Origin of the sequence: Rahnella sp. NRRL B-41462, from assembly GCF_003263525.1 — a bacterium.
Classification (GTDB): domain Bacteria; phylum Pseudomonadota; class Gammaproteobacteria; order Enterobacterales; family Enterobacteriaceae; genus Rahnella; species Rahnella aceris.
Window position 1 is genome coordinate 1 of record NZ_JYDF01000075.1, and the last position, 51030, is coordinate 51030.

At 50.3% G+C, this 51030-nt stretch carries 44 protein-coding genes, 1 other RNA gene and 1 pseudogene; 23 read left to right on the forward strand and 23 right to left on the reverse strand.

The window, feature by feature from the left end:
* Nucleotides 1–22: 22 nt before the first annotated feature.
* The 9 genes from UC14_RS17650 to UC14_RS17690 all read right to left on the reverse strand — a co-directional run bounded on the left by UC14_RS17650 (nucleotide 23) and on the right by UC14_RS17690 (nucleotide 10460).
* Complete coding sequence (locus UC14_RS17650; protein ID WP_112198134.1) at nucleotides 23–1321, reverse strand: Gfo/Idh/MocA family protein; 1299 nt, start codon at nucleotides 1319–1321, stop codon at nucleotides 23–25.
* A gap of 169 nt (nucleotides 1322–1490) precedes the next feature.
* Entirely contained in the window at nucleotides 1491–2855 is a 1365-nt protein-coding gene (locus UC14_RS17655) for an MFS transporter (protein WP_013576650.1), read from the reverse strand.
* 172 nt (nucleotides 2856–3027) lie between these two features.
* Nucleotides 3028–3912 carry a heme o synthase gene (cyoE, locus tag UC14_RS17660; RefSeq protein ID WP_013576649.1) on the reverse strand — a complete coding sequence of 295 codons (885 nt, stop codon included), beginning with the start codon at nucleotides 3910–3912 and terminating at the stop codon, nucleotides 3028–3030.
* A gap of 18 nt (nucleotides 3913–3930) precedes the next feature.
* Nucleotides 3931–4263, reverse strand: a complete 333-nt coding sequence (locus UC14_RS17665) for a cytochrome o ubiquinol oxidase subunit IV (RefSeq protein ID WP_013576648.1) — start codon at nucleotides 4261–4263, stop codon at nucleotides 3931–3933.
* The gene (locus tag UC14_RS17670) at nucleotides 4263–4877 is read right to left on the reverse strand and encodes a cytochrome o ubiquinol oxidase subunit III (RefSeq protein ID WP_013576647.1); all 615 of its coding nucleotides are present in this window, start codon (nucleotides 4875–4877) and stop codon (nucleotides 4263–4265) included. The genes UC14_RS17665 and UC14_RS17670 overlap by 1 nt, the downstream gene beginning before the upstream one ends.
* Nucleotides 4867–6858, reverse strand: a complete 1992-nt coding sequence (gene cyoB, locus UC14_RS17675) for a cytochrome o ubiquinol oxidase subunit I (protein ID WP_013576646.1) — start codon at nucleotides 6856–6858, stop codon at nucleotides 4867–4869. The genes UC14_RS17670 and cyoB overlap by 11 nt, the downstream gene beginning before the upstream one ends.
* 3 nt (nucleotides 6859–6861) lie before the next feature.
* Nucleotides 6862–7821, reverse strand: a complete 960-nt coding sequence (gene cyoA, locus UC14_RS17680; RefSeq protein WP_013576645.1) for a cytochrome o ubiquinol oxidase subunit II — start codon at nucleotides 7819–7821, stop codon at nucleotides 6862–6864.
* 433 nt (nucleotides 7822–8254) lie between these two features.
* The gene (gene ampG / locus UC14_RS17685) at nucleotides 8255–9733 is read right to left on the reverse strand and encodes a muropeptide MFS transporter AmpG (RefSeq protein ID WP_013576644.1); all 1479 of its coding nucleotides are present in this window, start codon (nucleotides 9731–9733) and stop codon (nucleotides 8255–8257) included.
* A 148-nt stretch (nucleotides 9734–9881) separates the two neighbouring features.
* Nucleotides 9882–10460, reverse strand: coding sequence for a lipoprotein (locus UC14_RS17690; protein WP_013576643.1), 579 nt, complete (start codon nucleotides 10458–10460; stop codon nucleotides 9882–9884).
* Between the two features lie 329 nt (nucleotides 10461–10789).
* Here UC14_RS17690 and bolA point away from each other — a divergent pair, with 329 nt between their 5' ends.
* The 9 genes from bolA (at nucleotide 10790) to UC14_RS17740 (ending at nucleotide 21484) form a co-directional block, all read left to right on the forward strand.
* Nucleotides 10790–11104 carry a transcriptional regulator BolA gene (bolA, locus tag UC14_RS17695; protein ID WP_013576642.1) on the forward strand — a complete coding sequence of 105 codons (315 nt, stop codon included), beginning with the start codon at nucleotides 10790–10792 and terminating at the stop codon, nucleotides 11102–11104.
* A 432-nt stretch (nucleotides 11105–11536) separates the two neighbouring features.
* Nucleotides 11537–12841 (forward strand): trigger factor, encoded by a 1305-nt coding sequence (tig, locus tag UC14_RS17705; protein WP_013576641.1) that lies wholly within the window; start codon nucleotides 11537–11539, stop codon nucleotides 12839–12841.
* Nucleotides 12842–13254: 413 nt separating this feature from the next.
* Nucleotides 13255–13878 carry an ATP-dependent Clp endopeptidase proteolytic subunit ClpP gene (gene clpP, locus UC14_RS17710; protein ID WP_013576640.1) on the forward strand — a complete coding sequence of 208 codons (624 nt, stop codon included), beginning with the start codon at nucleotides 13255–13257 and terminating at the stop codon, nucleotides 13876–13878.
* Nucleotides 13879–14083: 205 nt separating this feature from the next.
* Nucleotides 14084–15358: an ATP-dependent protease ATP-binding subunit ClpX gene (gene clpX / locus UC14_RS17715; RefSeq protein WP_013576639.1), complete on the forward strand. Its 1275-nt coding sequence runs from the start codon at nucleotides 14084–14086 to the stop codon at nucleotides 15356–15358.
* A gap of 191 nt (nucleotides 15359–15549) precedes the next feature.
* Entirely contained in the window at nucleotides 15550–17904 is a 2355-nt protein-coding gene (gene lon / locus UC14_RS17720) for an endopeptidase La (protein ID WP_013576638.1), read from the forward strand.
* A gap of 216 nt (nucleotides 17905–18120) precedes the next feature.
* Entirely contained in the window at nucleotides 18121–18396 is a 276-nt protein-coding gene (gene hupB / locus UC14_RS17725) for a nucleoid-associated protein HU-beta (RefSeq protein WP_013576637.1), read from the forward strand.
* 164 nt (nucleotides 18397–18560) lie between these two features.
* The gene (gene ppiD, locus UC14_RS17730) at nucleotides 18561–20441 is read left to right on the forward strand and encodes a peptidylprolyl isomerase (RefSeq protein ID WP_112198124.1); all 1881 of its coding nucleotides are present in this window, start codon (nucleotides 18561–18563) and stop codon (nucleotides 20439–20441) included.
* Nucleotides 20442–20580: 139 nt separating this feature from the next.
* On the forward strand, nucleotides 20581–20964 hold the full coding sequence (locus UC14_RS17735) for a helix-hairpin-helix domain-containing protein (RefSeq protein WP_112198125.1): 384 nt from the start codon (nucleotides 20581–20583) through the stop codon (nucleotides 20962–20964).
* A 118-nt stretch (nucleotides 20965–21082) separates the two neighbouring features.
* Nucleotides 21083–21484, forward strand: coding sequence for a YbgC/FadM family acyl-CoA thioesterase (locus UC14_RS17740; RefSeq protein WP_112198126.1), 402 nt, complete (start codon nucleotides 21083–21085; stop codon nucleotides 21482–21484).
* Between the two features lie 97 nt (nucleotides 21485–21581).
* On the opposite strand, the gene queC is transcribed toward UC14_RS17740, so the two are convergent.
* Together queC and UC14_RS17750 are read right to left on the reverse strand one after the other, a co-directional pair.
* Nucleotides 21582–22280: a 7-cyano-7-deazaguanine synthase QueC gene (queC, locus tag UC14_RS17745; RefSeq protein WP_015690307.1), complete on the reverse strand. Its 699-nt coding sequence runs from the start codon at nucleotides 22278–22280 to the stop codon at nucleotides 21582–21584.
* 110 nt (nucleotides 22281–22390) lie between these two features.
* The gene (locus tag UC14_RS17750; protein WP_112198127.1) at nucleotides 22391–24103 is read right to left on the reverse strand and encodes an SgrR family transcriptional regulator; all 1713 of its coding nucleotides are present in this window, start codon (nucleotides 24101–24103) and stop codon (nucleotides 22391–22393) included.
* Nucleotides 24104–24295: 192 nt separating this feature from the next.
* On the opposite strand from UC14_RS17750, the gene cof reads away from it, so the two are divergent.
* Nucleotides 24296–25117 carry an HMP-PP phosphatase gene (gene cof / locus UC14_RS17755; protein ID WP_013576631.1) on the forward strand — a complete coding sequence of 274 codons (822 nt, stop codon included), beginning with the start codon at nucleotides 24296–24298 and terminating at the stop codon, nucleotides 25115–25117.
* Nucleotides 25118–25288: 171 nt separating this feature from the next.
* Here cof and UC14_RS17760 read toward each other — a convergent pair whose 3' ends face one another.
* Complete coding sequence (locus UC14_RS17760) at nucleotides 25289–26332, reverse strand: PLP-dependent cysteine synthase family protein (protein WP_112198128.1); 1044 nt, start codon at nucleotides 26330–26332, stop codon at nucleotides 25289–25291.
* A gap of 120 nt (nucleotides 26333–26452) precedes the next feature.
* Between UC14_RS17760 and UC14_RS17765 the strand changes: the two genes are divergently transcribed.
* The 5 genes from UC14_RS17765 (at nucleotide 26453) to amtB (ending at nucleotide 32664) form a co-directional block, all read left to right on the forward strand.
* Nucleotides 26453–26908 carry an Lrp/AsnC family transcriptional regulator gene (locus UC14_RS17765; RefSeq protein ID WP_013576629.1) on the forward strand — a complete coding sequence of 152 codons (456 nt, stop codon included), beginning with the start codon at nucleotides 26453–26455 and terminating at the stop codon, nucleotides 26906–26908.
* A gap of 136 nt (nucleotides 26909–27044) precedes the next feature.
* Entirely contained in the window at nucleotides 27045–28817 is a 1773-nt protein-coding gene (locus tag UC14_RS17770; RefSeq protein ID WP_112151712.1) for a SmdA family multidrug ABC transporter permease/ATP-binding protein, read from the forward strand.
* Nucleotides 28777–30609 carry a SmdB family multidrug efflux ABC transporter permease/ATP-binding protein gene (locus UC14_RS17775; protein WP_370447488.1) on the forward strand — a complete coding sequence of 611 codons (1833 nt, stop codon included), beginning with the start codon at nucleotides 28777–28779 and terminating at the stop codon, nucleotides 30607–30609. The genes UC14_RS17770 and UC14_RS17775 overlap by 41 nt, the downstream gene beginning before the upstream one ends.
* A 341-nt stretch (nucleotides 30610–30950) precedes the next feature.
* Nucleotides 30951–31289 (forward strand): P-II family nitrogen regulator, encoded by a 339-nt coding sequence (gene glnK / locus UC14_RS17780; RefSeq protein ID WP_009639071.1) that lies wholly within the window; start codon nucleotides 30951–30953, stop codon nucleotides 31287–31289.
* An 85-nt stretch (nucleotides 31290–31374) separates the two neighbouring features.
* Nucleotides 31375–32664 carry an ammonium transporter AmtB gene (gene amtB, locus UC14_RS17785; protein ID WP_013576624.1) on the forward strand — a complete coding sequence of 430 codons (1290 nt, stop codon included), beginning with the start codon at nucleotides 31375–31377 and terminating at the stop codon, nucleotides 32662–32664.
* Between the two features lie 140 nt (nucleotides 32665–32804).
* Here amtB and tesB read toward each other — a convergent pair whose 3' ends face one another.
* Entirely contained in the window at nucleotides 32805–33671 is an 867-nt protein-coding gene (tesB, locus tag UC14_RS17790) for an acyl-CoA thioesterase II (protein WP_112198129.1), read from the reverse strand.
* Nucleotides 33672–33942: 271 nt separating this feature from the next.
* Between tesB and UC14_RS17795 the strand changes: the two genes are divergently transcribed.
* Nucleotides 33943–34524: a YbaY family lipoprotein gene (locus UC14_RS17795; RefSeq protein ID WP_037036825.1), complete on the forward strand. Its 582-nt coding sequence runs from the start codon at nucleotides 33943–33945 to the stop codon at nucleotides 34522–34524.
* 68 nt (nucleotides 34525–34592) lie between these two features.
* On the opposite strand, the gene UC14_RS17800 is transcribed toward UC14_RS17795, so the two are convergent.
* Nucleotides 34593–34901: an MGMT family protein gene (locus tag UC14_RS17800; RefSeq protein ID WP_037036827.1), complete on the reverse strand. Its 309-nt coding sequence runs from the start codon at nucleotides 34899–34901 to the stop codon at nucleotides 34593–34595.
* A gap of 192 nt (nucleotides 34902–35093) precedes the next feature.
* Here UC14_RS17800 and ffs point away from each other — a divergent pair.
* An RNA gene (gene ffs / locus UC14_RS17805) (signal recognition particle sRNA small type) lies at nucleotides 35094–35190 on the forward strand.
* 126 nt (nucleotides 35191–35316) lie between these two features.
* Here the strand turns inward: ffs and UC14_RS17810 are convergent.
* Together UC14_RS17810 and UC14_RS17815 are read right to left on the reverse strand one after the other, a co-directional pair.
* Nucleotides 35317–36666 carry an NCS2 family permease gene (locus tag UC14_RS17810; RefSeq protein WP_112198130.1) on the reverse strand — a complete coding sequence of 450 codons (1350 nt, stop codon included), beginning with the start codon at nucleotides 36664–36666 and terminating at the stop codon, nucleotides 35317–35319.
* Nucleotides 36667–36742: 76 nt separating this feature from the next.
* Nucleotides 36743–38530: an adenine deaminase gene (locus tag UC14_RS17815; RefSeq protein ID WP_112198131.1), complete on the reverse strand. Its 1788-nt coding sequence runs from the start codon at nucleotides 38528–38530 to the stop codon at nucleotides 36743–36745.
* Nucleotides 38531–38669: 139 nt separating this feature from the next.
* On the opposite strand from UC14_RS17815, the gene UC14_RS17820 reads away from it, so the two are divergent.
* The gene (locus UC14_RS17820) at nucleotides 38670–39626 is read left to right on the forward strand and encodes a LysR family transcriptional regulator (protein ID WP_013576618.1); all 957 of its coding nucleotides are present in this window, start codon (nucleotides 38670–38672) and stop codon (nucleotides 39624–39626) included.
* 75 nt (nucleotides 39627–39701) lie between these two features.
* On the opposite strand, the gene UC14_RS17825 is transcribed toward UC14_RS17820, so the two are convergent.
* From UC14_RS17825 to UC14_RS17835, 3 genes are all read right to left on the reverse strand, one after another.
* Entirely contained in the window at nucleotides 39702–39905 is a 204-nt protein-coding gene (locus UC14_RS17825) for an HHA domain-containing protein (protein WP_013576617.1), read from the reverse strand.
* A 45-nt stretch (nucleotides 39906–39950) separates the two neighbouring features.
* Complete coding sequence (gene tomB / locus UC14_RS17830) at nucleotides 39951–40319, reverse strand: Hha toxicity modulator TomB (RefSeq protein WP_013576616.1); 369 nt, start codon at nucleotides 40317–40319, stop codon at nucleotides 39951–39953.
* A gap of 229 nt (nucleotides 40320–40548) precedes the next feature.
* On the reverse strand, nucleotides 40549–40908 hold the full coding sequence (locus UC14_RS17835) for a hypothetical protein (protein ID WP_015690306.1): 360 nt from the start codon (nucleotides 40906–40908) through the stop codon (nucleotides 40549–40551).
* A gap of 343 nt (nucleotides 40909–41251) precedes the next feature.
* Here UC14_RS17835 and UC14_RS17840 point away from each other — a divergent pair, with 343 nt between their 5' ends.
* From UC14_RS17840 to UC14_RS17850, 3 genes are read left to right on the forward strand one after another with little or no spacing between them, the layout of a single operon-like run.
* Nucleotides 41252–42013: a metal ABC transporter ATP-binding protein gene (locus UC14_RS17840; protein WP_112198132.1), complete on the forward strand. Its 762-nt coding sequence runs from the start codon at nucleotides 41252–41254 to the stop codon at nucleotides 42011–42013.
* Complete coding sequence (locus tag UC14_RS17845; protein ID WP_013576613.1) at nucleotides 42010–42867, forward strand: metal ABC transporter permease; 858 nt, start codon at nucleotides 42010–42012, stop codon at nucleotides 42865–42867. The genes UC14_RS17840 and UC14_RS17845 overlap by 4 nt, the downstream gene beginning before the upstream one ends.
* Before the next feature lie 43 nt (nucleotides 42868–42910).
* Nucleotides 42911–43789: a metal ABC transporter substrate-binding protein gene (locus UC14_RS17850; protein WP_013576612.1), complete on the forward strand. Its 879-nt coding sequence runs from the start codon at nucleotides 42911–42913 to the stop codon at nucleotides 43787–43789.
* Between the two features lie 124 nt (nucleotides 43790–43913).
* Here the strand turns inward: UC14_RS17850 and ykgO are convergent, their stop codons facing one another.
* From ykgO to UC14_RS17870, 4 genes are all read right to left on the reverse strand, one after another.
* Nucleotides 43914–44054, reverse strand: coding sequence for a type B 50S ribosomal protein L36 (gene ykgO / locus UC14_RS17855; protein WP_013576611.1), 141 nt, complete (start codon nucleotides 44052–44054; stop codon nucleotides 43914–43916).
* Nucleotides 44055–44074: 20 nt separating this feature from the next.
* Complete coding sequence (locus tag UC14_RS17860) at nucleotides 44075–44329, reverse strand: type B 50S ribosomal protein L31 (RefSeq protein ID WP_112198133.1); 255 nt, start codon at nucleotides 44327–44329, stop codon at nucleotides 44075–44077.
* Nucleotides 44330–44450: 121 nt separating this feature from the next.
* On the reverse strand, nucleotides 44451–47603 hold the full coding sequence (gene acrB / locus UC14_RS17865; protein WP_013576609.1) for a multidrug efflux RND transporter permease subunit AcrB: 3153 nt from the start codon (nucleotides 47601–47603) through the stop codon (nucleotides 44451–44453).
* Between the two features lie 16 nt (nucleotides 47604–47619).
* Nucleotides 47620–48795, reverse strand: a complete 1176-nt coding sequence (locus UC14_RS17870; RefSeq protein ID WP_013576608.1) for an efflux RND transporter periplasmic adaptor subunit — start codon at nucleotides 48793–48795, stop codon at nucleotides 47620–47622.
* Nucleotides 48796–48936: 141 nt separating this feature from the next.
* Between UC14_RS17870 and acrR the strand changes: the two genes are divergently transcribed.
* Nucleotides 48937–49575 carry a multidrug efflux transporter transcriptional repressor AcrR gene (acrR, locus tag UC14_RS17875; RefSeq protein WP_013576607.1) on the forward strand — a complete coding sequence of 213 codons (639 nt, stop codon included), beginning with the start codon at nucleotides 48937–48939 and terminating at the stop codon, nucleotides 49573–49575.
* A gap of 229 nt (nucleotides 49576–49804) precedes the next feature.
* Nucleotides 49805–51030 (forward strand): annotated as a pseudogene (locus UC14_RS17880) (mechanosensitive channel MscK); the annotation flags it as partial.

Consider the following 51030-nt stretch of genomic DNA (forward strand, 5'->3'; position numbering starts at 1 on the left):
TGACCATAGATTTTTATGGCGATTACTTCCGCTGGCGCAGCCTTTTCACCAGTTCGAAGTCTTTAAAGTAAATCGGTTTGTCGTACTGCATCGAGAGATTTCCGGCAATTCCTGTCAGGATCGACATCGCGCCGGCGCGGTGATCGGCGGCGCGTTTTAACGGGTCGTCTTTGCGCTCGCCGAACAGGTCTTCCAGCATGGCATTATCACCGCCGCCATGACCGCCTTCTCCCATCTGGAACTCCGCCTTCCAGGGTTCGGCAAATAACGGATAAACAGTAATTTCTGCTTTCTCAATGCTGCCTTCGTTCTCGCGTTTTCCGCCTGCGTTGACGTACGACATCTCGACGATTTTCATTTCAATGCGGCCTTTGGTGCCGTTGAACACCACGTTCAAACCCTCCCACGGCAGATACGCATTGAGCGAATAGGTTAGCTGTACTTTGTTTTGATATTTCACCAGCACCGACAACGTATCTTCAATGCTGATGCCGTCACTGAAGACACTCTGGTCACGGAAATAGTTATCTTCATGTTCCGCATCCAGATACAGCGCTTTGAGCTGGGCGCTATCGCCCATATGCAGTGCAAACGGATCATTCTGTGCCTGCGGATAGCCATGTGTACGCGGATAAAACTCTGTCACGCCACGCTTTTCTGCATTCTCTTTACCGTAAAAACGCAGGTCGCCCTGCGCATAAACTTTCTCCGGCGTGCTGTTGAGCCAGAAGTTCATCAGGTCAAAATGGTGGGTCGATTTATGCACCAGCAGGCCGCCGGAATTGCGTTTTTCACGGTGCCAGCGACGAAAATAATCAGCCCCGTGTTCGGTATTCAGCAGCCATTCAAAGTGCACCGAAAGCACTTCACCGATGGCTTCCTGCATCAGCAGTTCACGCATTTTGCTGTGATGTGGCGCGTAGCGGTAATTGAACGCCACACGCACCTGGTAGCCAGTTGCATCGACGGCATCCAGAATACGCAGCGCGCGTTGTTCATCAATGGTCATCGGCTTTTCAGTAATGACGTCACAACCGGCATGCAGGGCGCGGACGATATAATCGTCATGTGTGCGATCCATGCTGGTGACAATCACGATATCCGGTTTGGTTTCGTCGAGCATCGTATTGAAATCAGCAGATTTCCAGGTAGATACCCGTGCGATGCCGCTCTGCTCAAGCTGGCGGTTCGCATAATCCATTCGCGTCTGATTTGTATCACAGAAGGCCACAAATTTTGCGTTGTGGCGGTATTTACCGGTGATCGCTTCAATGTATAAACCTGAGCGTCCGCCGGTGCCAACGAGAGCATATGTTTTCATGAGATCCCCAAAAGGCCCGAGAGCCGTCATCACTGACAAAATTTTGTTAAGGAATTCTTGAGGATAACGATTGAGGGAATTTTTTAAGTGAAGGGTGTCACGCAGTGGGGATAAAAATGAAACGCTGTGCCAGTTTCCAGACACAGCTGATTACTTATGTCAGAAGGCGTCAGGCAGCGCTGACCAGTTGTTCGAGCGCTTTACGGTTGGTCTGTTTGGTGTCGACTTTTACGTAGGCGCTGAATTCTTCCGGAACGACAACGGCTTCGGCCACGCCCGGTTGTGCGAGGATCCGTGCCTGCAGGGCGGAATCTTTCACCGCCAGTTCAGACAGCGTAATACGCAGGCTGCTGACATACGGGGGTTCGGTCATGGTAGAACTGACCAGCAACCAGACGACGGCAATGGCCGCACAAACCAGGAATACGGCACCGGCCCCGACGTGTCCGTAAACATAACCGCCTAAGCTGCCGCCAATCGCCACGCCGATGAACTGGCTGGTGGAATAAAGCCCCATCGCCGTGCCTTTGTAGCCCGCGGGTGATTCTTTACTGATAAGCGAAGGCAGAATCGCTTCCATCACGTTGAAGGCCAGGAAGAACAGTTGGATACCGGCGATGACCGCCCATAAATGTAGCCCCGCTGCCCATAGTACGATTTCAGCCAGCAGCAACACAACCACGCAACCCATGAACACCTGTTTCATGTGGCGCTTTTTCTCAGCGTAGACAATCACCGGAATGACAGCGACGAAAGACGTCAGCATGGTGATCAGATACACCCGCCAGTGTTCACTCGGCGGGAAGCCCGCATGTTCCATCACTTGCGGCAACACCACGAAGCTCGACATCAGTAACACGTGAAGACACAGAATGCCGAAGTTCAGTTTCAGCAGTTTGGCGTTGCCCATCACTTTGCCGAAGCTGCCTTTTACCATGCTCGATTCGCGATTAAGAATGTGCGTAGCAGGGGAGGGCACCACGGCCACGGTAATGATGATGCCGAGAACGGTCAGTACTGCGATCGCCCAGAACAGGGCGTGTAAACCCCAGGCGTGGGTGATGATCGGGCCGAGCACCATCGCAATCGCAAAGGTAATACCAAAACTGATGCCGATAAACGCCATCGCTTTGGTGCGGTTTTGCTCACGGGTCAGGTCAGACAGCAGGGCCATCACGGCGGCAGCAATCGCGCCAGAGCCTTGCAGGGCACGACCAATGATCACGCCCCAGATAGATTCGGTGGAAGCAGCCACAATGCTGCCGATGCAGAAGATGACCAGACCAAAGACGATCAGTGGCTTGCGGCCAACGCGGTCAGAAAGCAGTCCGAATGGGATCTGGAAAACAGCCTGTGCCAGGCCGTAAATGCCGATGGCGATGCCGATCAGTGTTTCGCTGGCGCCGGATAATTTCATGCCGTAGGTGGTCAGCACCGGCAGAACCATGAACATGCCGAGCATGCGCAAAGAAAATACTGTCCCTAGTCCCCATGTAGCCCGACTTTCCTGCGGGGTCATCTGGTTATCGTTCACATTACTACCTCAAAATAACAATCCGACATTTTAATGATTAAGCCGGCCTGGGTAAAACGATGGATCTTTAGCAGATATTACGATGTTTGCCTGTCAGACTGAGAAAAAGAAAAGGCCAGTATTGCTACTGGCCTTTAGCTGTGATTTCAGCGGGTTACACTGAAGGTGCGTGTTACCAAACGTAGGTCAGCAAGGATGTCGGTGCAGAATTAAAATCCACGGACATCATGAAGCTCAGCGACATGATGGTGATGATGGAGAAACCAAACAGTTTTCTCGCCCACACCACGTCATTTTCCGTTTTATACCCCTTCAGTGCCATGCCCAGCCACCAGATACTGACAGCGGCGGCGACAATCAGGTATTTATAACCTGCATAACCGCTCAGGGTCAGCATCAGCGTCGCAATCATAAACGCCAGAATGTAGACGATAATATGATGCTTGGCGACGGAGATGCCTTTCACTACTGGCAGAACCGGGATACCTGCTGCCTGATAATCTTTGAAGCGGAAGATGGCAATCGCGTACGAATGCGGCATCTGCCACAGGCTGAAAATCAGAAGCAGGATCAGGGCACCGGTATCAAACTGGCCAGAAACAGCACAGTAACCGATAACCGGTGGCGCTGCGCCAGACAAGCTGCCGATCAACGTGCCGTATACCGAGTTGCGTTTCATGTACAGGCTGTAAACGCCGACATAAACCACAAAGCCCATCACTGCCAGCCACATGGCCAGCGGATTTGCTCCGATATACAACAACGCAAAGCCCGCAATACCCAGAATGGTCGCGTAAACCAGGCTTGTTTTCGGCGGAATAAGCCCTTTCACCAGGACCCGGTTCTTCGTTCTTTCCATGATCCGGTCGATGTCGCGGTCGATAAAGTTGTTAAAGACACAACCCGATGCGACAACCAGCGAAACACCCACCAGTGTGGCGAGAAAGAGTGGGAAGTCGATGCTGCCTTTGGCAGCAAGGAGAAATCCCCCGATGACAGAAATTAAGTTGCCGAAAATAATTCCTGGTTTCGTTACTTGCAGGTATTGCTTAATCATCACGTGCAGCTCGGCTCTTTAACTGACCATCATATTGAGGTTGAGGTTATACATAATCCACAATGAGCCCACAACGACGATAAAGATAATCACAGCGGTGAACAGAAGTGCCACCAGGTTCCAGCGCTCTTCCGACGACGTATTCATGTGCAGGAAGAACACCAGATGGACAACGATCTGGATGATCGCGGAAGCAACCACAGTACCCAGAATCAGTGAATGTGACGCCGTGTCGGTCATGACCATGGCAAACGGGATCACCGTCAGGATAACCGACAAGATGAAGCCAATAGCGTATGACTTCAGGCTGCCGTGGCTTGCGCCACCATGGGAAGTAGCAGAATGACTCATTACATTGCTCCCATCAGATAAACAACGGTAAACACGCAGATCCACACCACGTCCAGGAAGTGCCAGAACAGGCTCAGACACATCAGACGGGTTTTGTTGACTTCAGTCAGACCGCGACGTGAAACCTGAACCATCATGGTCAGGATCCAAATCAGACCACAGGTCACGTGCAGACCGTGGGTGGCGACCAGCGCAAAGAAGCCAGACAGGAAACCACTGCGCTGCGGACCATAGCCTTCAGCAATCAGGTGATGGAATTCATAGAGTTCCATCCCGATGAAGCCTAAACCGAACAGGAAAGTCAGGAACAACCAGCCGTTAACCGCTGCTTTGTTACCTTTGTTCATGCCCAGCATCGCAAAGCCGTAAGTGATACTACTGAACAACAGGCAGAAGGTTTCTACCAGTACGAACGGCAGTTCAAAAATGTCTTTACCAGAGGGACCGCCAGCGGTCCCGTTTACCAGTACTGCATAAGTTGCGAACAGGCTCGCAAACAATATGCAGTCACTCATCAGGTAGATCCAGAAGCCGAAGACTTTGGTTGCACCTGCATCGTGGTGCCCATGCTCAGCATGGGCCTCATCGTGGTGAGTCAGAGTATCAGTTGCCATGTTTCACACCTGCTTTACGGATTTGTTCATAATGTTGGTTTTCAATACGTTCCACTTCTTCAACTGGCACGTAGTAATCAACATCTTCGTCGAAGCTTTTCGCAATCCAGGTCGCAGCCAGTGCAATGAAGCTCACCGCGGCCAGCCACCAGATATCCCAGATTAACGCGAAACCACAAACCAGACTCAGCATAGCGATGATGAAACCGGCGCCGCTGTTACGTGGCATATGAATCGGTTCATATTTAGCAGGCTGCTTGTAAGCGGTGCCTTTCTCTTTCATGTCCCAGAACTCATCACGGTCGTGAATTTGCGGCACGATAGCGAAGTTGTAGAACGGAGGAGGAGAAGAGGTTGACCACTCCAGAGTACGTGCGCCCCATGGGTCACCGGTCAGATCACGGTTCTGGTCGCGGTCGCGAACGGAAACGAAGATCATGATCAGCTGGCAGAGGATACCGCAGGCAATCAGTGCAGCACCGCACGCTGCAACAACCAGCAGCGGGTGGAACTCAGGATCGATGTTCTGGCTGACACGACGGGTCATGCCCATGAAGCCCAGGACGTACAGTGGCATGAACGCAACGAAGAAGCCGATGATCCAGAACCAGAATGAACGCACACCCCATTTTTCGTTCAGCGTGAAGCCGAAGGATTTAGGGAACCAGTAAGTCAGACCTGCGAAGCAACCGAAGACCACACCACCGATAATAACGTTATGGAAGTGGGCAATCAGGAACAGGCTGTTGTGCAGCACGAAGTCAGCACCCGGAACCGCCAGCAGAACACCGGTCATACCACCCACAGAGAAGGTGATGATGAAGCCAACAGTCCACAGCATCGCTGCGTTGAGCGTGATACGGCCCTGATACATGGTGAACAGCCAGTTGAAGATTTTTACCCCGGTCGGGATAGAAATGATCATCGTCATGATGCCGAAGAAGGCATTGACGTTGGCGCCAGAACCCATGGTGAAGAAGTGGTGCAACCAAACGATGAACGACAGCACCGTGATGGCGATGGTTGCCCATACCAGCGAGGTGTAACCGAACAGACGTTTTTTGGAGAAGGTTGCGGTAACTTCTGAGAACACACCGAATACTGGCAGAACCAAAATGTACACTTCCGGATGGCCCCAGGCCCAAATCAGGTTGATGTACATCATCATGTTGCCGCCCATATCATTCGTGAAGAAATGGGTGCCCAGATAACGGTCTAAAGTCAGCAGTGCAACAGTCACGGTCAGAATCGGGAAGGACACGATAATCAACACGTTGGTGCACAGTGCGGCCCAGGTAAATACCGGCATTTTCATCAGCGGCATACCGGGTGCGCGCATCTTCAGGATGGTCGCAAAGAAGTTAACACCGGTCAGCAAGGTCCCGACCCCGGATATCTGGAGACTCCAGATCCAGTAATCTACCCCGACCCCCGGACTGTATTCCTTACCTGACAGTGGCGGATAAGCTAACCAGCCGGTCTGTGCGAACTCACCCACACCCAAAGAGATGTTGATCAGCACAACAGCCGCGGCGGTAAACCAGAAGCTCACGTTGTTCAGGAACGGGAACGCAACGTCGCGCGCACCGATTTGCAAAGGAACAACCACGTTCATCAGACCGATTACGAAAGGCATCGCCATGAAGAAGATCATGATCACGCCGTGCGCGGTAAAGATTTGGTCGTAGTGATGAGGAGGAAGGAAGCCCGGCTCGCCCGCAGAGGCAAGCACCTGCTGGCTACGCATCATGATGGCATCGGCAAAGCCACGCAGAAGCATGACGAAGGCCAGAATGATATACATGATACCTAATTTTTTGTGGTCGACGGAGGTCAGCCACTCGGTCCACAGATATTTCCACTTACCGAAATAGGTGATGCCGGCAACTACTGCCAGGCCACCGATAATAATCGCGGCAACTGTGACCATGATAATCGGTTCATGATACGGAACCGAATCAAGCGTTAATTTTCCGAACATCGTTTATTCCTCGGCTCCGGCTGCGTGAGACTGTCCACCCATATCCATGCCTTTCATGTCAGCGCCTGCCGGCATTGGCATGGTGTGACCTTCTGGCGCTGCCTTCATGTCATGCATGGAGTATTTGCCAATGATTTCTTTAAACAAACCAGGTTTTGCAACAGAGAAGTATTCGACCGGGTTGTCGATGCTCTGTGCAGCCAGTTTGTTGAAGTCATCAGTGGTAGCCAGCTGGTTCGGTGCACTTTTCACTTTTGCTACCCAGGTGTCGAAATCGGCACGGGTTGGAGTCGCAATTGTGTTGAACTTCATACCTGAGAAGCCGCGGCCGCTGAAGCTTGCTGAAATGCCTTTATACGTACCCGCTTCATTTGCAATCAAATGCAGCTGAGTTTGCATACCGGCCATCGCATAAATCTGCCCGCCTAACTGAGGGATGAAGAACGAGTTCATGACAGAGTCTGAAGTGACTTTGAACTGAACAGGCACATCTTTAGGAATAACCAGTTCGTTAACGGTCGCGATGCCTTGTTCTGGATAAATGAACAACCATTTCCAGTCCAGAGAAACGACTTCAACCGTCATCGGTTTTTGGTCAGTCACGATTGGCTTGAACGGATCAAGCGAGTGGGTGGTTTTCCAGGTAATCGTTGCCAGGATGGCAATGATAATAATTGGAACTGTCCAGACGACGGCTTCAATTTTGTTGGAGTGGGACCAATCAGGACTGTATTTTGCTTTTGTATTGGAAGCGCGATACTTCCAGGCAAAGGCAAACGCCATGATAATAACTGGTATAACAACGATCAGCATTAAACCGATAGCGGTTAAAATCAGCGTTCTCTGCTCAAGTCCAATTGCTCCCTTGGGATCCATCAATGCCGTATTGCAACCGCTCAACATTACCGCGGAGGCAAATAAGGACAACATCCCAATACTTTTATTGTATTTCTTAAGTCTCATCTAACGACCTCAATAACTAGGGCTCTATTGTCGCTTCAGGTGTGCGGGCATTTTACGGGAAGGTTGCAGGACTGTAAACACGCTTAAACAAGTGTCAAAGCGCTGTTGACACTTTATGTTAACGCAGTCACACATGTCACGGATCGTGACAATTTACAGTGGGCAACAATATGTTGCGTATGGATTTTTTTCTATAGTGATGAAAAACAAGGGGTGACAGATTTTGACATTATAATTGTCGTGCGATATCTCATCGATACGTTTAATTAATGTTAAATTAATGTATAAAGCAGGTGAAATAAAATGCATGAAAAGCCCGAAAGAAAAACTATCCCGGAAAATATTATTTTTTCTGAATTTAATTTATTGCGTCCTATTTATAGATCATTTGTTAAATGAAACGCGCCATTCATTTCGAATGAATGGCGGTAAATCAGGAACGTGCAGTACGGCGCAGAGATAAAAAATCGAGCAGACTGCCTAAAATAACGCCAGTCAGGCAAATAACTGCTCCCGTTTCTAACAAGGTTGTCGCCAGCCTTTGCCAGGATGCCCAGCCCATACTGTCGACAATCAGCGTGATCAGCCAGAGTATCAATAACAAGCTTCCCGTCAGCATGCAACGTAATGCCCAGCGATACGGGGCGGCAAAGTGAATGCGCGGCAGGAAACTGTCTGTATTTTGGGTGTATTCGAGGGTCTGCCGGCAAACTGCCAGCAGCAGTAAACCGGGCAGCGCTGCTACAATCGAGAAAAGATAAAACCACGGCCAGCCATAAGCTTCAACGAACCATCCGGCAATCGGCCCGACATACACGCGGCCCACGGCAGACAATGCTGAAAGCAGCGCAAACTGGGTGGCAGAGAATGAGCGATTACACAGCGTCATCAGGAGTGCCACGAACGCTGCCGTCCCCATACCGCCACACAGGTTTTCAAAGAAAATCGCCGCGCCCATAGTGGTTAAATCTTTATCGGTGATGGCGAGGATCCAGTAACCGGCATTAGAAACAGCCTGCAAAATCCCGAATAACATCAGGGCGCGGAACAAGCTCAGACGCTGCATTAACATTCCGCCAAACAATGCACCGATGATGGTTGCCATCAGCCCGAGCGTTTTATTTACCAGCCCGACCTCCCCCGCATCAAAACCGACGCCACGGATCAAAAATGTTGTACTCAGGCTTCCTGCAAACGCATCGCCCATCTTGTACATCACGATGAGCAGCAAAATCAGCCAGGCATTGTTGCGGCCAAAAAAGTCTTTCAGCGGTGCGACGACGGCCATCTCCATGGTACGCGGAGCTGGTTGGGTGTTTTCAGGCTCCGGCGACAACAGGGTGGCGAGAACGCCGATGAGCATCATACCTGCCATCAGCCAGTACATATGCTGCCAGCCGAGATACCGATCAGCCAGCCATAATGCCAGCCCGCCGGAGACCAGCATTGCCAGGCGGTAACCCAGAACTGACACGGCGGCACCATTTCCGCGTTCTTCCGGTGGCAGTAAATCGGTTTTATACGCGTCAAAAACGATGTCCTGCGACGCCGAGGCGAATGCAATCAGTACGGCCAGCGCGGCGAGCCAGAATAAATCTTTTGAAGGGTCCATAAAACCCATCGCGAAAATCGCCACGACCAGCAACAACTGCGTCAGGATCAGCCATCCGCGTCTGCGCCCGAGAAAAGAAGGCGTGTAACGGTCCATCATCGGTGACCATAAGAACTTGAACACGTAGGCCTGACCTACCAGCGAAAAAATACCGATGGTTTTCAGGTCAACATTTTCGACCGTCATCCACGCCTGCAACGTGCCGGACGTCAGCGCCAGGGGTAAACCGGAAGCGAAGCCCAGAAGCAGTAAAATGACCGTATTGCGTTGCGTGAAAATTTTAAAGTACTGACTGATCATGAAAATTGTGTTCCTGCGAACCGTTGAGAGAGTGGCGCATACGCATAATAAAGGAAGGGATGCATTTCAGGAAAGATAATCACTGGCCTTAAAAAGCATTCTGCCCGGACGAGCCGGGCAGAATTCATCACGCAAACTTCAGCTGAACTTAACGGGCATTCGCTTTGATGAAGTCACTGATGCTGGTGTCTGACGCCATGTCACTGATGACATCGCCCAGTGTGGTGTTAACTGCGTTGGTAATTTTTGCGTTAGTCGCAGACAGTGCGCCCTGAACGTTATATGTCGAGCGGTAGTTTTTCACCTGCTTGCTGCCGTTCTTCGCCGTCGCGATGATGGAGATGTCGGCTTTAGTGGTGATGTTATAACGCAGGTTACCTTCCTGAACATCTGCATACAGGTTGTTCACTACAATTTGCAAATCAACCGCGCCGTCAGCCCCGACCATGTAACCTCTGGCGGTCATTTGTTTCTCCAGTGATTCCTGCAACAGGAAACGCAGATCGCGTGACGGTGTCAGGGAAATCAACTGCCCATCGCGGTTCACTTTTGCCAGTGCCTGATCCTGACGCTGGTCAGCACCGTTGATGCTGATAGTGATGCCCTGAAGCGTTGGATCTTGTGAAGGCAGAACAATTTTCGGTGAAACGTCCAGGGTGTTAGTGCTGGTGGCGCAACCGGCCAGCATGAACAGTGCCAGAACAGGGAAAATAATTTTCTTTAGCATGTGTATTTTCTCAATATTAATAAGGGAATAGTGCTCAAAAATTTGCCGACATCATAACATTGCCATTTGCCGGGGGAAGTCCCAACAATCCGGAAAAGCGTGTTTTTCGCGTTTTTTTTTCAGCAAAGTCGCAGTAAAGCTGCGGGCTGCTGACGCCATCCGTAGCGAAGCGGCAGTTTCTTTGACAGACTGAGCGCCATTTTTATCAATCTGCAGCAGAAATTTATTGTTCTGGCGTGCGTAGAATCTGGAAAGCCGCCTATCATTATAAAGAGATAGGTGTACCAGACAGGCGCAGTTCTCTGCTGATGCGGTGTAAGGAGATTGCTATGATTCGTGAGCAAATAGAAGCAAAATTAGTTGAAGCATTTGAACCTGCGTTTCTGGAAGTGACTGACGAAAGCTATCGTCATAATGTCCCGGCAGGCTCCGAGAGCCATTTTAAAGTGGTCATGGTGTCGGATAAGTTTATCGGGGAGCGTTTCCTGGCGCGTCATCGTGCCATCTATGGGAGATTAACGGAGGAGCTGGCAGGCAGCGTGCATGCGCTGGCTTTGCACACGTATACCCTGAAAGAATGGGAAGGCTTACAGGATACGGTGCCAGCTTCACCGCCGTGTCGCGGCGCGGGCACCATGGCCTGACAGTCGCGATCTGATTCACAAAAGGCATAAATATCGGCATTTGACGCGGTAACACTGGAACTTTCCTTGCCAGATGCGGTATTAGTAGATGCGAATTTCAAGAAACGGCCTGCGGGCCGTTTTTGTTTTTCTTCTGACGGACTGACGGCACGAGGTTTATGCCTCTGAATGACCGCATTTTTCGAAGGATCGAGTCCCGTGTGAGTTTCCCTCCCGCGCAACAGAGACCGTCCTCGACTCAATGCGTATGCGCCGCTATAATGTCGCGTCTAATTTTTCCGGAATGGTTTCGGACGCTCTCGAATACAGGGCTACGTTCTGATACAGAACTGTCCCGGTTCTTAGAAGTCGTTTTCAAGGTAAGTTTGCGCTCATCTTGAGAACGACTTCTGGAGTTGACCGAGCACTGTGATTTTTTTTTGAGGTAACAAGATGCAAGTTTCTGTTGAAACCACTCAAGGCCTTGGGCGCCGCGTAACGATTACTGTTCCTGCTGAAAGCATTGAAAAAGCAGTGAGCAGTGAACTGATCAACGTCTCTAAAAAAGTACGTATTGACGGCTTCCGTAAAGGCAAAGTACCAAGCCACATCATTGAACAGCGTTACGGCGCGTCAGTACGTCAGGACGTACTGGGTGATCTGATGCAACGCAATTTCGTTGATGCGATCATCAAAGAAAAAATCAATCCAGCTGGCGCACCTAACTACATCCCGGGTGAGTACAAGCAGGGTGAAGACTTTAACTTCTCCGTAGAATTTGAAGTGTACCCGGAAGTTGAGCTGAAAGATCTGGAAAACATCGAGGTTGAAAAACCGGTTGTTGAAGTTAACGACGCTGATGTTGATACCATGCTGGAAACTCTGCGTAAGCAACAAGCGGACTGGAAAGAAACTGATGCTGCGGCCACTGCTGAAGACCGCGTGACTGTAGATTTCTCCGGTTCCATCGACGGTGAAGAATTCGAAGGCGGCAAAGCTTCTGATTTCGTACTGGCTATGGGCCAGGGCCGCATGATCCCAGGCTTCGAAGACGGTCTGGTGGGTCACAAAGCCGGTGAAGAATTCACCATCGACGTGAACTTCCCGGAAGATTACCATGCTGAAAACCTGAAAGGTAAAGCGGCTAAGTTCGCGATTACTTTGAAGAAAGTAGAAGAGCGTGAGTTGCCAGAACTGACCCCTGAATTCATCAAACGTTTCGGCGTGGCTGATGGTTCTGTTGAAGGTCTGCGTGCTGAAGTGCGTAAAAACATGGAACGCGAGCTGAAAGGTGCTGTTCGTAACCGCATCAAAACTCAGGCAATCGACGGTCTGGTCAGCGCTAACGAAATCGACGTGCCATCTGCACTGATCGACGGCGAAGTGGATGTTCTGCGTCGTCAGGCTGCACAACGTTTTGGCGGCAACGAAAAACAAGCGCTGGAACTGCCACGCGAATTGTTTGAAGAGCAAGCTAAACGTCGCGTCGTTGTTGGTTTGTTGCTGGGCGAGGTCATCAGCCAGCACGAACTGAAAGCTGATGAAGATCGCGTTAAAGCACTGATCGAAGAAATGGCTTCTGCGTACGAAGATCCACAGGAAGTTGTTGAGTTCTACAGCAAAAACAAAGAGCTGATGAACAACATGCGTAACGTCGCACTGGAAGAACAAGCGGTCGAAACTCTGTTGTCTAAAGCGAAAGTGACTGAAAAAGCCACTACCTTTACTGAACTGATGAACCAGACTCAACCTGCATAATTGTAATGCACGTTGCTGAACCTGTTTACAGGTTTGCTTCCAAAGCCCGCGGTTTTTACTGCGGGCTTTTTATTTCCTGAAAATCAGGTATTTTTGTTTTGGCTGTTGTTTTTGCACTATATTTATCAATATAAAGCACAGCCCACGTAGAAACTGTTGACTGACACCCTCAGGATGGCTTTTTACTGGCTCAGGGGGCACGCCAAAAAAGAAATATCACTGCAGGCTTGAAAAAGGGGGCAATTCCCCCAATTGATAAGAGCTAACCCAGGTAAATTTGTAGTTAAAATCTGACTGATAAACACCGTCAGGCGTGTAAATGGCGACTTGGCCGCTTGAGCATAGTCATGTGTGCCTATCTCAAGTAGAATCGATTTTAAATAGCGCCAAACAGAATCTATTAGGAGACGGTTATGTCATACAGTGGTGAAAGAGAGCAATTTGCACCAAACATGGCGTTGGTACCCATGGTGGTTGAGCAAACTTCACGGGGCGAGCGTTCATACGATATTTTCTCCCGTCTGCTTAAGGAACGTATCATCTTCCTGACCGGTCAGGTTGAAGACCATATGGCTAACCTGATTGTTGCCCAGATGCTGTTCCTGGAAGCAGAAAGTCCGGAAAAAGACATTTATTTGTATATCAACTCACCGGGCGGCGTGATCACTGCCGGTATGTCGATTTATGACACCATGCAGTTCATCAAACCGGATGTCAGCACGATTTGTATGGGACAAGCCTGTTCAATGGGCGCATTCCTGTTAACAGCCGGTGCCGAAGGCAAACGCTTCTGCCTGCCAAATTCCCGTGTGATGATCCACCAGCCACTGGGCGGTTTCCAGGGCCAGGCGACGGATATTGAGATCCACGCTAAAGAAATTCTGAAAGTGAAATCTCGTATGAATGAGCTGATGGCGAAACATACGGGCAAATCTCTTGAAGAAATAGAGCGTGACACTGAGCGTGACCGTTTCCTGTCCGCTGATGAGGCTGTACAGTACGGGTTAGTAGACTCCGTATTTACCCATCGCGCCTGACGGCTTATTTCTGCCGGGCTGATGGTCTATAGTTATACTCATACGGACGTCTCAAAGGCAGGACTTGAGTTACTGAAGTCCTGCAAGCAATGAGTCATAACAGGAATGAACAGACATCAGCCAATCATGCGGCTGTTGTGTAATATAGTCGTGTCGTGGTGTTATTGTTACGCTGCGGGACTGATACCAGAGAAGAGGTTTACTGATGACAGATAAGCGCAAAGACGGTTCAGGAAAGCTGCTGTACTGCTCTTTTTGCGGCAAAAGCCAGCATGAAGTTCGTAAGCTGATTGCCGGGCCGTCAGTGTATATCTGCGATGAATGTGTCGATTTATGTAATGACATTATTCGCGAAGAGATCAAAGAAGTCGCGCCACACCGTGAACGCAGTGCATTACCGACGCCGCATGAAATCCGTCAGCACCTTGACGATTATGTTATCGGCCAGGAACCTGCAAAAAAAGTGCTGGCAGTGGCGGTCTACAACCACTATAAGCGCCTGCGTAATGGCGATACCAGCAACGGTATAGAATTAGGCAAGAGTAACATCCTGCTGATCGGGCCGACCGGTAGCGGCAAAACGCTGCTGGCTGAAACCCTGGCGCGTTTCCTGGATGTGCCATTTACCATGGCCGATGCCACCACGCTGACCGAGGCCGGTTATGTGGGTGAGGACGTCGAAAATATCATTCAGAAACTGCTGCAGAAATGTGACTACGACGTACAGAAAGCGCAACGTGGCATTGTTTACATTGATGAAATTGACAAGATTTCCCGCAAGTCTGACAACCCATCGATCACGCGTGATGTGTCCGGTGAAGGTGTACAGCAGGCACTGCTGAAACTTATTGAAGGCACCGTGGCTGCTGTTCCACCGCAAGGCGGACGTAAGCATCCGCAGCAGGAATTCTTGCAGGTTGATACTTCGAAAATCCTGTTTATCTGTGGCGGTGCTTTTGCCGGCCTGGATAAAGTGATTGGACAGCGTATCAATACGAATACCGGTATCGGTTTCGGCGCTGAAGTGAAAGGCAAAGAGCAGAAAGCGACTGAAGGTCAGTTACTGGCTCAGGCTGAACCCGAAGATTTGATTAAATTTGGTCTGATCCCTGAGTTCATAGGTCGTCTGCCAGTGGTGGCGACTCTGAGTGAGCTCAATGAAGAAGCCCTGATTCAAATCCTGAAAGAGCCGAAAAATGCCCTGACTAAGCAATATCAGGCATTGTTTAATCTCGAAGGCGTTGAACTGGAATTCCGGGATGAAGCGCTGACGGCCATTGCCAAAAAAGCCATGATCCGTAAAACCGGTGCGCGTGGCCTGCGTTCCATTGTGGAAGCGGCATTGCTGGATACCATGTATGATCTGCCGTCTCTCGAAGATGTCGAGAAAGTGGTTATTGATGAATCCGTGATTGCGGGTCAGTCAGAGCCTCTGATGATTTATGGCAAGCCGGAAGCACAACAAGCATCTGGCGAATAATTAGCCAATCTATCCAGAGAGTTAGCCACGAAATGGGGGATTTTGTCCCCCATTTTTTTTTCGCACATTCTTATCGTTGAATGTCGGACATTCATCCCCATATACTCAGTTAACGACTTGCTGAAACCCGTCTGACTCGTGTTTCACGAGATTTCCTTAACCTGGCGGAAGCTAAACTAAGAGAGAGCTCTATGAACCCTGAGCGTTCTGAACGCATAGAAATCCCCGTATTGCCTCTGCGCGATGTGGTGGTTTATCCGCACATGGTGATCCCGTTGTTTGTTGGCAGGGAAAAATCGATTCGATGCCTCGAAGCTGCGATGGATCACGACAAAAAAATCATGCTGGTGGCGCAGAAAGAAGCCTCAACAGATGAGCCGGGCGTTAATGATCTCTTCTCCGTGGGTACGGTTGCCTCAATATTACAAATGCTGAAGCTCCCGGATGGCACGGTAAAAGTGCTGGTGGAAGGGTTACAACGCGCGCGTATTACGACACTTTCTGACAGTGGCGAGCATTTTGCTGCCCAGGCGGAGTACCTGGAATCTCCGGCCGTGGATGAACGCGAGCAGGAAGTTCTGGTGCGTACTGCAATTAATCAGTTTGAAGGCTACATCAAGCTGAACAAAAAGATCCCGCCGGAAGTGCTGACTTCGCTGAACAGCATTGAAGATGCTGCACGTCTGGCTGACACCATCGCGGCACATATGCCACTGAAACTCGCTGACAAACAATCTGTACTGGAAATGTTTGATATCACCGAGCGTCTGGAATATTTGATGGCGATGATGGAATCGGAAATTGACCTGTTGCAGGTTGAGAAACGCATTCGCAATCGTGTCAAAAAACAGATGGAGAAAAGCCAGCGCGAGTACTATCTGAATGAGCAAATGAAAGCGATTCAGAAAGAACTGGGCGAAATGGATGACACGCCTGACGAACACGAGGCGCTGAAACGCAAAATCGAAGCGGCCAAAATGCCGAAAGATGCGCGTGAGAAAACCGAAGCTGAGCTGCAAAAACTGAAAATGATGTCGCCGATGTCCGCCGAAGCTACGGTTGTCCGTGGATATATCGACTGGATGCTTCAGGTGCCATGGAATGCCCGCAGCAAAGTGAAAAAGGACCTGATCAAAGCACAGGAAGTTCTGGATACTGACCATTATGGTCTGGAGCGTGTCAAAGACCGCATTCTGGAATACCTCGCCGTGCAGAGTCGCGTCAGCAAAATCAAAGGCCCAATCCTGTGTCTGGTCGGGCCTCCGGGTGTGGGTAAAACCTCACTGGGTCAGTCAATCGCACGCGCGACTGGCCGTCAGTATGTTCGTATGGCGCTGGGTGGCGTACGTGATGAAGCGGAAATCCGTGGTCACCGTCGTACCTATATCGGTTCCATGCCGGGCAAACTGATCCAGAAAATGGCGAAAGTGGGGGTTAAAAACCCGCTGTTCCTGCTTGATGAAATCGACAAGATGTCATCGGATATGCGTGGCGATCCGGCTTCTGCCTTGCTGGAAGTATTGGATCCGGAACAGAACGTGGCGTTCAACGATCACTATCTGGAAGTCGATTACGACCTGTCAGATGTGATGTTTGTGGCGACCTCGAACTCGATGAACATCCCGGCTCCGCTGCTGGACCGTATGGAAGTGATCCGTCTTTCCGGTTATACCGAAGACGAAAAACTGAACATCGCCAAACAGCACCTGTTGCCGAAACAGCTTGAACGTAATGCGCTTAAGAAGAACGAACTGACTGTGGATGACAGCGCAATAACTGGCATCATCCGTTTCTATACCCGTGAAGCGGGTGTACGTAGTCTGGAACGTGAGTTGTCGAAACTGTGCCGTAAAGCGGTTAAGCAATTGCTGATGGATAAAGACATCAAGCACATTGAAATTAACGGCGACAACCTGAAAGATTTCCTCGGTGTACAGAAGGTCGATTATGGCCGTGCTGATACCGAAAACCGGGTAGGCCAGGTTACTGGTCTGGCGTGGACCGAAGTGGGCGGTGAATTGCTGACCATCGAAACGGCCTGCGTACCGGGCAAAGGTAAGCTGACTTACACCGGTTCTCTCGGGGAAGTCATGCAGGAATCCATTCAGGCTGCACTGACGGTTGTCCGTTCACGCGCAGACAAACTGGGTATCAACCCTGACTTCTACGAAAAACGTGATATTCACGTTCACGTACCCGAAGGGGCAACGCCGAAAGATGGTCCGAGTGCCGGTATTGCCATGTGTACCGCGCTGGTGTCTTGTCTGACGGGTAATCCGGTTCGTGCGGATGTTGCGATGACCGGTGAGATCACACTGCGTGGTCTGGTTCTGCCAATCGGTGGTCTGAAAGAAAAGCTGCTGGCGGCCCATCGTGGTGGCATCAAAGTGGTTCTGATCCCGGACGACAACAAACGTGATCTGGAAGAAATTCCGGCGAACGTGCTGGCAGATCTTGAGATCCATCCGGTAAAACGCATTGATGATGTTCTCAACATCGCACTGCAAAATCCGGCTTACGGTGCATTGCCGGTGGCAGCAAAATAGTGACCTCAGCTTACACAGTTGAATAAAACTCAGGCTGGCAGGTGAAATCTCACTTGCCAGCTTTTTTTTGTGCCGTTAACTTAGTGAACGGTCAAAGGGTTTCAGGCTGCTTTCAGTCGCTTGCATCACTCTGACAAGATTGATATAACAGCAGCGCGGTCACGTCTGCAGGGAAAATGCGCCGTGATGAACGAATTTTAAGAGGGGATGATAAGAGTGAATAAGTCACAATTGATCGACAAAATTGCTGCCGGTGCTGATATTTCTAAAGCCGCAGCGGGACGTGTTTTAGATGCTGTTCTTGCATCTGTCACTGACACCCTGAAAGCTGGGGATGAAGTAGCTCTGGTTGGTTTTGGTACTTTCTCCGTTCGCGAGCGTTCAGCACGTACTGGTCGTAACCCACAGACCGGTAAAGAAATCAGCATTGCAGCCGCTAAAGTGCCGGGCTTCCGTGCAGGTAAAGCGCTGAAAGATGCCGTTAACGGTTAATTACCCGCAGACTGACGTTGAAACTGTGTGAGGCGCATCACTGATGCTTTTCATTCAGGTCTGGTTGTTAAACAATAACCTGACGTCATCGGGCTGGTAAGGTAAGATACAAGGCGCATCGAAAACGGTGCGCTTTTTTTATTACAGCGGAGTGTTGCCACACTATGATGGACAATTTACGCGCGGCCGCCAATCACGTCGTGCTCAAAATCATTCTGGCCCTGATTATTCTGTCCTTTATTTTGACAGGGGTAGGCAACTACCTGATCGGCGGTTCAGGCGACTATGCAGCGAAAGTGAATGGTCAGGAAATAGGACGTGCTCAGCTGGAACAGGCAGTTCAAAACCAGCGTAGCCGCTTGCAACAGCAGCTTGGAGATCAATTCTCTGCGCTTGCGGGCAGCGACGGTTATATGCAGCAATTACGCCAGGAATCCCTGAGCAACCTGATTGACGTCACGTTGCTGGATCAGTATTCCAAAAAATTAGGCATTACCGTCAGCGATCAGCAGATCAAAGATGCGATTTTTGCGACCCCGCAATTCCAGACTGATGGCCGTTTCGACAATGCTAAATATCTGCAAAGCATCCAGGGTATGGGATACACCGCGGATAACTTTGCGCAGTTGATGAAACAACAGTTAATCAGTCAGCAACTTGAGCAAGCCTACGGTCAGTCCGATTTCGTTTTGCCAGTGGAAAGTAAATCTCTAGGTGGGTTGATTCTGCAAAGTCGTGATGTGCAGACTGCCACATTGGATACCGATGCGCTGGCAGCTAAACAGCAGGTCACTGACGCTGAATTGCAGGCATTCTACGACCAGAATAAAAACAGTTTCCTCTCGCCTGAACAGGTGAAAGTCAGCTACATCGAAATGGATGCAGCGGCCATGCAGGGGAAAACTAACGTGACGGATGCGGATATCAGCGCCTATTACGACCAGCATAAAAGCGAATTTGGTCAGCCTGAACGCCGTCGCTACAGTGTCATTGTTCTGAAATCTCAGGCCGATGCTGACGCAGTGGCTGCCGAGCTGAAAAAAGGCACCGATTTCGCGGAACTGGCTAAGACCAAATCGACCGATGCGCTGAGTGCCAGACAAGGTGGTGACCTCGGCTGGATGGAGCCTGAAACGACGTTACCAGAATTTAAAAATGCCAATCTGACCACCAAAGGTCAGGTGTCTGGTGTGATTAAATCGGACAGCGGTTTCTTCATTTTGCGCCTTGATGACGTGACGCCTGAGCAGGTCAAACCGTTAGCTGACGTTCGCAACACGATTGCCGACAAGCTTAAACAAGAGAAATCATTGGATGCCTACTACGCGCTGCAACAGAAAGTCAGCGAAGCGGCAACCAATGACAACGAATCTCTGGCTTCTGCTGAAGATGTTGCCGGTACGAAAGCGGTTCACACAGATTGGTTCACTCAGAATCAAATCCCGGCAGGTATCAATTTCAAACCTGTCGTACAGGCGATTTTCGACGGCGGCCTGATTGGTCAGGACGGTTCTCCGGGCAGTAACTCAGACATTATTACCGTTGATGGTGACCGCGCCTTTGTAGTTCGCGTGGATGCACACAAAGCTGAAGGGGTTAAACCTTTCGCTGACGTGAAAGATCAGGTGACGACGCTGGTGAAACGGCAGAAAGCACAGGATCAGGCGCGTATGGAAGGTGAGAAACTGCTGACCGCGTTGAAAGAAGGCAAAGGCGATGACGCCATGAAAGCTGCCGGCCTGACATTTGGTCCAGTCCAGAAAGTACAGCGCAGCCAGCAGCCTTCTGCATTCGAAGAGAACGTTTACGCACTGCCTCATCCTCAGAAAGACCAACCGGTTTATGGGCTGACTCAGGACGATAAAGGCAACAGTGTACTGGTCAAACTGAATGCGGTGACGCCGGGTGCCATTCCTGCCGCTGATACAGCACGTTTCAATCAGGAAATGCAACAGACGTCCTCGAATGTGGCCTTTGATTCGCTGCTGACCAACCTGCGTCAGGAAGCGAAAATCAAATACGGTTCTGCTGCACAAAACCAGTAAACGCCGCAAAGTTTTGCAACGCGTTGCAACAAACAAAAGGCCGCTTCCGCGGCCTTTTCCACATTTGAATGTTGCCCATTGTCCGCTTTCTCTGCCTGATGCATTCTCTCCGTGCTGTCAAACACATGGAGGATACAGCATGAAAAAATTAGGCATCAACTCACTTTCGTTAGCTCTCGCTCTGGGACTTTCCACACTACCGGTCATGTTGCAGGCCGCTCCCAATGCGGCCAGCAGCGTGGCGACCACGACGGCGGCGCCAGCGACGGCAGCCAGCAAAGTCACTGGCCCGCAAGTGAAAAAGGAACAAGTGGCAGTGACCGATGAAAGTACCGTAAGCATCAACACGGCGACTGCGGAAGAATTTGCCAATGTGATGAACGGAGTAGGGATGAAAAAAGCGCAAGCCATCGTCAGTTACCGCGAAGATCTTGGGCAATTTACGGATATCGAACAATTGCGTGAAGTTCCGGGAATTGGTGCTGCATTGTTTGAACGTAACAAGGACCGTCTGAAATTGTGACGGATGTCGCGGCGGTGATCCCTTAACGGTTGCCGCCGTTTTCTTCTGCTAATCTCTAGAGACATCTGACCAGTTTGGTTGTAAGCCTCAGACGACTATCAGGAGTTTCTTAACGATTATGCATACGTTCATTAAAGTTTGCGGTTTCCACATTGACGTTTATCAGCACGTAAACAACGCGCGTTATCTGGAATTTCTTGAAACAGCGCGCTGGGAATGGCTCGACAATCAGTCAGGTTTCCAGTGGATGAGCCAGAACAAGATTGCCTTCATCGTGGTGAATATCAACATCAATTACCGCAAGCCTGCGGTATTGGGGGATGTCTTGCGCATTGACAGCAGTTTGCAACAACTGAACGGGCGCAGTGGTGTTCTCGAGCAGGTTGTCACATGTGAAGGTGATGTGGTTGCGGATGCGACGCTGACGTTCGTGTGTATCGATTTGCGTACGCAAAAAGCGCTGCCGCTGGAAGGGGAATTGCTCGAGCGGTTACGTGAACTGGAACTGGAAAACGATTAATCGTTTCCCCTTACGCAAGATCACTTTCCCGTCAAAAGAATACGCCAACGGGCGGTTGAAAGCCGCCCGTTACCGGCAAAACATTAAAACTGAAAAATTAACGCAGTCCGGTTTTCTTCTTCAGGCTGGTCATCACGCCCGTTTTATCCTGCTGGTATTGCTGCAAACCATTAGCGCGTAAATGACAGGCTGCACATTCACCACAACCATCACCAGCAATGCCGTTGTAGCAGGTCAGCGTTTTATGGCGAACCAGATCCAACTGCTGGTAATAATCGGCCAGCGCCCAGGTTTCGGCTTTATTGAGCCACATCAGCGGTGTTTCGAAACGCACATCGCGCGCCAGACCCAGCGACACAGCCGTGTTCAGCGCCTTGACGAATTCATCTCGGCAATCCGGATAACCGGAGAAGTCAGTTTCACACACGCCGGTGATGACGGCTTCTGCCTGGATCTGATAGGCATAAATGGCCGCCAGCGTCAGGAACAGAATATTACGACCGGGAACGAACGTACTCGGCAAGCCCCCGTTGTTTTCATCACCAAAATTAGGCACCGGAATGTTATCGCGGGTCAGGCTGCTGACAGCCAGTTCGTTTAACAACCCGACATCCAGCACTTTATGGGCACGTGCGCCCAGTTCCACAGACAGTTTTTGTGCAATCTCGATTTCTGCACGATGACGCTGACCATAATCGAAAGTAACGCAGTGGACTTCGTCATATTGCTTCAGAGCCTGAATCAGACAGGTTGTTGAATCTTGTCCGCCGCTAAAAACTACCACTGCTCTTTTCATTCTGATTACCTGTTGTTTGAAACCATTATCTGAAATTTACTGCGCATCGGGCAGTAAAAGTGCCCTAATGTTACTTTCCTTTACCCCCGGAGTGTAGTGAAACAGCTCCTTCAGGCACTTTCCGTTGGCAGCGGCGGCGGAACCCATGCCTGACAGAAATCGAACCAGCCCCATGCGGTGAGTTGCACACCGCTGATGCGCGGTGGTGCGCTGACCTGATACTGATAGTTAAACAACGGTGTGACGATGGCCGACTGCATCCACTGAAATAAATGATCGCGCAGTTCGTCCGAGCGATGGTTCTCCAGCGGGATTTGCTGAATAGCGGCCAGGCGCTGTTGCTGGCAAACATAATCTTTTTCGCGCAGGATCCCCGGCCAGAGCGGATCTTGCTGTAACCAGTTCTCCAGGGAGGCATCGGGAGATTCGCCAATCAAACGATCACCGAGAAGCAGATCGGCCCAGCCTAGCATCGCATCATCTTCCCAAAGTCGCCCGGCATGATATTTAACCTCCAGTGCACAATCTTCTTCCGCCAGCTTTTCCTTTAGTGCCTGCGCCACCAGCTCAAATTCAACCGGCGGGTGAAACAGCAATGTCAGCTTTTCAGGCAATGGAACATCAGCATCGTCATGCAAAGGTATTGGCCAGCCAGGCAGCATTTCTTTGCTGGCTTTCACCAGATCATGATCGATAGGCAAATTATCCAGCATGCCGCTGCGCTGGATCAGACGGACGATTTTACGCGCCTGAGCCTCATTCAATACGCCACGTTTCAGATTGGCGGCGATGTAGCAAAATCCCAGGCTGGTGCTGCGTCTGACCGGTTTCACGCGCGATAATTCATCCTGTTCACCCAAAATGATCCTGACCGGATGCTGGCAACTGACATTGCTTTTTTGTGCAAAGAGTTGCGGTGTGATCCAAAATTCAATAGCCGCCAGATAAGGATGCTGTAAGGCGTACAAGGTATGTTGTTCAAGCCTGATCAGTTCAGGTGAAAAGGTAGTCAGGCGAAAAGGACCCGCGCCGATATGTGGATTATCGGGATGGGATAACAGGCAGTTAAGGTCGGCAAACCGGTGCGCCAGCCAGTAATCGGGTTTATCGAGATCAAACTGCAGACAAAGTGCGTGCGGCTGAGACAATCTGCTCACGCAAGCCAGATTATGTTTACTGCGCGGTGAGTTTTGCAGTTGTTCAAAGCGCGCCATTAATTGCGCGGTCTTCAGTGGTTCTCCGTTATGCCAGAACAACTGACTACGCAGGAAAAATTGCCAGGTTTTGCCGTTATTACTGATTTGCCAGTGATGGGCCAGATCGGGCTGGGGGGCTGAATTTCCCGGAATAAAACGCGTCAGTCCCGCATGAATAGTATGTGCAAGATGTTGCTCGGCACGGCCGGTCAACGTCAGCGGATCTAAAGGCTGGAGAGGGCGATAATAGGGTATACGCAGCGTGGGCGCATCTTCCTGCCATTGCCCGCCCAAATGCGGCGCCAGCAGTGCATTGAGATGGCTCGGATCCAGCTGGCTTAGCTGCAACGCGGCCGAATGTTCGCCATTTTTCAGCAACTCCTGCAAACAGGCTCCCCGCAATTCTTCGGAGGTTTTCAGGCAGCAAAGTGACGCACGCTTCCCGCGACCTGCTTGGGATTGCCAGTCAATCCAGCCCGCATCCTGAAAGTGTTTCAGCAACGTTCGGGTATGACGTTCACTGCAACAGAAAATCTCAGCCAGTTCGGCCACGGTAAACTGAACCGGAACTTGTCCGGTCTTCAGGTATAAACGCTGAAATTGATTAAGCCGGTTTTGCAGGCGCACGGTAAATACGGAACCTTATTTTTGCTGTGAATTAACCTGTTCATCATATCGTGCGTATGGCGCGCTGGCTTGCAGCGAAGAGCCAGAGTGTGAGCTAAAACCGGAACAGTATTCACAAACTGTTCACTATTAGTTCCGCAAATCGCAGTCCATACTTTGAGGGTGAAAATCATTCCTTTTCTGAGAGAAAATATGTTCCGTTTAGCTGCATTTGATATGGATGGCACTCTGCTTTTACCCGATCACACGCTGGGCGAAAAAACACTGGCAACATTGCGTCAGCTGGCTGAAAAGCCGGTAAAACTGACGTTTGCCACCGGCCGTCATTATCTCGAAATGAAAGATATTCTGGCGAACATCGGACTGGACGGTTTTCTGATCACCGGAAACGGCACGCGAATTCATGACTTGTCCGGGCACCGGTTGCATGCCAGTGACTTGTCCGAAGATTGTGCACACGAGCTTTTGCACACGCAATGGGATACACCTGCCAGCCAGCATGTATTCCGTGATGATGGCTGGTTTACGTCTCTGGACGATCCGGATTTGCTGATCCCGCATCAGTTCAGCGGCTTCCGCTATCAGTTACAGGATCTGCGTTTATTGCCTGATTCTGGTAACAGCAAAGTGTGTTTCTGCGCACCGCATGAAACCTTGCTGGCGCTGGTACCCCAACTGGAAGCGCATTTCGGCCCGCGTCTTGACCTGTGTTTTTCAGCGGCAGATTGTCTGGATGTGCAGCCCGCAGGCAGTAATAAAGGCAGTGCTCTGGCGCTTCTCACTGCAGGTCTGGGGATCGATATGTCTGAATGCATGGCATTCGGCGATGCCATGAACGACAAGGAAATGCTGGAAAGTGTCGGGATGGGGCTGATTATGGGCAACGCTTTGCCGGTGCTGAAAGAACAGGCCTCTCATTTACAAATCATCGGACATTGCCGTAATCAGGCTGTGTCTCACTTTTTGCAACACTGGCTGCACACTCCACACCTCACCTATTCCCCCGAATATTAAGGTATTGCAGCAAGCCGGGTTCACTTTAACTGTCCCGGCTTTTTTCCCCCTTCATCCTTCGAACTGCAACTGCGTTAGCTGCATTCTTTCACCCGAATCACTTACTCTTGTAAGCTCATCGGGATTCATTCATTTGCTGCCTTGTTGTAGTTCGAATGATTTCGAGGATATTCAGTTGAGACCTTCCAGTTGTGCAGCGTAAACGGAAATATCCCCGATATTCTTCGCTACCCAGTTGTCATCAAAGTAGGTATTCAGATAACGTTCACCGCTGTCGCAAAGCAGGGTAACGATCGAGCCGGTTTCACCTTTCTCGTGCATTTGTTTTGCCAGTTGCAATGCCCCCCACATATTGGTTCCCGTCGAGCCGCCGACTTTTCTCCCCAGTACCTGTTCAAGCCAGCGAACGGTAGCAATGCTTGCAGCATCAGGTACTTGCATCATGCTGTCAATGACGTCGGGGATAAATGAGGGTTCGGCGCGCGGGCGGCCAATGCCTTCAATGCGGCTGCTGCATTGAGCGGTAACGCTGGCATCACGTTGCTGAAAGTAATCATAAAAGACAGAGTTTTCCGGATCCACCACGACCAGTTCGGTATCGTGCCCCTGATAGCGGATGTAGCGGCCTAGCGTTGCGGACGTTCCACCGGTACCCGCACTCATCACCAGATAACGCGGCACCGGATACGGTTCGCGGGACATCTGACGGAAAATGCTGTCTGCAATGTTGTTGTTTCCGCGCCAGTCGGTGGCCCGTTCTGCGTAGGTGAACTGATCCATATAATGGCCGTTCAGCTCTTTAGCGAGCTGCTCTGAGGCAGCATAAATCTGACCTGAGTTTTCGACAAAGTGGCAGCGACCACCATAAAACTCAATTTGCTGAATTTTGCGCGGGGCTGTACAGGCGGGCATTACGGCAATAAAGGGCAGGCCCAGCAGACGCGCGAAATAGGCTTCGGAGACAGCAGTACTGCCCGAAGACGCCTCAATAATCGGCGTATTTTCGCGGATCCAGCCATTGCACAGGCCATATAAAAACAATGAGCGTGCCAGACGATGTTTCAGGCTGCCGGAAGGATGCGTGCTTTCATCTTTGAGGTACAACGAAATTCCAGGAAAGTCGCTCAGCGTGAGACGAATTAAATGTGTGTCGGCTGAACGTTGATAATCGGCGTCGATTTCTTTAATGGCGTGAGTGACCCAGGAATTGCGCATGTTGCAGGCTCATTTAAGTGTTTTGATGAGATAAAGAATAACGTAATCACCAGAGAAATAAGTTACTCTTTGACCCATAGATCATCTTATTTGGAGAAATATTTTCTCCGGGAGTGCGATATGGTAGATAAAATTGACCTCAGGCTTTTATCGCTGCTACAGCGGGATTGCACCCTTTCTCTGAACGAGCTGGCTGAGGCCGTCAACCTCACCACCACCCCCTGCTGGAAAAGAATAAAGCGCCTTGAAGATGACGGGATTATTTGCGGAAAAGTGGCGTTACTTGACGCTGAGAAACTGGGACTTAGCCTGACAGCATTTGTGCTGATTAAAACCCAGCATCACAACAGCGAGTGGTATCAGCGATTTGTTCAGCAAGTCGAAGCGTTTCCAGAGGTGCTGGGTTTTTACCGGATGGCGGGCGAGTACGATTATTTGCTGCAAGTTCAGGTCTCCGATATGAAAAGCTACGATAACTTTTACAAGCGACTTGTGAATGGCATTCCGGGACTGAACGACGTGACCTCAAGTTTTGCGATGGAGCGCATAAAATCGACCACAGCATTGCCGATTTAATGCAAAAGTTGCAGTAAAAAGTTTCATCAGAAACCCCTGTTAACTCTGGTATCCTTGTCGGCCTGAAGAGAAAATTGGTCTTTCTGTCGCCGGTTTAACTCAATAAAATTATTATTATTTGTATGGAAAACACTGCGTGAGATTGTTTGCACAATTAGGCTGGTACTTCCGACGTGAATGGCGCCGGTATTTGGGTGCCGTCGCCTTACTGGTCATTATCGCCGTTCTGCAATTACTGCCGCCAAAACTGGTGGGCGTAATTATCGATGGTGTTACGTCAAAACAAATGTCTTACGGCGTGCTTTTTGCGTGGCTTGGCCTGATGCTCGGCACGGCTGTTGTGGTGTATCTGCTGCGTTATGTCTGGCGCGTGCTGCTGTTCGGTGCGTCTTATCAGCTTGCTGTTGAACTACGACAGGATTTTTTCCGTCAGCTGAGCCGTCAGCATCCCGCTTTTTATCTGCGCCATCGCACCGGTGATTTGATTGCCCGTGCGACTAATGACGTCGACCGGGTGGTGTTCGCTGCGGGAGAGGGCGTGCTGACGCTGGTCGATTCGCTGGTCATGGGGCTGGCGGTACTTATCGTTATGGCAACCCAGATCAGCTGGGAACTGACGTTATTGTCGCTGGTGCCGATGCCGGTAATGGCGATCATCATCAAGCGATATGGCGATCAACTTCATTCCCGTTTCAAAACCGCACAGGCGGCGTTTTCCTCGCTTAACGATCAGGCGCAGGAAAGCCTGACCAGTATCCGTATGATCAAAGCTTTTGGCCTGGAGAATCATCAGTCATCGCAGTTTGCTGATGTGGCTGCGGATACCGGTGCAAAAAATATGCGTGTCGCGCGTGTTGATGCCCGCTTTGATCCGACCATCTATGTCTCTATCGGCATGGCGAACCTGCTGGCCATCGGCGGCGGTAGCTGGATGGTAGTCAATGGCCACCTGACGCTGGGTGAACTCACCAGCTTTGTGATGTACCTTGGCCTGATGATCTGGCCGATGCTCGCGCTCGCCTGGATGTTTAACATTGTCGAACGTGGCAGCGCGGCTTACAGCCGTATCCGTAGCCTGTTACAGGAAGCCCCGGCTGTTGTTGATGGCACAACACCGTTACCGGCAGGCCGCGCGACGCTTGAGGCTCACATCAACGATTTCCATTATCCGGAAAATAGCCACGCTGCTTTAACGACCGTTACTTTTTCCTTGCACCCTGGGCAAATGCTGGGGTTATGCGGTCCGACAGGTTCCGGTAAAAGTACGCTGCTTTCACTCCTTCAGCGCCAGTTCGATGTCACTGACGGTGACGTGTCCTATCACGGGTTATCCCTTAAAGAAATCCAGCTTGATGACTGGCGTGCCCGGCTGGCAATTGTCAGTCAGACGCCTTTCTTGTTCTCAGACACTGTCGCGCAGAACATTGCGCTCGGAAGGCCTGATGCCACGCAGGAAGAGATTGAAGAAGCCGCGCGTCTCGCCAGCGTTCATGATGACATTCTGCGATTGCCTCAGGGATATGAAACTGAAGTCGGCGAGCGCGGCGTCATGTTATCGGGTGGTCAGAAGCAGCGTATTTCGATTGCGCGCGCATTGCTCCTCAAAGCCGAAATTCTGATCCTGGATGATGCTTTATCCGCCGTTGATGGCCGGACGGAGCACCAGATTCTGCACAATCTGCGTCAGTGGGGAAGTGACCGTACGGTGATCATCAGCGCACATCGTCTCTCTGCACTGACCGAAGCCAGTGAGATTCTGGTCTTCAGCCAGGGGAGTATTTCGCAGCGTGGCAATCATGACCAGCTTGCTGCCGAAGCCGGCTGGTACCGCGATATGTTCCGTTATCAGCAATTAGAAGCTGCGCTGGATGATGTGTCACAGGAAAAGGAGCCGGAACACCGTGGCTGAACCCAAAAAAATTAAAATTCAGAAGCTTTGGCCAACGCTAAAGCGCCTGTTGAAATACGGGAAACCTTACCGCAAGCCGTTGTCTTATGCGGTTCTAATGCTGTGGATTGCAGCGGCAGCGGAAGTGACCGGCCCTATATTAATCAGCTTCTTTATCGATCACTACGTGGCTAAAGGTGAAATGCCGTGGGGGAAAGTCAGTTTGCTCGCGCTGAGTTTTATCTTCCTGCAATTCCTGGCAGCAAGCCTGCACTATTTTCAGGCACTGTTGTTCAACCGTGCTGCGGTGGGTGTCGTCCAATGCCTGCGCACCGAAGTCATGGATGCGGCATTACGGCAACCGTTGAGCGCATTTGATACACAGCCTGTAGGTCAGCTGATTTCCCGCGTGACTAATGACACGGAAGTTATCCGTGATCTGTATGTGACCGTGGTGTCGACAGTCTTACGCAGCATCGCCCTGATTGGTGCGATGCTGGTGGCGATGTTCAGCCTCGACTGGCGACTGGCATCGGTGGCAATTTGTATCTTCCCGGCCGTATTTGTCGTGATGGGGCTGTACCAGATTTACAGTACGCCGGTGGTGCGCAAAGTACGCGCTTATCTGGCGGATATTAATGATGGCTTCAATGAAGTCATCAACGGTATGAATGTGATTCAGCAATTCCGTCAGCAGAAAAGGTTTGGCGAACGGCTTGCCCGCGCCAGCCAGTCGCACTACCTGGCCCGCATGCAAACGCTGCGACTGGAAGGATTTCTGTTGCGTCCTTTGCTCAGCTTATTCTCGTCGTTGATTTTATGCGGTCTGCTCATTCTCTTCGGATTCAGTGCCGAAGGTTCTGTGGGCGTTGGGGTTCTGTACGCCTTCATCAATTATCTCGGACGGCTCAACGAGCCTCTGATTGAACTGACCTCACAACAATCGATTATGCAGCAGGCAGTCGTTGCCGGTGAACGTATCTTTGATTTGATGGACAGGACGCAACAGCAATACGGGCCAGACGAAAAGTTGCTCACCAGCGGCGAGATTGACATCAAAGACGTCAGCTTTGCTTACCTCCCGGATAAATGGGTGCTGGAAAATATTTCCCTGCACGTGCCTTCGCGCGGTTTTGTGGCGTTGGTTGGACATACCGGCAGTGGTAAAAGTACGCTGGCAAATCTGCTGATGGGTTATTACCCGTTAAACAAAGGTGAGGTCAGGGTTGACGGACGTAACCTCGCCGACTTATCGCACACCAGCCTGCGCAAAGGTATTGCAATGGTTCAGCAGGATCCGGTGGTTCTGGCAGAATCCGTGTTCGCTAATGTCACGTTAGGCCGTGATATTGATGAAGCGCAGGTGTGGCACGCGCTGGACATTGTGCAGCTCTCACCGCTGGTACGCGAAATGCCCGAAGGTTTGAATACGCGTCTGGGAGAGCAGGGCAATAATCTTTCTGTCGGGCAGAAACAATTACTGGCGATGGCGCGCGTTTTGGTGCAGGCACCGGAAATTCTGATCCTTGACGAGGCAACGGCCAATATTGATTCCGGCACCGAGCAGGCTATTCAGCGTGCATTACGGGCTATCAGGCAGCAGACTACGCTTGTGGTTATCGCACATCGGCTTTCGACGATTGTGGATGCCGATAATATTTTGGTATTGCACCGTGGCCAGGCTGTTGAGCAGGGTAATCACTTGCAACTGCTGGCAGAAAAAGGCCGGTATTATCAGATGTATCAGTTGCAACTTGCCGGACAGCAATTGGCTTCTGCCGGACAGATTATGCCTGCAACAGAAAACGCATAATCTTTGCATCGGTGCCGTATCCCTGCGGCACCGGCTTTCTTCTTTCTCCGTTTTTCATTTCCTGTTTTTCTTTTCCCCGCACTGTATTCATGCAGGCAGAACCCTTTTTCAATTCGGGTGCACTAAAAAGCAGCGGTGAGCACTTAAATGGTGCGTGTGCTGCTGTGCTGCATATGGCATGACAACTGTGCGCCTGGTCACGATTATTCTGAAAATGCCGTATTACGCGGGAATTGCATGAATCTGCGCCCGATTTCAACTCTGGCACATCCTTTGCTTTATCCAATCCGTATCGGGCGCGAATCCTCTCGCGGCAAGCCCTTAATTCGAGGAGTGGCACAATGAAGCTGGTTACTGTGGTGATCAAACCTTTTAAGCTGGAAGACGTGCGTGAAGCGCTGTCTGCTGTTGGAATTCAGGGGCTGACCGTAACGGAAGTTAAAGGTTTTGGCCGTCAGAAAGGTCATGCCGAACTTTACCGTGGCGCGGAATACAGCGTGAACTTTCTGCCAAAAGTAAAAATCGACATTGCTATTGCAGACGATCAGCTTGATGAAGTGATCGATGTGATCAGCAAAGCGGCCTATACCGGCAAGATCGGTGATGGCAAAATTTTCGTTGCTGAATTGCAACGTGTTATCCGTATTCGTACTGGTGAAACCGACGAAGCAGCACTGTAATTTCAGGCTTTTATCTCTCATACCAATCGGTTTGAGATAAATCAGATTAGAAAAAACAGTTTTGAGAAACAGGGGTGGGTTAATAATGAAAAAACTTTTATCCATGATGGGGCTTGGTGCCGTGGCTTTGCTGCCTTCGCTTGCCATGGCAGCAGCGCCAGCAGCGGCAAACGGTGCTGATAACGCCTTTATGATGATTTGTACCGCGCTGGTATTGTTCATGACCGTACCGGGCGTGGCGTTGTTCTACGGTGGCTTACTGCGTTCTAAAAACGTTTTGTCCATGCTGACTCAGGTTATTGTCACCTTTGCTCTGGTCTGCGTGTTGTGGATCCTCTACGGCTACAGTCTGGCCTTCAGCGAAGGTAACGCGTTCTTCGGTGGTTTCAGTAACGTCATGATGAAAGGCATCGGCCTGGACTCCGTGACAGGCACCTTCTCCCAGATGATCCACGTTGCTTTCCAGTGCTCATTTGCCTGTATCACTGTGGCGCTGATCGTGGGCGGTATCGCTGAACGTGTACGTTTCTCAGCGGTTCTGATTTTCACTGTGATCTGGCTGACTTTCTCTTACATCCCGATGGCTCACATGGTGTGGGCAGGCGGTTTCCTGGCTGCTGATGGTGCGCTGGATTTTGCCGGTGGTACCGTTGTTCACATCAACGCCGCTATCGCAGGTCTGGTGGGGGCTTATCTGCTGGGTAAACGTGCCGGTTTCGGTAAAGAAGCTTTCAAACCACACAACCTGCCAATGGTCTTCACTGGTGCATCAATCCTGTATGTGGGTTGGTTCGGCTTCAACGCAGGTTCTGCAAGTGCAGCAAGCCCTGTTGCCGCGTTGGCTTTCCTGAACACGGTGATTGCAACGGCTGGTGCAATCCTGTCCTGGACACTGGTTGAATGGATGGTGCGTGGTAAACCTTCACTGCTGGGCGCAAGCTCCGGTGCTATCGCAGGTCTGGTCGCTATCACACCTGCATGTGGTACGGTCGGCGTGGGTGGTGCTCTCATCATCGGTCTCGTAGGCGGTATCACTGGCCTGTGGGGTGTGGTTACCCTGAAAAAATGGCTGCGTGTTGATGACACCTGTGACGTGTTCGGTGTTCATGGTGTGTGCGGTATCGTAGGTTGTCTGCTGACTGGCGTATTCACTTCCAGCTCACTCGGCGGCGTAGGTTATGCAGAAGGTGTGACCATGGGCCATCAGGTTTGGGTTCAGTTCTTCAGCGTGTGCGTGACATTGGTCTGGTCTGGTGTTGTTGCTTTCATCGGTTACAAAGTGGCGGACATGATCGTAGGTCTGCGTGTTCCTGAAGAACAAGAACGCGAAGGGCTGGATGTTAATAGCCACGGCGAAAACGCTTACAACCAATAATGAGATTTCAGAGAAAGTAGTGCGCTAACTCTCTCATTAATGAGTTAAAAATAATAAAATAATGATGATATGCAAAAGGGGCGATAATGATATCGCCCCTTTTTAATGCGCCATTTTTACAGGGCGCTCTTTAATGATGATTATTCAGGCTTTCGCTGACGAATAACCCCTTCCTGTACCGTGGAGGCGACCAGCACGCCATCGCGGGTATAAAACTGTCCACGCACAAAACCACGCGCACCGGATGCAGAGGTACTTTCGACGGCATACAGCAACCAGTCATCCATGCGGAACGGGCGGTGGAACCACATCGAATGGTCGATGGTCGCGACCTGCATTCCCGGTTCAAGGAAGCCAATGCCATGGGGTTGCAGCGCCGTAGGCAGGAAATTGAAGTCAGACGCATAGCCCAGTAAATACTGATGAATTCGCAAATCATCTGGCATTTCACCGTTGGCCCTGAACCACACTGCACGGTTAGGCTCTTCGACACTCCCTTTCATCGGGTTATGAAACTTCACCGGACGCATTTCAATAGGATTATGACCAATAAATTTTTCGCGGAATTTTTCCGGTATCAGATGCGCCAGATTTTTAGCAATATCTGATTCTGATACCAGTGTTTCCGGCGGCGGCACATCCGGCATGGTGTTCTGATGCTCAAAACCACTTTCCTGGCTTTGGAACGACGCCGTCATATAGAAAATCGGCTTGCCATGCTGCACCGCTTTTACGCGGCGGGCGCTGAAACTGTTGCCATCGCGCAGGATTTCCACGTCATAGATAATCGGCTTGCTGCTGTCACCCGGGCGCAAAAAGTAGCTGTGGAAAGAATGGATACCACGTTCTGCCGGGACGGTCTGTTTGGCGGCATATAATGCCTGGCCTACGACCTGACCGCCAAAGACCTGACGTAAACCCAAGTCTTCACTTTGACCACGAAACAGCCCTTCTTCAATTTTTTCCAGATCAAGCAGATCCAGCAGATTTTTTAATGCCTGACTCATAGTGGCCTCATGAAAGTTACCGGAGAAATCGACCTAAGTTGTTCGGGGTAATGCAGGCAGGAATTTTCTGAAATACGCCTTAACCGACAGGTCTAACCTGTTAATCATAGTGGATCTTACGTTTTGTCAGAAGATCTGTTTGGCCGCTGACAGGAAAACCTCAGACTTTTGTGCCATGATTAGTAGGTAAGCTGGTTAAAGTCACTAAATTCATCGTCGGCGTTTATTACAGCTTGTCGACAAGCGACTAATAAAAAAGGGAGTACGATCAATGAAACTTTGGCAGATAGTAGGTGGAACCGCGCTGTCTCTGACTCTTGCCGGGTGCGCACAGCATCATGAGGCACCAGCGCAGCAACCTCCTGTGAATACGGCGGCTAGCCCGGACACCGGACCTGCGATCACTGGCCCGAATGTATCGGGTAGCGTGTTTATCAATCAGCGTGTAGCCTTGCCACCGGATGCTGTCCTGACGGTGACATTGTCTGATGCTTCGGTGGCGGATGCGCCATCCCGCGTGATTTCGCAAAAGGTGGCGAGAACTCAGGGTAAACAGGCACCGTTTACCTTCATCCTGCCGTATAACCCGCAGGAAATTGCCCCTAACGCGCGTATTCTGCTGAGTGCGGCGGTAACCATCAATGGTCAGATGACCTTCATCACTGACTCCATTAAAGAAGTGATTAATCACGGTCAGGGTACACGTGCCGATCTGCAACTTGTCCCGGTTGTCGCCGTCCCTGTAGCGACCAAACCCAGTGCCCTGGGACCAATGACTAACCCGTCAAATCCAGGACTGGGCACTTCGCCTGCACCGGTTAGTATGGTACCTGCACAACCAACGACCTATTAATTCATCACTTATGATGGCTAAGCACCGCTCTCGCGGTGCTTTTTTATGTGCGTTTTGAAGGCAGGCATTCACCATTTCCAGCCGTATTTCTCTAAATCGATTTTGCCTTTCTTAAACGTGATGCCCTCGGCCAGCAGTGCCTGACGCTGACGTTTAAAGTCTTCGCCCTGCAAAGAGATTTCACCGTGCCGGTTTATCACCCGGTGCCAGGGAAGAGTGCTGCCTTCCGGCAATTTCTTGAGTACGCCCCCGACCTGACGTGCCGCGCGGGGTGAACCGGCCAGTTGCGCGACGTTACCGTAAGTTGTGACCTGCCCGACCGGGATGGCGGCGATAATCTGAAATACGCGCTGGCGAAAGTTATCGGGTTCCGACATGACATCCTCCTCAGTGATTTGCGCCAGTATGACGCAAAAATTAAGGTTTTGTAGGCTCTGATTCAGGCGTATTGTTTAAGAAAACAACGGTTGTCGGCAGTTAACTTGCTTTTGTTTCGGCCATCACAGATAATGCCCACCGCTTCGATTCTCTTAGCAGAGAAATGAAGCTGACAACGTCAATGGGGGCCCTGTTGGTTCTCCCGCAACGCTAACTTGTCAACTTGGTCAGGTCCGGAAGGAAGCAGCCATGGCAGGTGTCGTGTGTGCCGGGATGTAGCTGGCAGGGCCTCCACCATTTCAGGCCTCCGGAATTATCTCTTCTCTTTGATTTCCTCCTAAAAATATCTTCAAAGCCAGGCTGCGCCCATAAAAAAGGGCACGTTTTCACGCGCCCTCTGTTAACCCGCAAGTTTCAGTGATGAACCAGCGTCGCAAAATAATACACCAGCGGGATTGCCAGAATATAAAGGCCTACAGGCACTTCACGTGCTTTTCCTGCGACCACTTTAATGATGACGTAAAACAGCAGGCCGCCGGCGATACCGGTGCCGAAGCTGTTGGAAATCAGCGTAATCATTACCATCATCAGTACCGGCAGCGCGTCGGTAAAATTCGCTAAGTCCACTTTTCGCAAATTACTGAACATGTTCAGGCCAATCAGAATCAGTGCCGGTGCGGTCGCCTCTTTCGGGATCATCAGCGCAATCGGAGTAAATAACAGCATCAGCAGAAACATGACTGCAGCGGTAAGTGCCGTCAGCCCCGTTTTACCGCCTGCTTCAGCGGCGGCAGAGGATTCGATCAATGCTGTAGCTGCAGGAATACCGACGATCGGGCCCAGCGCTGCTGCAATAGAATCCACCATGAAAGGCCGGTTGATGTTTTTCATATCGCCGTGTTCATCGAGCAATCCAGCCTCACCACCGACAGCCAGTGTGGTGCCCATCGTAGAGAAGAACTCCGAGGCGAAGAAGATAAACAGGAATGGCAGAAAGGCGATGTTGATAGCACCGATAAGATCGACTTTGCCCAATAACGGAGCAACCGAGTGAGGCAGCGAGATCCATTGCTCAGGTAAATGCGTTACGCCAAACGGTATACCCGCCACCGTCGCCAGCAAAATGGCCCATAAAATGGCACCCGGTACTTTACGAGCCTGTAACCCCACGGCGACCAGCAGACCAAGAAGCGCAATTAACGCACCCGGCGCAGTAAAATCTCCCAGAGCCAGCGCATGTGTTTTGGTATTTGCCATTACCAGCCCGGCATTGCGGAAGCCGAGCAGGGCGACAAAAATGCCAATAGAAGCGGTCAGCCCAAGCTTGATCGACTGCGGAACAGAACGGGTGACTACTTCGCGTAAGCCAAACACTGTCATCACGAAAAATAAAATCCCCGACCAGCATGCAATCCCCAGCGCGACGGGCCAGGTAACTCCGTCGCCCGCCAGCGTAATACCGACCAGTACCGAGCCGCCAATGCCAGGCCCGACCATAAAGGGCAGGTTGGCGTAAAAAGCCATCAGGAGAGAGCCCAGTACAAACACCAGGATCACGCCGGTGGTGGCTGCGCCTTTATCTATACCACTGACGGCCAGTAAACCCGGGATCACCACCAGTAAATACGCTGCCGCCAGAAACCCGGTGATGCCAGCCAGACATTCCGTTTTAATCTTGGTCTGGCGCTGGTGCAGATGGAAGCGGCGTTGTAACCAGCTTTCGTCTGCTGAGACGGTAACATTTTTCACAGAACTTTCGGACATGCTTAAATTCCCCTGAAAATAATTTTTATAATGTTGTGTTTGCTATCTTTTTACGTCTGGTGGTTTTGAGAATGCTTCAGATTTCTTCTGGCCAGATTTCCAGAACCGGGTTGACGATTTCCCGTGAACCGCCATCTGTCAGCCCTAAATCAGTCAGATGTGGGCCTGCATTACAGGCTAAGCACGTTCCTTCGATAGCTTTGAAAACGCGATAAGGCGGTTCCCAGTCTGCGACCTGTGCACTGAGGTCGCGCAGGTTTTTAAACTGCTTCGCCAGTTCCGTGGCCGGTAAATCAGACAGCATTCCGGCAATCGGCATATCGATATTGGCCAGCAACTTGCCATGCTGGCTCAACGCCATACCGCCGCCGCTGGCGATCAGCTGATTGGCCGCTATCATCATGTCGACAGGATCCCGGCCGATAATCACCAGATTATGGGCGTCGTGAGAGTAAGAGGTCGCGATGGCACCGCGCAATGCTCCCCAGCCTTCAAGTAATGCCATTTTCGGTGTGGCGTCGTGGCGGCCATGGCGGTGCTGAACCCAAATCAGGCTGAAGCCGTCGGGTATCTGTACGGCACCATCCCGCACATTCACGGTTACTTCACTCCATTGTGTAAAGCGTGCGCCTTTAATATTGCGCAGACGCGCTTTGCCGTTGTTCAGCCCCGGAATTTTTAGCCTGAAATCAGCGGCGTTCAGCGGCGTTAAGCGCATGGTGTCTCGTGGTGGAACCACTCCGCGCGCGGCGGCAGGGGTAAACAGCAGCTTGCCTTGCTGAGCTACACAGGTTCCGCCGACATATACTGCAAGCGGAAGAAGATTTTCCAGCGAGTCAAACGCGATAAGATCAGCCGTGCGGCCTGCGGCAATCAGCCCTAAATCAGAACGTTGCATGCGAATAGCGGCATTCAACGTCGCCATGCGTAGTACATCTTCTGCACGTAATCCGTAGGAAATCAGGAGCTTGATTAAGGCGATCACCCCGCCTTTTTCCAGCAGATGATCGGGCGGTACGTCGTCAGTACACAATGTTATTTGTGATGAAAGATGGGGAAGTGCGAGCAAAGCGGCTGCGATATCGGGCAGAAGATAAGGATGTGAGCCGCGAATTTGCAGCGTCAGACCGGCACGCAGCTTTTCCAGGGCATCATCAGCCGAGGTCAGTTCGTGATCTGACGTCACACCTGCGGCAAGATACGCCTGCAATTGTTCATCTTTGAGGCCGCGTGCGTGGCCTTCAATCAGCTTTCCGCTGTTTAGTCCGGCTTCGAGGATTTCCAGCATTCGCCCGCTGCCATTGAGCACGCCATGCATATCCATCACTTCGGCGACACCTGCAATTTCCGGCCAGCTAAGCATTGTCTGCATTTCCTGGCCTGTGAAATCCGCACCGGACATCTCTAAGCCCGGTGTTGACGGCACGCTGGAAGGCGCAGCGCATATCACGCGTAATGGCAGATTACGGCTGGACTGGATGGCGTACTGCACCCCGGCAACGCCCAGCACATTCGCCAGTTCATGCGGATCCCAAAACACCGTTGTTGTGCCCTGAGCGACGACGATTTCGGCGTATTTTTCGGGTGGCAAATGCGAGCTTTCGATGTGAACGTGCGTGTCGATAAGGCCGGGAGAGAGGTAATTTCCTGATAAATCATCAACGTTTTCAGTCTGCGTGAATTTCCCGCGTGAATGAACGCTGGCAATCATATTGCCGGTGATGCCGACATCGGCTTCGCGAATTTCCCCTGTGACCATGTCGATGACACGGGCATTAATCAGCAGACGGTCGAAAGGGATGTTCCCCAGTGCTGCGTTTATAGCCCGCTGGCGCAGGGGCTGGGAGGTGATGCCGTCGGTCATATCAGTGTCCGGATTTAAACAATGGTGAGGCTAATGTAGGGAGCAGGGGGGGCTTTGCACAGATGAATTATTTTATCCGTTTATAAGATACGGTTATGCTGAGCAAACGTTTTCTATTTTTCGCGGAATAGCTGCTCATATGTCTGAACCCTGGCGCCGGTTACCTGCCCTTTCCCTCAAGCAAATTCAATACTTTGTGACGCTGGCACAACTGCGCAGTTTCACCGATACGGCGAATCGTCTGGCGATCAGTCAGCCCGCGCTGAGTAGCGCGCTTCGGCAAATTGAATCGGTATTAGGGGGCAAACTACTCAACCGGACGGCACAAGGTGTGAGTCTGACTGAACAGGGTGAGGCTGTTCTGCCATATGCAGAACGTTTATTGAATACCGCGCTTAGTGTTTTCGATGATATGCAGCAAATTATGCGTCAGGGCGGGGATGGCACATTACGCATTGGATTAGTACCTTCGGTGAGTACATTGTTATTTCCGGTCGTTCCACAATTACTGGCGGAATATTTCCCTGATATGCGTGTGGAATTTCATGACCTGACAAACGATGCATTATTACTGGAACTGGAGAACGGATCAGTGGATTTTGGTATCGGTGCAACAGACAGTACAGTGCCGGAATCCATAGCTGTTTATCCACTGCTGGAAGATCCTTTTGTGGCGGTTATCAGACGCGACGATCCGCTTTCTCAGGATCACAATATTCCCTGGCGACAACTGCTGAAAAGAGATATTGCCTTGTTCTCAAAGGGGAATGTTAGCAGGCTGGTGACATCACTGAGTGAGAGTCATCGTTTGAATTTACGGGTGAGTTATCGCGTAGATTTTCAGGAGACGTTATATGGACTGGTGCGTTCGCGTCTGGCATTAGCAATATTACCAGAGTTATATACTGCAACACTTAACGATAATGAATTAACAGTGATTCACTTGCAGCAGCCCACATTAAGCAGAACAGTGGCGATGATGCGCAAACCCGCACCATTGCGTTCACCTAAAACGGAACAATGTTTTCAGTTTCTGTTGCAAACATTTCATCGGCAGATCAAAGAGAAAGTAGAAAAACTTAACTCAAAGATATAGTTAAATAATATTAACGATAATATGGTTAAATATTAACCAGCCAGACCGGGGGATATTCCGGCCTGGCTTTATAGATCAGCGTACAAATTTCCAGACTGATACCGGGATTTTATCGTACAACTTGTTCATCGTTAGCTCCGCTAAACGATGGTCAGCTGCCGAGTAAAACAATTCCAGCTCGTCGTCGGAAAGTTCGTACTTATTTTTTTCAATAACACGTTCAAGTGTATCGATAGTGGTGCATTTTCGTAAACGCATCAAATAGTCGATTTTGTTCATCTTAGCCTTTTGATTTTTATCTGATGACTGCATATAAATTATTACTCAAGTCTTCATTAGGGTACAGATGTAGTCCCCTGAGAACATTCTGAATAACCGCTTCTTGGTCTTTTGCCATTGGCGTAAATCAGAATCGTTAATTCCATAATTACTGAACAGCGTGTAGGTATCATCCAGATACTCTTCAACCAGATCACTTAAATGGTTATCGTCTGGATACTTAATTTTAAAACTCATCACAAAGGATGCAATGTGCTCAATCAGTTCATTGAGCTGCAAGTTAACAGCCGAAGTCGGATCGTTAACCCAACCATGATGACTGTCACCCAGTGTCGCAATCCCTTCATCATACAGCATTTCATTCAGGTAGCGTAACTGAGCGATATCGTGCCGCTTAGGCGAGTACTCATCCATATCATCCCCTCCGTAATGGTTTATTCGGTGTTGATAACACTCTGTGAGTAAACAACAAAACTTAATGGCTTACAGGAAACGGCTCTCACTAAAACGCTATGAACTGGCTTAAACATCAAAGACAATCACAATGAACAGTGTTCGGGATGAGGTTTAAAGGATTTAATATACAGCCGGTATTTTAAATATAATTCATTTTTAGAAAGCTGTGCAAACGTATTACTCAAACTTACAATTCTTCAGCCGTTGAGCCTTTGAAGGACTCAATAATATCAAACTCCAATCCGTCAGGTTTAACCCAGAATCTGACACTTTGCTTCGTTAACTCATCAGCATTAATGTCCAGACAACCATTGAAAATCGTCCATTTGAACTGGTAAGTCATTGAATAATAGTTTTTGCCAATTTGTGTTATTGACACGATCTGCAAAGAATTTGTTTCATAACGTGCATTTTCTGAAAAATAAGTTAAATCTCCAATTAAGGACTCTTCAATTTCAGACAAAGCAGGTTCAATAATCTGTTGTAACTCATCAACCGTAAGAATATTCCCATTAATATCACAATGGATCAATTTCTTCAAAGGCATTTACCTCTTAAGCACATATCCCTTCATTATCGCATATTTTCATCAGGATGTGTTTTGGGCAGAGAAAAAAATTTCCAAACCAAAATTCCATAACTTTTTGATTGTAGTGCAAATTACAACTCATTCATCAATTTTTACTCTTTTTTAACAGTTAAGATCCGTGTTCTCTCAAAAACGGCCTGCTATCCCTTCTGCCGTAAAAAACTGAAACAGTTCATGTATTGATACTCATACCCCACTGTGATGTTATATTATAACTTTTCGGAGGGGGTATGACAAAAACACTCTTTACACTTTCTGCGCCGGTACGCTGCGTCGCTGTACTGGCTGTGCTCGCTTTGTTATGGGCAGCTATTTACTGGGCAATTTCACTACCATGATTTTTGTTAATGACCTCGAAGTGGGGTATGACCGTCAGGCGGTGGCCATGCCCCTTAACGGACAGTTTTGTCCGGGCTCCCTGACGGCTGTCATTGGTGCCAACGGTGCCGGGAAATCCACCTTTCTCAAAACATTGGCCGGTTTGCAGCAGACTGTGGCAGGGAATATTACTTTTACGGGCGGGAAACGCCCCCGACTGGCGTATTTGCCACAGCAGGCTGAGCTGGATCGCAGTTTCCCTATCAGCGTGTTTGATCTGGTCGCGATGGGATGCTGGCCGCAAAGCGGGTTATTCGGTGGCATAAACCAACGGTCTGCGATAGCCGTCGATAAGGCGCTGGAGACGGTGGGGATGACGGAAATGTCGCATCTGCCCGTAGGATCGCTTTCTGGCGGGCAATTGCAACGTACGCTGTTTGCCCGCTTACTGGTGCAACAGGCACCCCTCATTATGCTTGATGAACCGTTCACAGGTATCGACACTCAAACCATCGATTTACTGTTAAAAGTCATCGCGCAATGGCATCAGGAAGGAAAAACTGTCATCGCGGTTTTGCATGATATTTCGATGGTTGCACGACACTTTCCGCACGTGCTTTACCTCAGTGGACAGCAGAATTTATGGGGAAGCGCACAGGATGTCCTCGGGCATTTTCCTCATCAGGCGCATGCCTGCATTTCGACAGAACCTTTCTCCCTGACGACGGGAGTCGCAAATTCATGATGCTTTTTCATCTGCTTGCCGATCCTTTCATTGAATTCGGCTTCATGCGGAGGGCTTTGATTGCCTGCATCGCATTATCAATCAGCGCCACGCCATTGGGCGTTTTCCTGTTATTACGCCGGATGAGTCTGGTGGGTGATGCACTTTCGCATGCTGTTTTACCCGGCGCAGCGATTGGCTATCTGATCTCGGGGATGTCGCTGGTCGCCATGGGGATTGGTGGTTTTATCGCAGGCCTGGCTGTTGCGATGCTGTCCGGGCTGGTGAGTCGTCGTACACAATTGAAAGAAGACGCCAGTTTCGCCGGTTTCTATCTTGGCTCTCTGGCACTTGGGGTCACGCTGGTTTCCCTGCGCGGTTCGAGCGTGGATCTTTTACATGTGCTGTTTGGCTCAATTCTTGCCATCGATTCATCCGCCATGATTATGGTCGGTATTATCGCCAGTCTTTCTTTACTGGTCTTGGCATGCATTTACCGTGCACTGGTCATTGAGTCATTTGATTCGCTATTTCTGCGCGTCAGCGCCGGAAAATGGCTGGCAGCGATCCATGGAATGTTTCTGGCGCTGGTAGTGATCAATCTGGTGGCGGGTTTCCAGATCCTCGGCACTCTGATGTCTGTCGGGCTGATGATGTTGCCTGCCGCCAGTGCCCGTTTCTGGGCTCGCGACCTGCCTCATACCTTACTGAGCGCGATGATTATTGGTGTGATTGCCAGCGTTGTAGGACTCATCTGGTCTTATTATGCTTCGTTGCCCGCCGGGCCCGCGATAGTGCTGAGTGCGACAGTGATCTTCTTCATTTCGGTTTTATTCGGAAAGCGGGGCGGCATGTTAACCGCCTCGCGAAGTTAAGCAGCAATACGTTAATAAGCAGTACCACAATTAAGGGGACATGATGAAATTATTACCTGTATCACTCGCAGTAGCTGCCCTGCTGTCGAGTCCGCTGGCGATGGCTAAAACCGTCAATGCGGTAGCCAGCTTTTCAATTCTTGGAGATATCGTTCAGGAAGTGGGGGGGGAGCATGTGAAAGTCACGACGTTAGTCGGACCGGACGGTGACCCGCATAGCTTCGAACCTTCACCTAAAGACAGCAAAGCCATCAATGCGTCTGATGTTGTCTTTGTCAGCGGTCTGGGCCTGGAAGGGTGGATCGATCGCCTGGTGACTGCATCGGGTTATAAAGGTCATCTGGTAACAGCATCGGAAGGCGTAAATTCCCGCAAAATGGAAGAAGACGGTAAGCAAATCACCGATCCTCATGCATGGAACAGTATGGCGAATGGCGTGATTTATGCCACTAACGTGATGAATGCACTGATCAAAGTGGATCCAGAAGATGCGGATTATTTCCGTCAGCGCGGCACTGCTTATATTGAACAATTGCAAAAGCTGGATGCGTGGGCAAAAACTGAATTTACCGGTATCCCACAGTCGAAACGTAAAGTGCTGACCAGCCATGATGCCTTCGGCTATTTTGGTCAGGAATATCACGTCAGCTTTATGGCGCCCGTTGGTTTTTCTACGGAAGCTGAAGCAAGTGCCAGTGGTGTGGCTTCTCTGATTAAGCAGATTAAAGCAGAGAAGGTGAAAACTTACTTCATCGAAAATCAGACCGACCCGCGTCTGGTTAAACAGATAGCAGCAGCCAGCGGTGCTGAGCCAGGGGGGGAGTTGTACCCTGAAGCATTGTCCGGCCCGAAAGGACCAGCGACAACTTACGTGAAAGCGTTTAAGCATAACGTTGAGACGATTGTCGCCAGCATGAAATAAGATCTTCGCTCCTCACGGCTATGCTGTGGGGAGCTTTACATCATGTCTTAGCATAAGAAAAAGCCCTGTCGGGCAAGCGACGGGGCTTTTGTTTTTAGTACAGAAGGAATGAGAAGACGAGGTGTTAACGCTTTTTCTTCTTACCTTGTACGGCTTTAAAACGTGGATTGCTTTTGCAAATCACATAAACCCTGCCTTTGCGGCGGACTACGCGGCAATCCGGATGACGATTTTTCGCTGAACGTAATGAACTCAGAACCTGCATAACGATTTCCCTGATGTCATTTATTTCTTACCGAGGAAGCTGCCGAAGCGTTGGTTAAAGCGCGCGGTACTGCCTTCTTTGGAATACTCTTTCTGCTTACCGGTGTAGTAAGGGTGAGAGGCTGAAGACACTTCAATGCTGATATACGGGTAGGTAGCGCCTTCCAGTTCAATGGTGCGCTCCGTCGAGATAGTCGACCCAACTTTGAAGTATTCGTCAGCACTGGTGTCGTGAAAAACCACGGTGCGGTACGCAGGATGGATAGTGGGTTTCATAATGCCTCTAAGTGTTATGTTATACTATAACATTAATTATGCACTCATCCTTTTTCCGGTTCAAGTCTCAGGCGAAAAAAAAGGCCGCATAAGCGGCCTTTCGTTTAGATGGGAGATCCGGTTACAGCGTCGGATGCTCTACTTTGTGCGTATGTTCGATATCCTCGTTCTTCTTACCAAAGCGGCGACGAACCACCACGAAGAAGACCGGAACAAAGAAGATCGCCAGCAGGGTCGCCGTGATCATCCCGCCCATTACGCCGGTACCTACAGCGTTCTGTGAGCCGGAACCTGCACCGGAACTGATAACCAGCGGCATAACACCAAGGATGAACGCCAGCGATGTCATCAGGATCGGGCGCAGACGCATACGAACCGCTTCAAGCGTTGATTCGATAAGACCTTTGCCTTCTTTATCCATCAGGTCTTTGGCGAATTCAACAATCAATATGGCGTTCTTCGCAGACAGCCCGATAGTGGTCAGCAGACCCACCTGGAAGTATACGTCGTTGCTCAAACCGCGCATCGTAGCTGCAATAAGTGCACCGACAACACCGAGCGGAACCACCAGCATAACCGAGAACGGTATTGACCAGCTTTCGTACAACGCTGCCAGACACAGGAAGACGACGATCAGGGAGATAGCGTACAAGGCCGGAGCCTGGTTACCTGACAAACGTTCCTGATAAGACAGGCCAGTCCAGTCATAGCCGATACCGTTTGGCAGTTTAGAAGCCAGAGACTCCATCATCGCCATGGCAGCACCCGAACTTTTACCCGGAGCTGGCTGACCCAGAATTTCCATTGATGGCAGGCCGTTATAACGTTCCAGACGCGGTGAGCCGTATTCCCATTTCGCACTTGAGAACGCGGAGAACGGCACCATCTGGCCTGCGCTGCCACGGACATACAGATTGTTGATGTCTGATGGCAACATACGGTATTTATTTTCAGCCTGAACGTACACTTTCTTCACACGACCACGATCGATGAAGTCGTTGACGTAGCTACCACCAACCGAGGCACCCAATGTGGTGTTGATGTCGGAAATTGAAACGCCAAGTGCCGTTGCTTTTTCCTGATCAATCTCGATTTTGTACTGTGGTGTATCTTCCAGACCGTTCGGACGAACCTGAGTCAGCAAGTCAGGATGTTGAGCCACCATGCCCAGCAACTGGTTACGTGCTTGTGTCAGTTTGTCATGCCCAAGGTTAGCCTGGTCAATCAGCTGGAAGTCGAAGCCTGTCGCCGTACCCAACTCAACAATCGCGGGTAAGTTGAACGGGAACACCAGTGCATCTTTAATGGTACTGAACGCACCCATTGCACGGCCTGCAATCGCAGGAACCTTGTTTTCAGCGCCGCTACGCTCAGACCAGTCTTTCAGACTGACGAACGCGATACCGGTATTCTGACCACGACCTGCGAAGCCAAAGCCGTTAACCGTAAACACCGAGTTCACGTTAGCTTTTTCTTTGTTCAGATAGTAATCGGTAACTTCATCGAGCACTTTCTGCGTACGTTCCTGGGTTGCACCTGCTGGCAATTGCGCCATGGTCAGGAATACACCCTGGTCTTCTTCCGGCAGGAAGGAGGTTGGCAGGCGGATAAACAGGAATGCCATGCCGACAACGATCAACAGATAAATCACCAGATAACGACCGGTGCTGCGCAGAATGTTGCCTACGCTGTCGGTGTAGTGGTGCGTACTTTGCTCGAATTTCTTGTTAAACCAGCCGAAGAAACCTTTCTTCTCGTGATGCTCGCCTTTGGCAACCGGCTTAAGCATGGTCGCACAAAGCGCAGGCGTCAGGATCATCGCCACCAGAACCGACAGCACCATGGCAGAAACGATGGTGATGGAGAACTGACGGTAGATAACACCGGTTGAACCGCCGAAGAAGGCCATCGGGATGAATACTGCGGACAGCACCATCGCGATACCGACCAATGCACCCTGGATTTGCTCCATGGATTTTTTGGTGGCTTCTTTAGGCGGCAGCCCCTCTTCGACCATGACGCGTTCGACGTTCTCGACGACGACGATGGCGTCATCGACGAGCAAGCCTATCGCGAGCACCATCCCGAACATCGTCAGGGTGTTTATCGAATAACCGAATGCCGCCAGGATTGCAAAGGTGCCCAGCAAGACCACAGGAACCGCGATCGTTGGGATCAGGGTTGCGCGGAAGTTTTGCAGGAACAGGAACATCACCAGGAATACCAGGACGATGGCCTCGAACAGCGTTTTACCGACTTCTTTAATCGAGATTTTTACGAACGGCGTAGTGTCGTATGGGTAAACAACTTCTAAGCCAGCCGGGAAGAACGGTTCAAGTTTAGCCAGCGTGGCTTTTACTGACGCTGCGGTGTTCAGGGCGTTCGCACCCGTTGCCAGTTTGATACCCAAACCTGACGCAGGTTGTCCGTTAAAACGGGCAATAACGTCGTAGTTTTCACCACCGAGTTCGATTTTAGCCACATCTTTCAGGCGAACCTGAGAACCATCCTGATTCACTTTCAGAATGATTTTGCCGAATTCATCCGGTGACTTCAGACGGGTCTGGGCCACGATAGAGGAGTTCAACTGCTGGCCCGGAACCGGTGGCGTACCACCCAACTGACCGGCTGCAATCTGGTTGTTCTGAACTTTGATGGCGTTAATCACGTCCACCGGTGTCAGCTGGAAGTTGTTCAGTTTGTTCGGATCCATCCAGATACGCATCGCGTACTGAGCACCGAACAGCTGGACGTCACCCACACCGGCGGTACGGCTGATAGGATCCTTGACGTTGGAACCGACGTAGTCGGCGATGTCATCCTGAGTCATTGAACCATTGTTGGAAATAAAACCGGCCACCATCAGGAAGCTGCTGCTCGATTTCTCAACGGAGATACCCTGTTGCTGAACTTCCTGCGGCAGCAACGGCGTTGCGAGCTGCAGTTTGTTCTGAACCTGTACCTGTGCGATATCCGCGTCAGTACCTGAAGCAAAGGTCAGGGTAATCTGAACAGTACCGGATGAATCACTGGTCGACGACATGTACATCATGTTGTCGATACCGTTCATGTTCTGTTCAATAACCTGAGTAACGGTATCCTGTACCGTTTGCGCATCCGCGCCCGGATAGGTTGCGGTCAGCTGTATAGCCGGTGGCGCAACGGTTGGATACTGCGCAATTGGCAATTTAAGAATTGCCAATCCCCCCGCCAACATGATTATGATGGCGATCACCCATGCAAAGATGGGACGATCTATAAAAAACTTAGCCATGAATTACCGGCTCCTATTAAGACTTCGTCGCTGTAGCGGGCGCTGCTGCGTTTTGATCGACTTCCTGTGCAGTAACCTGTACGCCTGGCTTAATTTTTTGCAGTCCTGTCACGATAACTTTATCGCCACTTTTTAAACCGTCGGTAACAACCCATTTGTCGCCAATAGCTTGTGTTGTGGTCACAGTACGAAGTTCAACTTTATTGTCAGCGCCGATAACCATCGCTGTTGCATCACCACGTGGGTTACGGGTGATACCTTGCTGCGGAACCAGCAGTGCGTTGTTGTTAACACCTTCATCAAGACGTGCGCGCACAAACATACCCGGCAGCAGGGAATCATTTGGATTCGGGAAGATGGCTCGTAAAGTAATGGAACCGGTGGTTTCATCAACAGTCACATCAGAGAATTCTAATGTACCCGGCTGTGAATATTCTTTACCGTTATCCATCAGCAGTTTGACTTGCGCTTTACCGTCAGCCTGTTTCAGTGAACCGTCAGCCAGTTCCTGTTTCAGACGCAGGAAATCATTGCTGGACTGTGTTACGTCAACGTAGATAGGGTCGAGCTGTTGCACGGTTGCCAGCGCAGTGGCCTGGCCGTTAGACACCAGTGCACCTTCTGTCACAGACGATTTACCGATACGTCCGCTGATCGGGGAGGTCACTTTGGTGTAAGCGAGATTGATGCGTGCAGACTCAACGGCTGCTTTCGCACTGACTACTGCAGCATCAGCCTGTGCCGCAGTTGCGACAGCCGTATCGTAATCTTGCTTGCTGATGTAACTGGTACCGAGCAGAGGCTTGTAACGTGTCACGGTAAGACGGGAAATTTGTGCATTCGCCTGAGCTTTTACCAGATCGCCTTTAGCGCTGTCATACGCGGCCTGATAAGTGGCAGGATCAATTTGATATAAGGAGGTACCGGCTTTGATGTCGCTACCTTCAACGAAGTTACGTTTGAGAATGATACCGTTAACCTGCGGGCGCACTTCAGCAATGCGAAAAGCAGCAGTACGACCAGGAAGTTCGGTAGTCACATTAAGCGGTTCAGTTTTCAGGGTAACGACGCCAACCTGCGGAGCCTGTGGCGCACCTTGCTGAGCTTCTTTATCGTTACATCCTGTAAGTGCTAAGCTTCCGGATAGCATCAGAACTACCGCCAGAGGCGTTAACCCTCTGTTTTTGTTCATAAATAAACCTCAAGTGTCCGATTTCAAATTGTCCAATGGATCACAACATCCCAAATCCATTGCTGCGCTTTTAGTATGTGCGTGCTATGTTACATACATTCAAGAATGTATGTAAATCAAACTCCCCATAAAGATAAACCTATGGCACGAAAAACCAAATCACAGGCACTGGAAACCAGACAACAGATTCTGGATGCTGCTGTGCGTGAATTTTCTGCCCGTGGAGTATCGTCGACATCACTGACTGATATTGCAAATGCAGCCGGTGTGACGCGGGGCGCAATTTATTGGCATTTCAGGAACAAAGTGGAACTGTTTAACGCGATCTGGGAAGCTTATGAATCCCGGATAAAAGTGCTCGAAGTAGAGTATCAGACAAAGTTTCCGAATAATCCACTGCGTATTTTGCGCGAAATCCTTATTTACATACTGGTCGCCACCGTCACAGATAGCCAGCGTAAAGCATTGATGGAGATTATATTCCATAAATGTGAATTTGTTGGGGAGATGACATCGGTTCATGAAGCGCGCAAAGCGCTCTATATGGAAGGATACGGTAAAATTGAGCGTATTCTCGTACGCTGCATAGAAGAAAAGCAACTCCCGGCCAATCTCGATACCCGCCAGGCCGCAGTTATTTTACGCGCCTATCTCTCCGGTTTAATGGAAAACTGGTTATTTATTCCTGAAAGCTTTGATTTAGAAGGCAATGCCGGAAGGTTTGTGGATACGTATATAGATATGCTCCGCCACTCATCCTTTCTTACCATGATAAAATAACGTCTTACTGCTTTCCGCTGTATTAATAAGCCTGCAAATCTGTTCTCCATTTTGGCGACAAAATAAACACACTGATGTTGTATTCAGATACGCTTTTCTCCTTCCTTTCATCGTGAACGCTGCTATTGTCATCACCTATTATTCATTTGGTATGAGTTGACACCGACGTATGTTTATCTGGTTTCTGGCCGCCGCTTCTGACGTAATTTCTCTCCTGAAAAAAAAGGGAATGGCAGGTTTTTTTACGTTTGTGATATGCGTTGCATTGTTTCTTTTCTCCTTCCCCGGTCATGCTGCCAGTAATGATATTCCGGGCCGTAATGAAGTTCAAAACCAGCTTGATGCGTTAAATCGCCAAAAAAACCTGACGCCGGTCGATAAGCTATCGCAACAGGATTTGATCCACACGCTGGAATACCTTGATGCGCTCGATCGGGTGAAACAGGAAGTTAATCAGCTGCAAAAACAGGTCGCAGAAGCACCGCAGAAGTTACGGGTGGCGATGGATGGCCTCGAGCAAATCAAAAACAACCCCAAAGATGACGTCAACAAAGCGCAACTTGGCGCTTTATCGCTGCGTCAGCTGGAAAATCGTCTTAACGATACCCTCGATGATCTTCAGTCTTCTCAGGAAGATTTATCCACATTCAATACCCAGCTGATTTCCCTGCAAACCCAGCCGGAACGCGTGCAGAACGCGATGTACACCTATTCGCTGGCTATCCAGAAAATCCGCAATCAGCTCAATGGCATGTCGCCTGGTCAGCAAGATTTACGAACTACTCAGCAAAATATGCTCGTGACGCAGCAGGCTTTGCTGACTGCGCAGATTGATCTGCAACGTAAGAGCCTCGAGGCCAACACTACGTTACAGGATTTACTGCAAAAACAACGCGATTACACCAATGCGCACATCAGCCAGCTGGAACATACCGCGCAGCTGTTGCAGGAAGTGGTCAACGGAAAACGGCTGATTTTGTCTGAACGCACGGCAAAAGAAGCACAGACCCCGGACGACACCTCGGACATCCAAAATGATCCGCTTGTTGCGCAGGAACTGGGGATTAACCGCCAGCTCAGTGAACGCCTGATTGCCGCCACGGAAGAGGGCAACCAACTGGTGCAGAAAAACATCACGGTGAAAAACTGGCTCGACCGTTCGGCGCAGGCTGAGCATGACCTCAAAGAGCAAATCACTGTACTGAAGGGCAGTTTATTGCTGTCGCGCATTTTATATCAGCAACAACAAAATACCATCCCGCCTTCCGGCCTGATAACGGACATGAGCACGCACATTGCCGATCTGCGTCTCGAACAGTTCAAGATCAATCAGCAGCGTGATGCCTTATTCCAGGGCGACAGCTACATTCAGGGCGTAGTGGCCAACAGCAAAGAGACGATTAACGGCGATATCAGTGATGCACTGGATCAGATTGTCGACATGCGACGTGAGCT

Coding starts and splice junctions, on each gene's coding strand:
- UC14_RS17650 (WP_112198134.1), bottom strand. CDS start 1,321: ATGAAAACATATGCTCTCGTTGGCACCGGCGGACGCTCAGGTTTATAC.
- cyoE (WP_013576649.1), bottom strand. CDS start 3,912: ATGATTAAGCAATACCTGCAAGTAACGAAACCAGGAATTATTTTCGGC.
- UC14_RS17665 (WP_013576648.1), bottom strand. CDS start 4,263: ATGAGTCATTCTGCTACTTCCCATGGTGGCGCAAGCCACGGCAGCCTG.
- UC14_RS17670 (WP_013576647.1), bottom strand. CDS start 4,877: ATGGCAACTGATACTCTGACTCACCACGATGAGGCCCATGCTGAGCAT.
- cyoB (WP_013576646.1), bottom strand. CDS start 6,858: ATGTTCGGAAAATTAACGCTTGATTCGGTTCCGTATCATGAACCGATT.
- cyoA (WP_013576645.1), bottom strand. CDS start 7,821: ATGAGACTTAAGAAATACAATAAAAGTATTGGGATGTTGTCCTTATTT.
- ampG (WP_013576644.1), bottom strand. CDS start 9,733: ATGATCAGTCAGTACTTTAAAATTTTCACGCAACGCAATACGGTCATT.
- UC14_RS17690 (WP_013576643.1), bottom strand. CDS start 10,460: ATGCTAAAGAAAATTATTTTCCCTGTTCTGGCACTGTTCATGCTGGCC.
- bolA (WP_013576642.1), top strand. CDS start 10,790: ATGATTCGTGAGCAAATAGAAGCAAAATTAGTTGAAGCATTTGAACCT.
- tig (WP_013576641.1), top strand. CDS start 11,537: ATGCAAGTTTCTGTTGAAACCACTCAAGGCCTTGGGCGCCGCGTAACG.
- clpP (WP_013576640.1), top strand. CDS start 13,255: ATGTCATACAGTGGTGAAAGAGAGCAATTTGCACCAAACATGGCGTTG.
- clpX (WP_013576639.1), top strand. CDS start 14,084: ATGACAGATAAGCGCAAAGACGGTTCAGGAAAGCTGCTGTACTGCTCT.
- lon (WP_013576638.1), top strand. CDS start 15,550: ATGAACCCTGAGCGTTCTGAACGCATAGAAATCCCCGTATTGCCTCTG.
- ppiD (WP_112198124.1), top strand. CDS start 18,561: ATGATGGACAATTTACGCGCGGCCGCCAATCACGTCGTGCTCAAAATC.
- UC14_RS17735 (WP_112198125.1), top strand. CDS start 20,581: ATGAAAAAATTAGGCATCAACTCACTTTCGTTAGCTCTCGCTCTGGGA.
- UC14_RS17740 (WP_112198126.1), top strand. CDS start 21,083: ATGCATACGTTCATTAAAGTTTGCGGTTTCCACATTGACGTTTATCAG.
- queC (WP_015690307.1), bottom strand. CDS start 22,280: ATGAAAAGAGCAGTGGTAGTTTTTAGCGGCGGACAAGATTCAACAACC.
- cof (WP_013576631.1), top strand. CDS start 24,296: ATGTTCCGTTTAGCTGCATTTGATATGGATGGCACTCTGCTTTTACCC.
- UC14_RS17760 (WP_112198128.1), bottom strand. CDS start 26,332: ATGCGCAATTCCTGGGTCACTCACGCCATTAAAGAAATCGACGCCGAT.
- UC14_RS17765 (WP_013576629.1), top strand. CDS start 26,453: ATGGTAGATAAAATTGACCTCAGGCTTTTATCGCTGCTACAGCGGGAT.
- UC14_RS17775 (WP_370447488.1), top strand. CDS start 28,777: ATGATGTGTCACAGGAAAAGGAGCCGGAACACCGTGGCTGAACCCAAA.
- glnK (WP_009639071.1), top strand. CDS start 30,951: ATGAAGCTGGTTACTGTGGTGATCAAACCTTTTAAGCTGGAAGACGTG.
- amtB (WP_013576624.1), top strand. CDS start 31,375: ATGAAAAAACTTTTATCCATGATGGGGCTTGGTGCCGTGGCTTTGCTG.
- tesB (WP_112198129.1), bottom strand. CDS start 33,671: ATGAGTCAGGCATTAAAAAATCTGCTGGATCTGCTTGATCTGGAAAAA.
- UC14_RS17795 (WP_037036825.1), top strand. CDS start 33,943: ATGAAACTTTGGCAGATAGTAGGTGGAACCGCGCTGTCTCTGACTCTT.
- UC14_RS17800 (WP_037036827.1), bottom strand. CDS start 34,901: ATGTCGGAACCCGATAACTTTCGCCAGCGCGTATTTCAGATTATCGCC.
- UC14_RS17810 (WP_112198130.1), bottom strand. CDS start 36,666: ATGTCCGAAAGTTCTGTGAAAAATGTTACCGTCTCAGCAGACGAAAGC.
- UC14_RS17815 (WP_112198131.1), bottom strand. CDS start 38,530: ATGACCGACGGCATCACCTCCCAGCCCCTGCGCCAGCGGGCTATAAAC.
- UC14_RS17820 (WP_013576618.1), top strand. CDS start 38,670: ATGTCTGAACCCTGGCGCCGGTTACCTGCCCTTTCCCTCAAGCAAATT.
- UC14_RS17825 (WP_013576617.1), bottom strand. CDS start 39,905: ATGAACAAAATCGACTATTTGATGCGTTTACGAAAATGCACCACTATC.
- tomB (WP_013576616.1), bottom strand. CDS start 40,319: ATGGATGAGTACTCGCCTAAGCGGCACGATATCGCTCAGTTACGCTAC.
- UC14_RS17835 (WP_015690306.1), bottom strand. CDS start 40,908: ATGCCTTTGAAGAAATTGATCCATTGTGATATTAATGGGAATATTCTT.
- UC14_RS17840 (WP_112198132.1), top strand. CDS start 41,252: ATGGGCAGCTATTTACTGGGCAATTTCACTACCATGATTTTTGTTAAT.
- UC14_RS17845 (WP_013576613.1), top strand. CDS start 42,010: ATGATGCTTTTTCATCTGCTTGCCGATCCTTTCATTGAATTCGGCTTC.
- UC14_RS17850 (WP_013576612.1), top strand. CDS start 42,911: ATGAAATTATTACCTGTATCACTCGCAGTAGCTGCCCTGCTGTCGAGT.
- ykgO (WP_013576611.1), bottom strand. CDS start 44,054: ATGCAGGTTCTGAGTTCATTACGTTCAGCGAAAAATCGTCATCCGGAT.
- UC14_RS17860 (WP_112198133.1), bottom strand. CDS start 44,329: ATGAAACCCACTATCCATCCTGCGTACCGCACCGTGGTTTTTCACGAC.
- acrB (WP_013576609.1), bottom strand. CDS start 47,603: ATGGCTAAGTTTTTTATAGATCGTCCCATCTTTGCATGGGTGATCGCC.
- UC14_RS17870 (WP_013576608.1), bottom strand. CDS start 48,795: ATGAACAAAAACAGAGGGTTAACGCCTCTGGCGGTAGTTCTGATGCTA.
- acrR (WP_013576607.1), top strand. CDS start 48,937: ATGGCACGAAAAACCAAATCACAGGCACTGGAAACCAGACAACAGATT.